Origin of the sequence: Rahnella rivi, from assembly GCF_019049655.1 — a bacterium.
Taxonomy (GTDB): domain Bacteria; phylum Pseudomonadota; class Gammaproteobacteria; order Enterobacterales; family Enterobacteriaceae; genus Rahnella; species Rahnella rivi.
Window position 1 is genome coordinate 230,686 of the sequence record NZ_JAFMOX010000062.1, and the last position, 50,653, is coordinate 281,338.

A 50,653-nucleotide genomic window follows, 5' to 3' on the forward strand; every position below is an offset into this window, starting at 1 on the left:
CGGAATGGATTCTTTATGCAGCGCCGGGCCTTCGGCTTCCATCACTTCAACCAGCGTATCGACCATCAGCGGATCGAAAGTACGCAGCGGCGCGTGTTTACGCACGAACAGGTGAGTTTCAGCACCCAGGCCGTTCATCACACCGGCGATTTCTACCGCAATGTAACCCGCGCCGACGACGGCAACGCGTTTTGGCATTTCAGTCAGATCAAAGAAACCGTCGGAATCGATGCCGTATTCTGCACCCGGAATATTTGGGTGGCTCGGGCGACCGCCGGTGGCGATCAGGATGTGATCCGCGGTGATCTTCTCGCCGTTCACTTCCACGGTATGATCGTCAACGAAACGCGCGAAACCTTTGATCACGTCAACGTTGTTTTTGCCCAGCACGTTATCGTACGAGGTGTGGATACGGTCGATGTAGGCGGTACGGTTGGCGACCAGCGTTTTCCAGTTAAAGCTGTTAACGGTGGTATCGAAGCCATAATCCGGGCCGTAGTTGCGGATCGCTTCAGCGATTTGCGCGGCGTGCCACATGACTTTTTTCGGGACACAACCCACGTTGACACACGTGCCGCCCAGCTCTTTAGCTTCGATCAGCGCACATTTTTTCCCATACATGGCTGCACGGTTGATTGATGCGATACCGCCGCTGCCGCCGCCAATTGCCAGATAGTCATAATGTTTGGTCATCGGATTTTCCATGAGTTGTCAAAAATGAAGAACGCCATACCGGCGTCGCTAATCTTAAAAATTGCTGTGAGTTTAGCGCGTGAATGCGTTTTGTCGCAAAGTTTGGATCGATGGCTGCAATAGGTTTGATAGCCGGGACCTTAGAAAAAGGTCCCGGCGAAGGGCAATTCTTTACTTACTCAGGCACAACCCATTTGACCGTGGTGTGACCGGTACCGGAAGGGACCAGCACTTTCAGCAGCCACGGCAGCACGTTGTTCATCTGCTGCTCGAGCTTCCACGGCGGATTGATGACGATCATGCCGGAAGCCGTCATACCGCGCTGATCGCTGTCCGGGCGCACGCCCAGCTCGATTTGCAGGATGCGGCGGATGCCGGTCGCTTCAAGATCACGCAGCATTTTCTTGATCTGCTGGCGCATGACCACCGGGTACCACAGCGCGTAAGTGCCGGTGGCAAAGCGCTTGTGGCCTTCCTGAATGCCTTTCACCACGTCCTGATAATCTGTTTTCAGTTCGTACGGCGGATCCATCAGGATAAAGCCACGGCGCGACAGCGGAGGCAACTGGGCTTTCAGCTGCTGGTAGCCATCGCTACGCGAAACGCGGGTGCGGTCATCTTTCTGGAATTCACTGCGCAGCAGCGGGAAATCGCTCGGGTGCAGCTCGGTCAGTTGCAGTTTGTCTTCTTCGCGCAGCAGCTGACGGGCAATCAGCGGTGAACCCGGATAATAACGCAGGCTTTCGTTGCGGTTGAAGTGGTTGACGACGGACATATAGGCCGCCAGTTCTTCAGGAATATCATCACGTTGCCAGATGCGCGCGATGCCTTCCAGGTATTCGCCGGTACGTTCGGCGTGTTCGCCGCTCAGCTGATAGCGCCCGGCACCCGCGTGGGTGTCGAGATAAAGGAAGGGTTTTTCTTTTTCTTTCAAAGACTCGATGATCAGGCTCTGAACGGTGTGTTTCAGGACGTCGGCATGGTTGCCAGCGTGAAAACTGTGGCGGTAACTCAGCATAAATATCATGTTCCGGAGTGGCGTATTGGCGACAGTATAAACTGTTTGCCCTCTTCATACTTCACGTTGCAGGCGCGATCTTACTTCCCCACCCAGCTGTTCTTGATTTTGAATTTGTCTGCGCGGTTATAACTGATTGAGTAATTGAAGGTTTTTCCGTCTTCCAGTTTGGTAATGCCCGACACTTTCAGCATCGGCAGGCCGGTTTCACACGCCAGCAGCGCGGAAAGCGCGTCATCAAACAGCGAGGCCTCAATGACGGAGTTATAGAATTTAATTTTTCTGCCGGTTTTATTTTCAATGAATTCATATAACGAGCCATTTTGTAAAACGGACTCAGGAATAATGTCGATGATTGTGCAGGGAATATAGGAATCTTCGATCAGCACCGCAATATTGTCCACCAGCCGGACGCGGCGAATATAATGCACCTCGTCGTCTTCATGAATATCCAGCTGGCTGGCGATATATTCCCCGGCTTTGAGGGTATGCAGGCTGATTAAGCGGCTGGACACTTTCACGTCATCTTTGAATTCACGAGAAAAACCGAGAATAGAATCGCTGGTACCGTTATTGAGCAGATAAACGTTATCTTCAATGACTTTGGTGACGTACATCCCTTTGCCATGAATACGTTCGATAAAGCCCTCCTGCTCCAGCATGTGCATGGCTTTTTGCAGTGTCACGCGCGTCACTTCATAACGCAAAGCCAGCTCGCGCTCGGAAGGAATTTTGTCACCGACCCGATACTCTTTATTGAGGATCGCCTGTTTAAGGCTGTTTTTGATAGCAATGTAGCGGGCGGCCATGGGCGTAACTTCTTCATGTCAGGGTTTATTTTTGAGCAGTATAGACAGATGCCCCGCAGACCGGAAGCGCAGGCTCCCGGTCTGCGCGCGTGTCATCGCAGGCGGATCAGCGCCGGTGCCGGCTGTTCAAACGCGCGATGCAGAATTTCCATCGTGGTCATCACCTCTGCTGCAGGCACATACGGCGGCTGTCCCTGAGATAAGGTGGCATGGACCGCATCGTAAACGCGGCCATAATCGCCGTTGCCCGCATCGACACGTTCGGTAACGGTTTCACCGCGTTCATCCAGATATTTCAGCACGCCATATTCCGTTTCCTGACCAAAATCTGCGGTGCCCGGTAATTTCCCGGCTTTCAGGCAGGTTTCCTGTTGATCGATATTCAGTTTAATAAAGGAGCCTTTTTCTCCGTGAAGAATAAATTTCGGGTAAGGCTGCATCACCAGATGGCTGCATTTAACAATGGCTTTGGTTTTGCCGTAATAAAGCTGCAGTTCAAAGGTGTCGTCAGGGTTATTTTTATTTCGCACCGAACGGATATCGTAATGCACACATTCCGGCCGTCCGAACAGGCTGACCACCTGATCGACAAGATGAACGCCCAGCCCGTAAAAAGCGCCGTGGGTATAATCGGCCGGCGCATCGGGGGCGTCAGGTCGGAAGTAATCAAAATGACTTTCGAACTCGACAATATTACCGAGCACGCCGCTGTTGATGACTTTTTTCACCGCCTGGAAACAACTGTCGAAACGCCGGTTCTGATAGGGCGTCACCGTCAGCCCTTTTTCCGCAGCCAGCGCAAATAAGCTCCGTGCTTCTTCCAGCGTGCGGGTAAACGGCTTTTCGACGATGACGTTCTTTCCGTGCTCAAGGCAGATTTTTGCATAGTCATAATGGGTTTGCGGCGGGGTACACAGGGTCACCAGCGTAATGCTTTCGTCGTGCAGAATATCATTGAGATCAGAGGTGAAGCGGATGCCCTGATAAGCCTCTTCTTGCTCAATGTCCGGGCGACGGGTGATGTCAAAAATGGTGCGAACCTCAAAGGTGTCGCGCCGCTGCAAAACGTAAGGCAGATGGTAGCGCGTTGCGCTTTTTCCGAATCCTATAAACGCACAGTTTATCTTCATGATGATGTATTCCTTGTCGTTAAGATTTATGCATTGACCTGCAAAGCCGGAACAGGCTGTTCGCTGTGTTCCATCGCCAGCTGTTTCTTTTCCAGCACGCGGAAGAAGGGATAATAGATCATTGCTGAAATAATAATCATGACGCCTGACCAAATGGCTGCCGGAATATTCCCGCCGGTGGCAAAATAGGCATTGAAGAAGGGCGGCATGGTCCACGGGATCTGCAAGACCGGGCGGCCAATAATATTAAACGCCATCAGGAACCAGGACAGAGTGCAAAGCAGCATCGGCGTGATAATTAACGGCAGCATCATCAGCGGATTAAACACCATCGGCACGCCGAAAATAACCGGCTCATTAATACAAAACAGCGACGGCGCAAAAGACATCCGGCCCAGCGATTTATAATAACGACTTTTCGACATCATCATCGCCAGCACCAGTCCCATCGTCGCGCCGGACCCGCCGGTGCAAATAAAGAAGTTATAAAAACCTTCCGCAAAGATATGGGGTATTGGCTGGTGGCTGAGATAGGCCTGAGTATTTTCGACAATAAACTTGAGAAATATCGGTGCGGTAATGCCGGAGAGCACGTTGGTGCCGTGAATGCCGCAGCACCAGAGCAGCGAGATAAGAAACACCAGCACCAGCATACCTGGCAACGTGCCCAGGCCGATGACCAGCGGGCTTAAGATCAGCGTGAAAAATGCGTTGATATCAAAATGCAGGATCACCCGCACAAACCACACCAGCGCCAGACAGACGAACGCCGGAATGACGCCGATAAAGGACTGTAATACGGCGGGAGGCACGTTTTCCGGCAGCCGGATATAGATTTTATGTTCGATAAAAAAGCGAATGATATAGACGGTCAGCACCGAAAGAATAATGGCCGAGAACAGACCGGACGCCCCGAGATTTTCGACGTTTAACGTATATTCATCGTTAAGCTGCGCCATCAGAAATACGGCGACGGTGATCCCGCTGCACATCAGTCCGTCAAGCTTGTAATGTTTCGCCAGATTGTAACTGATGCCGATGGCTGACATTAATCCGATCACCCCGAAGGTCACAATGACCGGCACATTCAGCGCGGTGCCGAACTGACCTAAATATTCCGTCCATCCGGGGATCGGCAGATTGGCGATAATTAAGAAGATACTGCCGGAAATAATAAACGGCAGCGTCAGCGTAATGCCGTTTCTGACGGCGACCAGAATAACGTTTTCGCCCACTTTCACCAGAGAGGGGACAACGCGTGATTCCAAAAATTTCATCATGAGGTTTTACCTGTCTTTCAATAATCATATTGAGGTAAATAAGCCCGGTTTACCGCGAGGTATTCGTCGAGAATTTTTTCGGCGATATCCACGGACGGCATCAGCGGATGCACCGAGAGCGCCATTAATGCCGTGGAATAATCGCCGGTGACGGCAGCCTCGATCGTGAGTTCTTCGAACGCTTTAACGCTCTGGATCAGGCCGCGGATTTTCGACGGTAAACGGCCATACGCCAGCGGATGCGCGCCCTGACGGTCAATCACCGCGTTAGTTTCCACCACGCTGTTTTCGTCAAGATCCGGCGTGGCACCGCGATTTCGCGTATTGACGACGTGGATTTCCTGCCGGTTGTTATAAATCGCGCTGATGATCGAACAGGCAGTGTCTGAGTAATACGCGCCGCCGCGGCTTTCCAGTTCTTTGGGTTTACTTTCAAGCTGCGGGTTTTTATAGATTTCAAAAAGCTGGCGCTCAATTTCACGCGTTTGTTCTCCGCGTGTGCCGTGCGTCTGACTGTCTTGTACGCTGTGCGCCACCATTTCACGGCGCAGATAGAAATATTTCAGGTAGGAAAGGGGATACAGCCCGAGTGCGCGGATAAAGGCGGGCGGCAATCCGGTGTCGGGAATGTTTTTCAACTGATGCTGACCGTTGCCCTGCGCCAGCTTTTCGATAAATTCTGCCGTAACGTCGTGGCCGTTGACGGCGATCTGATCGGCAAAAATCAGGTGGTTCAGCCCCATCACGCGGGCATACACGTCTTCGCGGCGCACGTCATACACCTTCGCGATATCCATCATCATGCTGTTCGCGCCGCTGCAAATCCCCAGCGTTTTGATGCACGAATATTTTTCGATGGCTTCGGTGACAATCCCCGCCGGATTGGTGAAATTGATCAGCCACGCCTCCGGGCACAGCCTTTCCATATCACGACACAACGCTAACAGCACGGGAATGGTGCGTTGCGCTTTCATAAACCCGCCCGCGCCGGTGGTTTCCTGGCCGAGAACGCCGTATTTCAACGGGATCGCCTCGTCGTGAATGCGGGCTTCCTGCTGGCCGACGCGCAGCTGGGTAGTGACGAAATCCGCATCACGCAGCGCGGTTTCCCGGTCGGTGGTCAGATGGACCGTCATCGGGATACCGGCTTTTTTCACCATCCGCTGTGCCAGCGCGCCCACAATGTTCAGCTTTTCTTCACCGGCGGCAATATCCACCAGCCAGAATTCCGATACCGGTAATTCGGCGTGGCGGCGGATAAAGCCGTCGATCAGTTCCGGTGTGTAACCTGAGCCGCCGCCCAGCGTGACAATCTTGAGTGTTTTCATTCCCTGCTGACTCCCTGTGTTGTTGAAAAACCGTACTGGCATATGCCAGATGACAGGAAGTTAACACGAATAACCTTGCTGTAAATAAGGGTTAACGGGCAGGCACAGACAAAGATGAAAAATGCGAGGCAGGTCTTGCTGCAAGCTGATAATTCGAGCGGGAGTGATTGATAACATGAATGTCTGTGCCTGCCGGACGATATCGGCGCCACCCTTGATTTCCCCGTCACTTGACCGCATGTTAGAAGTTACGTCATCTTTAAGACGACCCGAATTCACGGCGTGGTGCGCCACAGACGCATCAGCCCCAAACGCTATTACGAAGGACTGGCCCTATGACTGAACAGCAAAACGCGTCGAATCCGCTCTTAAAACCGTTCTCCCTGCCGCCTTTCTCTGCGATCCAACCTGAACATATTGTCCCTGCGATGAAGTCTGCGATTGAAGAAAGCCGCCAGACCATCGAACGCGTGGTCGCACAAGGTGCGCCTTATACGTGGGAAAACCTGTGTCAGCCGCTGGCAGAAAGTGACGATCGTCTGGGGCGTATCTGGTCGCCGGTCGGCCACCTGAATGCGGTGAAAAACAGCCCGGAACTGCGTGAAGCTTACGAGCAGTGCCTGCCGATTTTATCCGAATTCAGTACCTGGGCGGGTCAGCATGCCGGGTTGTATCAGGCTTATTGCGATCTCAAAGCCAGCGAGCATTTCAACACGCTGTCCGTGGCGCAGAAAAAAGCCATTGATAACGCGCTGCGTGATTTCGAGCTGTCCGGCATTGGCTTGCCGATGGAAAAACAGAAACGTTACGGTGAAATTTCCGCGCGTCTGTCCGAGCTTGGCTCGACTTACAGCAACAACGTGCTCGACGCCACCATGGGCTGGAGCAAACTCATCACGGATGAGAACGACCTGAAAGGTCTGCCGGAAAGCGCGCTGGCGGCTGCCAAAGCGCTGGCCGAATCGAAAGAGCAGGAAGGCTGGTTGCTGACGCTGGATATCCCGAGCTATCTGCCGGTGATTACCTACGGTGAAAACCGTGCGCTGCGCGAAGAAATGTACCGCGCATTCGGCACCCGCGCCTCCGATCAGGGCCCTAACGCCGGTAAGTGGGATAACAGTGAAGTGATGGCGGAGATTTTATCGCTGCGTCATGAACTGGCGCAGCTGCTGGGCTTTGACTCTTACGCGGACATGTCCCTCGCCACCAAAATGGCGGAAAGCCCGGCGCAGGTGATCGACTTCCTGAGCGGTCTGGCGACGCGCGCCCGCCCGCAGGGTGAGCAGGAGCTGGCGCAGTTGCGCGCCTTCGCCAAAGAACACTTCGGCGTGGATGAAATGGAAGCCTGGGATTTGCCGTTCTACGGTGAAAAACAGAAACAGCATCTGTTCTCCATCAACGACGAGCAACTCCGCCCTTATTTCCCTGAACAGCGTGCGCTGGAAGGGCTGTTCGAAGTGGTGAAACGTATTTACGGCATCACCGCCAAAGAGCGTAAAGACGTGGAAACCTGGCACAAAGACGTACGTTTCTTCGACCTGTTCGATGAAACCGGCGACCTGCGCGGCAGCTTCTACCTCGACCTGTATGCCCGCGAGCACAAACGCGGCGGTGCCTGGATGAATGACTGCGTCGGCAGCCTGCGTAAAGCTGACGGCGAGCTGCAAAAACCGGTCGCGTACCTGACCTGTAATTTCAACGGCCCGGTCGGCAATAAACCGGCGCTGTTCACGCACAACGAAGTCACCACGCTGTTCCATGAGTTCGGTCACGGCCTGCATCATATGCTGACCCGCATCGACACTCCGGGAGTGGCCGGTATTTCCGGTGTGCCGTGGGATGCCGTCGAGCTGCCAAGCCAGTTTATGGAAAACTGGTGCTGGGAGCCGGACGCGCTGGCGTTCATCTCCGGCCATTTCGAAACCGGCGAACCGTTGCCGAAAGAGATGCTGGATAAAATGCTGGCGGCGAAAAACTATCAGGCGGCGCTGTTTATCCTGCGTCAGCTGGAGTTCGGCCTGTTCGATTTCCGTATGCATGCGGAATATAACCCGGCCAAAGGCGCGCAAATCCTGCAAACGCTGGCAGAAATTAAGAAGCAAGTTGCCGTGGTGCCGTCACCGTCATGGGGACGTTTCCCGCACGCTTTCAGCCACATCTTTGCAGGTGGTTATGCGGCCGGTTACTACAGCTATCTGTGGGCGGAAGTACTGTCTGCCGATGCGTATTCCCGCTTTGAAGAAGACGGGATTTTCAACCGCGAAACAGGTCAGTCGTTCCTCGATAACATTCTGTCGCGCGGCGGTTCCGAAGAGCCGATGGAGCTGTTCAAACGCTTCCGCGGGCGTGAGCCGCAGCTGGATGCTATGCTGCGCCACTACGGAATCAAAGGATAACCTCTGCCTGTGAGTGTGTGTTTACTGTGTGAAGAAGGCGCCGATGAAGGCGCCTTATCTGTTCTGGCGCAGCGCTGGAATCTGACGTCTGATCCGGATGCCGTGATGGCGCTGGTGCTGACGCCTGAACGTCTGGAATTACGCAAACGCGACGAGCCCAAACTCGGCGCGATTTTTGTCGATTTCGTCGGCGGCACCATGGCGCACCGGCGTAAATTCGGCGGCGGACGCGGTGAAGCGGTGGCGAAAGCCGTCGGTGTTAAAGGCCGCTATCTGCCGGATGTCGTCGATGCCACCGCAGGGCTGGGGCGCGATGCGTTTGTGCTCGCTTCCTTGGGCTGCAAGGTGCGGATGCTGGAGCGCAATCCGGTCGTGGCGGCATTGCTCGATGACGGGCTGGCGCGTGGCTATCGCGATGCGGAAATCGGTCCGTGGCTGCGTGAGCGCATGACGCTGCTGCACGCTTCAAGCCTGACGGCGCTCTCTGAACTTTCGCCGAAGCCGGAAGTGGTGTATCTCGATCCGATGTATCCGCACAAACAGAAAAGTGCGCTGGTGAAGAAAGAGATGCGGGTGTTTCAGGGACTTGTCGGCCCGGATGAAGATGCCGATGGCCTGCTGGAACCGGCGCGTCGTTTAGCGACAAAACGCATCGTGGTGAAACGCCCGGATTACGCCCCGCCAATGGCCGATATTCCTGCCCAGGCCGCCGTGGTCACCAAAAGCCACCGGTTTGATATTTATACGCCGCTGTAGAATTCTGTTGTGCTAAAAATTCAAAACCGGAATGTGCATAGACGCATTCCGGTTTTTTTCGTTTTAAGCCTGGTTACGCAAATCTTCAATAAACTCGGTCACCGGCACCGTTTTTTCACGGTCCCGCTGCGCTTCGTCGATCTTGTTTAACTGGTCAATCAGGATTTTCTTCATCTCGGCTTCGGCAAAGCGCGTCAGTAAATCCCTGACCATTGGCTGGTAGCCAATCTGATGATGTGCCGCGATAGTTTTCAGATTACTGAGCAACGATTTTTGCAGCCGGATTGAAATTGCCTGGAGTTCCATCATGTCATCGAACTCAGCGGCAAGAGAGGGAGATATCGCCTCTGCATGTTCTTCGGATGCACCCAGCTCGCGGGTATCCCACATATCTGCATTATCCTGAGCGTCATGGCGGGTTGTCATAATGTCTTCCTCTAAATTTAGGGTGTTACTGCCGATTTTCACAGGGCACCTTTGCTGGCGTAAATTCGCCTTTCAATCTCGTCAGGCTCAAATGCGGACTTAAGTCGTGCGGGGAGCCCATTATGGGGAGGTATAAAGCAGATTTTAAGTGTTCTTCCCCTGTTTGTTTCAGCAATAAACCACAAGGTGGGAGGCGTTGTCTGATGCTGCTCGCATTCCCCGATAAAATCTCATAAAAAAATGCCCGCCGGTTTTCACCTGCGGGCATTTTTATAGCCGTTTCAGCGGGACAGTGTGTCTTACGCTTCTTCTTCCTCATCGCGCAGCGGCACGATCAGCATGTCGATATGTACGGTGTTGATCAGCTGGCGGGCGGAGGACATCAGTTTGCTCCAGAAATCCTGGTGATGGCCGCACAGCACCAAATCCACGCCGTATTTATTAATCGCATCAACCAGAACCTGTGCTAAATCACCGCTGCCACTCAGGGTTTCTGAAATCGGATAACCTGCGTTTTGCGACAATTCATTCAGCGCGTGGTGAGTTTCTTCGGAAATACGTTTCTGCATGTCGCCCAGATTGACGTCGATAAGGCCGGTGTACAGGTCTGAATAGTTCACATCAACGTGGATCAGGGACACTTTAGCGTTGTAAGGGCGCGCCATGGAGACGGCTTTCTCAACTAAAACCTTGCTCTCCGGCGACAGGTCTACAGCAATGAGTATGTGTTTGTAAGCCATAAGAAAACTCCTTCCATAAGTCGGTTAACAGCAATATCTGCATCATGCGAAAGTCATGCTTTTAGTATAGCGCCAAAATGGTTAAACAAATCAAGCATACAGATCCCATTTCCTGTTCCGGCAATCGATAGATATAAATAATATGAGGCGTCTTCCCTATTTCCAGATTCGTTTCCTACACTGAATAATGCAGGCTTCTCCTGTTTTGGCAATTTTCTGTGATGTGAAAGAGGGCGGACATATTCGTGTCCGGGGGTGTGAAATCGCGGAAAGGCAGGGCGAAACGTCGGGTGTGCGGCAGAGTTGATGGCCGCAGTGCGCGGGGTGAGTTCGCCTTGAGGGGGAATCATGATCAGTCCCGTTGCGCTATTTTGGGCTTTATGTTTTGTATGTGTGGTGAATATGCTGCGCTATTATTCTTCTTTGCGCGCATTGCTGGTGGTTCTTCGGGGATGTGATCCCCTGCTGTATCAATATGTTGATGGCGGTGGATTCTTTACGTCTCACGGGCAACCGAGTAAGCAAATCAGGCTGGTGCGTTATATTTATGCTCAGCGCTACGTTGAACATCACGATCCTGAATTTATCCGCCGTTGTGAGCGGGTGCGCGGTCAGTTTGTTCTGACGACAGCGCTGGTTGGGCTTATTCTCATCAGTATGATGGCGATGCTCATCTGGTATTAAATCTGAATAATCGTTGTGAGGATGTGTGAAAAAGGAAATAAAAAAGGCGACCTTGTTCAACACAGGTCGCCTTTTTCTATTCTGAACCGAGATTCAGACGCTTATCAGATGAGCTTTAGCGCAATCCAGTACAACAGGCCGGAAAGGACAATCGAGACTGGCAGGGTTAAGATCCAGGCCATCGCGATGTTTTTCACGGTCTTCGACTGCACACCGCCACCGTCCACAATCATGGTGCCCGCCACCGCAGAGGACAACACGTGTGTCGTGGAAACCGGCATACCCGTGTAGCTGGCAACACCGATAGACACCGCCGCAGTAAGCTGTGCTGACAGGCCCTGTGCGTAGGTCATGCCTTTCTTACCAATCTTCTCGCCAATGGTGGTCGCAACGCGCTTCCAGCCAATCATGGTGCCCAGCGCCAGTGCCAGAGCCACAGCGATGATGATCCAGATCGGAGCATATTCCACGGTTTGAAGAATGTCGGTTTTCAGTTCACCCAGGAAGCGTTTATCCGCAGGTGACGTTTCCGGCAGCTTAGCGACTTTATCTGCCGTATCAGACACGCACATCAGCAGGCGACGCATATGGCTGCGTTCATCCGGTGACAATGCGCTGTAGGACGGAAGATTGGTCAGCAGAGTTTGCGCACGGCCAATAGCATCAAGCGCATGGCTGCTGTCGCAATGGAACACTTTTGCTGCATCGGTCGGGGCGATATTCACGTCTGGCGCAGGCACCAGAGGCGTTTGTGCTACCACGTGGGGTACCGCATCAACGTGCTGCTGATAATACTGCCCGAGGTGCGTCACGGCGTCGCGGGTACGGGTAATGTCGTAACCGGTGGCGCTCATGTTCAGCACAAAACCTGCCGGAGCCACACCAATCAGAACCAGCATGATAAGACCGATACCTTTCTGACCGTCGTTAGCGCCGTGAGAGAAGCTCACGCCGATAGCCGACAGGATCAGGCCAATACGGGTCCAGAACGGCGGCTTTTTCTTGCCGTCTTTCTTTTCACGTTCAGCAGGCGTCAGGTGGATACGGGCATGTTTCTTGTTGCCGCTCCAGTAGCGACGTAACAGGAAAATCATGGTCCCCGCCACAATCATCCCGACCAGAGGCGAGATAATCAGAGAGGCAAAAATACCGATCATTTTTGGGATGTTTAATGCATCGACCACGGACGTGTGAGTCATTAATGCATTGGTCAACCCGACACCAATGATGGCGCCGATCAGCGTATGGGAGCTGGACGCCGGCAGGCCGAAATACCAGGTGCCGAGGTTCCAGATGATCGCTGCCAGTAACATCGAGAACACCATGGCAAGGCCATGAGTGGAACCCACGTTGAGCAGAAGATCGGTTGGAAGCAAATGGACGATGGCATAAGCCACACTCAAACCACCGAGTATGACGCCAAGAAAGTTAAACACACCCGCCATCACGACCGCTAATTGCGAACGCATTGCCCGGGTATAGATGACGGTTGCTACTGCATTGGCCGTATCATGAAAACCGTTAATGGCTTCATAGAACAGGACAAACAGTAACGCGAGAATCAATAACGAACCGGTATGAATATCCAACCCGGCAAATAGATGCAGCATAATTGTTACGCCAGTTAGTGGTCATGAACGCCGCGCATTATCTGCGAGAACAGGGGGCCGATAAAAGGAAAATATGACATTTTTTTGATTAAAAACAGTTCAAAAAATGTTGCAATGTAGATTAACTTTTTATTAATCAGCAGGTTGTTGGGTCTTTGTCGTTTGAAACATTTGCTTACTTTGCCTCATGCAATGCCCCTGTGACTGGTTTATACCCCGTCAGTCCCTTACAATCCGCGACGCGCAGCGGTCAAAATCCTCCTGTGCGCAGGGCGTATCCTATTTAAAACGTAGCTGAATTTTCCGGAAAGAGAGGCCAAAAGTGGAACAGGTTGATGTGGTAGTCATAGGTGCGGGTGCGGCAGGCATGTTCTGTGCAGCGCAGGCCGGACAGGGTGGCTGCCGGGTTCTGCTGCTGGATAATGGTAAGAAAACCGGACGTAAAATTTTGATGTCGGGGGGCGGACGCTGCAATTTTACTAATCTGTATGCCGAACCGGCCGCCTATCTTTCCGAAAACCCGCATTTCTGCAAATCCGCCCTGGCGCGTTACACCCAGTGGGATTTTATCGACATGGTCAACCGCTACAACATCGCCTGGCACGAGAAAACCCTCGGTCAGCTTTTTTGCGATGACTCCGCACAGCAAATCGTGGCGCTGCTGGATAAAGAATGCGAACTGGGCAATGTCGATGTCCGGTTGCGCAGTGAGATTTCCGACGTACAGAAAACGGAAAATGGCTTTGTCATCAAGGTGAACGGCTCAACTGTAAGCACTCACTCACTTGTTGTTGCGAGTGGGGGGCTTTCCATGCCGGGGCTGGGCGCGACGCCGTTCGGTTACCGTCTGGCGGAGCAGTTTGGGCTGAAAGTATTGCCGACCCGCGCCGGTCTGGTGCCCTTTACCCTGCACAAACCGCTGCTGGATCACCTGCAAACCCTCTCGGGCGTGTCAGTGCCTGCGGTGCTGACCGCAGAAGACGGCACGGTTTTCCGTGAAAGCATTCTCTTTACCCATCGCGGCATGTCCGGCCCGGCCGTTTTACAGCTTTCCAGCTACTGGCTGCCTGGTGAGTTTGTGAGCGTTAACTTACTGCCTGATGTCGATCTGGCGGCGTTTCTCAATGACCAGCGGCAGGAACATCCTAATCAAAGCCTGAAAAATACGCTGGCGATGCAACTGCCGAAGCGTCTGGTGGAATGTCTGCAAACGCTCGGCCAGTTGCCGGACGTGACGCTGAAACAGCTCAACGTGCCGCAACAGGCGGAACTGGTTGAACAACTGCAAAACTGGCAGGTGCAGCCGAACGGCACCGAAGGTTACCGCACGGCGGAAGTGACGCTCGGCGGTGTCGATACCAGGGAGTTGTCTTCTAAAACCATGGCCGCTGCGAAAGTGCCGGGTCTGTACTTTATCGGTGAAGTGGTGGACGTGACTGGCTGGCTGGGCGGTTACAATTTTCAGTGGGCGTGGAGTTCCGCGTGGGCGTGTGCGCAGGATCTGGTGGCTGAGTTGGAACAATAAATTTTGTACACTAATTACACTCTATCATGTCAGCATTGGTGGATTTGTAAGTATCCCACCAAAACCGCCCATTCACTTTTAGAGATCTTCCGACATACTGATTATGTCACCTGGGGAGATCGCTATGCGTAAGATCCGATTCACCGGGCACCAGATCATCGCCGTCCTGAAATCAGTCGAGACTGGCAGGACAGTCAAAGATGTCTGTCGCGAGGCCGGTATTTCCGAAGCCAGCTACTACAACTGAAAAGTGAAATATGGCGGGATGGAAGCCGCTGATATCAAAAAAATCAAAGATCTTGAGGACGAGAATCGTCGTCTGAAGCAGATGTTTGCCGATCTGAGTTTGGAATGCCGGGCATTGAAAGATGTCATCGAAAAAAAGCTTTAAAACCAGCGATAAAGCGTGAGCTCGTCAGCTATCTGACAACACAGTTTACGATGAGCATACGCCTGGCATGCAGGATGTTATCGCTGAGCAGGACCGTATTTCGTTATCAACCGGAGATCCAGAGGCTGACTGAGGCAGCTGATCGCTATCCCCGCTACGGATTTAAGAAGCTTTTTCAGGTGCTTCGCAGGCAGGGGGGCGTCTGGAACCAAAAGCGTGTACACCGGATTTACTGTCTGCTAAAACTGAATTTTCGTCGTAAAGGTAAAAACGCCTGCCGATGCGCAATCTGGCTCCGCTGGCAACGCCGGAAGCATTCAACCAAAGCTGGTCGATTGATTTTATGCACGACGCCCTGGCATGTGGCCGACGTTTTCGGACCTTTAACGTCGTGGATGATTTTAACCGCGAGGCTCTGGCCATCGAAATTGACCTGAATATCCCGGCACAGCGTGTCGTCCGGGTGCTGGACAGAATAGCGGCAAACCGTGGATATCCGCTGAAAATGCAGATGGATAAACGGGCCGGAACTGATATCGCTGGCTCTGGCACAATGGGCTGAGGACCATGGCGTAATGCTGGAATTTATCAAGCAAGGCAAACCGACGCAAAATGCATTCATTGAATGTTTTAACTGAACGTATCGGACCGAAATACTGGATTTTTATCTGTTCAGAATACTAAATGAAGCACGGGAAATAACGGAACGCTGGCTGAATGAATACAACCGTGAGCGGCCCCATGAATCCCTTAATAACCTGACTCCGGAAGAATACCGGCTGATGGCTGAGAAGACGAAAAACTCAAAAGTGTGTGGAACTAAAACGGGTGTACTTACAACTTAAGCTACTGATTATAAAGGGAAAAGCGGCGTCACGGGGTGGAAGAGGGTAAAGTTGGGCAGTCTAGGGGTAAACTCCAATTGATAAAAGTGCCGTGGATCAGTAGAGCCTCGCATGCTCGGCAAGGAGTCAAACTGGCCTGACGTAAGGCTAAATAGCATGTGTTCAGTTTCGCTGGGTGGCTGAATTATTAATATGGTAATATCATTGATATGCGGGAAGGTTGTGAGAAAGTGAGATCACCCTAAGGTAGGGTGACTTTTTCAGACGTAATATCGGTCAGGTGAATATTTTATCAGTTCCAAGACGATGCGTTATAAATTTCAGCACATAGTCATATCGGAATAATTATATATAGGCAGGTGATTAAAATGAAAAGTGGCACAGTTACCCACACACCTAACAGCAATATTGCAAAGAGGATGTATATCTTTCTAATCATTACAGCCTCACCCTTGCTGGTATTCCTCGCCATTGATCTGTACAACCCGGAGTCTTCCTTACTTCACAATTTAACCTCCATTTCTAATAGTCTCCCAACGCTACACTCAATGACTAACCTGTCACTGAGCTCAGTAATGAGCGCGTATTGCAAGACAGCTCCGGTTTGGGCATTAATTCTTGTTATATTTTCATATAAAGAATTACGTTTAAAAACAGACCAAACTATATCAACGCTCATCACGACATTAATTTTATTTTCAATTTTATATTTAGGCATGGTGTCTTTATTATTATTTAACAACGTCGAGCTTACAGAGTCTGGAAGGCTGTTGAGAATGATGTCTTCAAATGATTATTTGCTCACCTTACTATTCATAGCTATATTTTCTGTAATATTTATTTTTACTACCTATTATGCATTATTTATATACGCGTTTTACAAAACGAATAATTCAACCAAAACCGCTCACTAACAACTGACTTTACCGAATTTATTGCCAAACCTTGTAAATTGAAGAAGCCCTCCTATCAGAGGGCTTATGAAAACACGTAGCGAAGAGGTGTACTTTAAGAATTAATGCGCCTGTCGGATAACTTCGTTATTTATCTTGTCGACGAGTTTATCATCGATAAGTGATGCAGCCAGAGTTATCCCAATAATTCCTGCGATGGTTACTGCAGTTACCGGAAGGCCGACAGTGGTAGCCACAACCGGTGCTACATAGGCAAGTATCCCTAGCGCTATTCCCGTCGCCATACCGCTTAATACCCAGGACTCCACTTCTAAAATCAGAGGACTCCAGTTGCCCGTCTGATAGCCTTCGATCGACTTCTCACGGACTTTATCAATTTTAATCACCACGTCAGCCGCAGTGAACGTTTTACCAAGAAAACCAAGTTTATAGGCCATATCCGTCGCATTAAGATGGTTCCAGGCGTTAACAATAGCGTCCCTGTCTCCGGCATTAATCCTCATGCCTGGATTTTGTAAAACCCTGTTCAGTGCTGCCATCGCATCGGCATGGGTGCGAATGGTCTTCCCCTGAAAATTCCTAATGTCCGCCGCGATTTCATTGGCGACACTTTTATACTTCTCGCCAAGAGTTTTACTGGCCTCTTGACCCACGGCGATAATAACATCGCTTGTTTGAATCAATAAATCACGCTCTTCCGCCAACTTTGACTGAATGAAGTCTTTAACTGCGGCCGCTGCAAGTTTCGGAAATCCTCCTTCTGGTCCTTTCCAGTTATTAAATTTAGTCGAGATACTATTAGGGTTACCGTTATTTACCGTGACGTCAACATAGCTATCAGGTGCATAATCAAAAACAGCTCTGTAAGTATAAGGCCCGGTAATCGTCAGGCTTTTTACAGTAATGTCAGTGGCAAAATCTTTCGCGGAAGAATATGTACCGGTTTTGGGGTCATAAGACCAGCCAATCAGTCCACTTGAAGTAAATGCTTCGCCTGAGGCTGGAACAGAGTCGCCTAAGATTTTTGCGTTGTCAGAGGCTCTGGTATGACCGGTTGCAAGACTACCAATGGCAAGTTTTGTACCTTGAACATCAATCCCCATAACCAAACCGGCAAGGCCAATTTGGCTAGCCTGAGTGACGTCAAGTTCCGTTACCGAAATACTCAGTACTCCACTTTTAGAAATGCTTTGAATAGTCACTTTTGCATAAGGATTGATTTTACGTGCTGACGCTATTAAAGAAGACAATTTTTTAATAACGGCAGGATCTTTTCTAATTTCAGAAATTTGCTTCTGCTGCGGATTCGCTGTGCCACTGCCACCACTGCTGTTATTGCCACTATTACCGTTTGAGCCACCTCCCGGAGTTGTGCCACCGCCGCTTTCAGAACTCCAGCCAGTACCGTCACCATATCCACCATAGTTAAAACCAGGCATATTTAGGTATCCTTATGTTTTGAAATTAAAAGAGTCAAAGCACCTTTATAAAACCTATGATATTAGGGGTTTTAATGGCCTTTAAACCAGAAGACTATGTATATGTATACACAGTGAGCAGACAATATTCGTTAGATTGAGCAGCATCAAGGCGTACAAAGCGTGCCGTAGATGGCACAACAGAAGGAGGGAAAACGATCGGTAGGGCGGGTGACTTTGTGTGTAAACCCTCATCCTGTTAAAGCAGAATTAGGGAGTCCGCGGAGAAACCCCAATCTCAGAAAAGAGAGAGTGACTGAACGCGGGAAGGGCGAAATACGCTGCCCCCGCCGCGGGGATCGGGTAGAGCAGATAAGAGTGGGGCGGAAGCAAAAACTTTAAAATTGCACGTGTCAAGCCGCTATCCGGGATGAGATAATGATGTTCATGAAGCCAAAGACAATATGAACAGCCAATATTCCGCCAGACTAATCTGTCGCGGAAATATCTACTGTATTTGTTATACCTGAACAAGTATGCGGGGAAGAATTGCCTTGATAAAAGTTTTGTTGAGGTAAGTACTATATTAACGGCACAGTAAGGAGTGTAGTGGTTTACTGAGAGTGGGAATAGCTAATCAGGGTGGAGGAGGAGATTGGTAAAATCTATCAACTCAGGGCGACTACGCCGCGTCATCGGCGCGATAAAACAGCAGCGTCATATTTGACAATTTTGCGCGCTTCTTTTTAAACCCATGATGGCGGGAAATTTCTCAGTGCCTGTCGCTGGTCAATTATTTTTCTGACATGTAGTCCGGCATCGAGTTGAGGGGTAGGCATTTTTTGCTGGTAATTTGTGTTTACCCAAATTAAGCTACCAGGGGTCAGTTTGGATATCGGAAATTATTGTACAGCACACCTTTAATATTTAGAGAAAACTCAATGAAAAGAATAATATTTAGCATCCTGTTATGTGGTCTTTTTTCTGGCTGTTCAATTTCAGTTTTTGGCCCACCAAAAGTTGTAGATTACAAAGGATCTGATTACGCTATTTTAAGTGTAAAAGAAGAGGGCAGTTTAACAATACTCAGAACCTATGAGTTACAGAATGGTTGCTATAAAAAAATAAAATCAGAAACACTTGTAGAAGCTACATTTAATCGACCTGAAGTTATCAGATACACTGAACATAAGATCAAGGGCGGGGGTTATTATGCGCTCGTTTACATTTATACTACTAGTTCCGCTGGACGGCAATTTCAACACGAATTATTGCAAACACTCATACCCGTGGCAGGGCATAACTACAATGAAAGCCGTGTAGACCTAACAACTAAGACACCTATACAGACATGGTCTTTGGATCAACGCTGTCGTGGTCTAATTTAAATTAAGTGACCATTATTCACATATTGGGGTTCTACGCGCTTTGTTGAATAAATCGACCTTTTGGCCTTAGTCAGGATCAGATCACCACACTCCTGATCCTGCAGCGATATCACGTGGCAAAATAAAAGTTCAAAATTACCAACTGGGCTACCTACAACAACGCGCTCATCAATCAGGGCTCACTGACATTCTGGTGACCTGCTCCAGGATTAGATACAAGGCTCAATTAGTAATGTCGGATCCTTCTCTCTCAGAATTACCCTTTCTCCAGCCCGCTGCAAATTCAGACGGCGTCTGATAATTTAGAATCAGGCGGAAAAATGCGGTATTGAACTTAATTTCGACCGTTATTACAGCGTCCGCACTGCGAATATTCGAACAGCTACAGTTAAAGGAGTCTTTAATCCTCTTAGTTTGGTCGAACAAAGTGTCGCCCGTTTGCGGCGTGACGATGACAAGGATGAAGCCTCCTCTTAGGGGTAGGAGAATGCTCCTGACCTTACAGTTATATATGTAGGCAGAGCTTCCAATATTCACACACTACTCTTGCATTTAAGTGTAATATTTTCAGTGAGTTAATCTGAAACCCCAAAAGATAGAGGCCGCATCCTGGAGCGTATTCTTCTTGAGGTAGTTGGAAAGAGGTTAATTAAAAGCTACATGCAGGCGATTAGTGTACAAACTTTATTATTCCAAAATGACCTTGTGTACAAAGTTTATTGTTCCAACATAGTGGCTGGCCGCGTCAGCTAACCCAACTCATCAATTCCACACCGAGACTGGCTGCCAGTTATCACGGCGATGAATACAAAAACACCCTGAAAACACTCGCGAATCTTCAGGGTGACCCTTCACATGCTCCGTGTCAGGTATCTGGCGCTCTTTAACGCGTTCTCAGGACAAGAATCTTTTCAGGTTTTCCAGCATATTGGTCATCATGCCAAAGGCCATATTCACGCTGTGAATGCTGTAATACAGCGTTATATCGTGGCGCATCAGGTAAGTTTCAAAACATTTATCTGCCAGCACTGCCTGAACTTCCAGGCTGCGATCGCGAAAATGGCGGCAGTTATTGATGTACAGCTCCAGCGACCGGTATTCCCCGGTGGCAAGCTGATTCACCAGCGCCGCCATCTGTTCAAAGCTTTCCACCAATGCCTTGTGCTTTTCCAGATGGTCTGCCTGCTCCTCAAGATTATCCATAATGCTGTTCTCCCTGTAATAAGACGACGGTAAAAGCCTGATCAGAAACGTTGCCAGTCGGCCTCATTGTGTGGCGGAGTGCCCGGTTTTTGCGTGCGCGGCAGTGCAGCCAGCGTCTGCGCCGGTTTTACGAAGGACTGACGCTGACCGGTGGCGTCGCTCAGGCGGAATTCACCCACCAGTCGCGCCAGGCCGTCGGCCTGATCCTGCAACGAGCGCGAGGCTGAAGAGGCTTCTTCCACCAGCGCGGCGTTCTGCTGGGTCACATCATCCATCTGATTAACGGCCTGATGCACCTGAGAAATCCCCTGACTCTGCTCGGTAGCCGCAGCGGCAATCTCGTTCACCAGATCTGTAACCTGACGGATGGCGTTGCCCATCGAGTTCATGTTCTCGCCGACATCGCCCGCCTGATGGGCACCGGCTTCGATCAGGCTGTAGGAGAGGTCGATCAGTTCTTTTATTTCACGTGCGGCGGTGGTCGAACGCTGTGACAGATTTCTGACCTCGCCGGCCACCACAGCAAATCCTTTACCGTGCTCACCGGCGCGTGCCGCTTCCACGGCGGCGTTCAACGCCAGAATATTGGTCTGGAAGGCAATGCCCTCGATAAGCGTGATGATCTCGGTGACTTTGCGGGAACTGCTGCGGATATCGCCCATGGTGCTCAGCATGGTTTCCAGCGAGGAGGCACTTTTCTCCGACAGCGCATTCATGTTGCCCGCCAGCTGGCTGGCCTGACGCGTGTTGTCGGCGGTCTGGCGAACCGTCTCGCTGAGCTCGGTCATGCTGGCGGCGGTCTGTTCCAGCGAGGCGGCCTGCTGCTCGGTGCGCGAGGAGAGATCTTCGTTACCGGCCGCGATTTGTGCCGACGCGCTGCTGACCGACTGTGACGCCGCACTCACGGACAACAGTGCACCGGAGACGCGTTGCATCAGGCTGTTGAAGGCGCGGGCCATGTTGCCCACTTCGTCATGACGGCTGGCATCGGCGCTCACCGTCAAATCCAGCCGTTCGCTGGCGATGGTCATGATATCCCCGATGGCCAGCAGGCTTTTCCGTACGCGGCGGATGGTGACCAGCGCAAAGAAACCCAGCAGCAGGATGGTGAGCGTCACGCCGCTGCCCATTCCCCAGAGTGTGGCGTTGAAAATGCTGCGGTTAGTGGCGCGCAGCCCCTCACCGATGTCGATGTTAACGGTAAGCTGTTTCTGGTAATCGGAGATGAGCTGACGGATAGCCATGCCGATGCCGCCATCGCCCTCAATCAGCGCCAGACTGACGTCATCCTGATGCGCCCGTGATGAGGCCAGAAACGCCGGGAGTTTTTCCTCAACTTTACGAATATTGTCGAAAGCGACATGGGTCAGCCTTTCATCTTCAGCGCTGGAGATATCGTGTTGCAGATAATATTCCGTCAGCGTTTTCAGCCCGGCAATCCGCTGCTGAATGAGGGTTTCTACCTCAGGCATTTTGCTGTTATCGGTCTGGCTCTGGTGTTTATAGAGCGTGAGGGAAAGCCTGTTGCTCTGATCGATGAGTTTATTGAGATCTTTGATGGATGGGATCGCATTGACCTGGACATATTCAAACCGGTCCTGGAAACCCGAAATCAACATAATGGCGGCGACCCCCAGTGCGATGAGGGCAGCAGATAGCAGTGTGAACGTCAGTAAAAGACGCTGTGTGATGTTCATATTTTCCCCTGATTTTAAAAGTCCGGCCTTCTTGAAAGTGGCATGACGTGAATCAGGGTTATCGGCAAAGGTTGCGCTAACGTTAATTAAACCGATCTAATTCAATTATTTACGTTAAGTCAATGTTTCGCGTTGGTGTTTAAAATGATTTTTTATGCACGTAAAAAGATTTTTCATGCTCTCTCAGACGATGTTGAATGATTCCCCCGACGCCCGGCGGGTTTGTGCAAAAGAACATCAGGATCGCGTCAATTTCTCATTGAAAAGCGCGGGGAAATGACACAGTCTGCGGCCTGCAGCGCGCCATCCGGCGAGCCTCTTTTTCTGTCACAAGGTCATCTGATGTGTATTCACTGTCGTCACCGTACAACTTCCCTCTATAAATCAATGCAATGAAAAGAATAACGGGACGATTTTCTGGCCTTAGCATCATGCTTCCTTTGCTTCTGACCGCGTGCGGAACCTTATCCGAGATGCAGGTGAAAGAAAGCCCGCAGGCGGTGAAGCAACTTGCCTGCACGAAAAATCTCGACGGGCTGGTTGACGGTATTGTTCAGCAGTATATGAAGAAGGAAAAAGCCAGCGGCCTGGCGATAGGGATTATCCGCAACAACGGCGAAGCCCGGACCTGGGGCTATGGGTATACCAACGCGGTAAATGGCTACAAAATTGACGGGGAAACGCTGTTTGCGCTCGGTTCCGTGAGTAAGGGCGTGACCGGTGAAGTGGTGGCCGGGCTGGTCGATAAAGGGCAACTGAACTGGGACGATAAACTCTCGGACTTGTTGCCGAAAAATATTCTGCTCAGCCCGGATGCCCGGAACATCACCTTGTTGCAGCTGGCCACACATACTTCCGGTTTACCGCGACAAAACATGAACAAAGACATGTTGCAGAGCTTCCTGAAATATCTGTATACCGGCGACAATTTCTATAACGAACTGGACAGCGATGCGGTAGTGAACGATCTCTCTTCGTTCAAAAAGCCGCAAAAGCGGGAGCCTCAGTATTCCAATCTGGGTTACGCGCTTCTTGGCTACATTCTCAAAGTAAAAACCGGCGAAGACATTCAGCAACTGGCGTATGACTTTATCTTTAACTCGCTGAAAATGAGCAATACCAGCTTCCACGGCCCGACGCTGAAAGATTACCCTTATCGCGCGATCGGTCATGCGGGCGATCAGCCGAAGTTTATTCGCCGCGGCAAAGTGGTGCCTGACTGGTACTTCACCAACAACATGGTGGCGGCGGCCAATCTGTACAGTAACGCCGATGACCTGCTGAAATATCTTCGTGCGCATATCGAGAATTCCCGCACCGGCGATCTCAACGCGGCTATTCAGGTCACAGAAAAAGTCTATTTCGAAAGAGAAATTGAGGCCGCCAATATTGCCTGGGTCACTGATTATAAAGATAACCAGATAATTACGTATCAGGTCGGATATATCGGCGGATACTCGAGTTATATCGGTTTTGATAAAAAACATCAGAATGCTGTTGTCGTGTTACAGAATTCCTTTAACTGGAGTAACTATATTGGTCATGATTTGTTATTAAAAATGGCAATGGCGGATGACTACCGGGAAACCTGTCAGTAAACATCCTCATTAAGTGCGAAAAATCCTAATATATTCATGATCATGTAACGTAAATAATGTGAAAAAAATTCGCATTATTTACTCGTGTATGAAATCATTGCGCCATCATGTTTTGAATCTTTTGTCACCATTGCAAAGTGGGCTTCACTTTATCCGGAGGAAAACTCGCTGCATTTTCTATTTTAATGTGCACCGGTTTTATCGCGATGAACGCTATTTCCCTGATTTATAAGATTCAACAAAGTAATTTTATTGCAAAGGTAATTCCATGTCTTTTATTCCTGCGAAGAAGAGCGCTTATCTCCTAAGCCTCATGATGATGTTTTGTTATACCTTTAAGGTTTATGCCAATGAACCGGCCGCTGCTCAGGTTACCGGTTCGGAAAATAACGCCGCCACGATTGCGCCAGCCGCACCCGCTGTCCCTCTGACGACGCCTCAAACCCCGGAGGCACCTGCACCGGCCTTACCGGACGTCACTCCGCCCGCTACGCCAGACGCACAACCTGCTGCCCCGGCCGATGCCGTGACCACGCTGCCCCTCACTCACGCGACGGCGAAACCCGAGCCTGAGCCTGAGCCGGTAAAAGAACCGGCCGCTGAAGTTGCGCCGGAGCCTGAGAAAGTCGCTTTCAGCCTGAACAGCGAAGAGCAAAAGCGTGCCTATGCCAGCGGCGTTGCCATGGCTAAATACATTGAAGCGCAGATTGTCGAGCAAAAGGCGCTGCACATTACGCTGGACAAAGACATTCTTCTGGCCGGGATCACCGATACCTTTAACCAGCGCGAAAAGATGAGTCCGCAGGATGTGCAGGCCACGCTGACGGCGTTTGATGAGCAGGTGAAGATCCTGACGCAGGCGGCGACAGCGAAAGAGCAGGGCGCAGAGAAAGCCTTTATTGAAGAGTTTGCCAAACGTCCGGGTGTGAAAAAGACCGCAAAAGGTCTTTACTATCTGGTTGAAAATAAAGGTGAAGGTGCGGTCATCAAAGACACCAATCAGGTGGAGGTGACCTACAAAGGGGAATTACTCGATGGCACTATGGTGGATGGCCCGCAAATCGACAATGCGAACCAGATTTTCCGCGTGGCCGACATGCCGCCTGTACTGCGTGATGCCGTGAAACTTGTCCGTAAAGGCGGAAAAGTGACGATTGTTATCCCGCCTGCCCCTGTCGGGAAAAACAGTGAGGACGGCAAGCCAAAATCAGTGGTGATTTACACGGTGTCTGTGGTGAACGTAAACAACCCGCACTGACCGCCGGTCAGCACTCCCCTTCGCCGGGGAGGCCGCTTTCCTGCCACAACCTCTCTGGCACATTATGCCAGGGAGGCACTTTCCTGATGCACCGCAATATAGCGCTCAAATTTGGCCGGTTTCAGCTGGCTGAGATCCACCAGCACCAATCCGTCGATGCAGTTGTTGAATTCCGGGTCGCTGCCGAAATCGATAAACTGCACGCCGCCGCTTTCGCAAAGTTCGGAATACTGTTTATACAGCGCCGGAATGCTGCATCCGAGATTGGCCAGCAGACGTTTGAGGCGCTGCAAATCTTCCTGATAATCATCTCCGCAAAACTGCGCTAACACGTCAGGCAACGACGCCGGATAAGGGCGCAGTGATGTCGCCAGTGGCAGCGTCGGGGCGAAATACAGTCGATAAAATGCCACCAGCAAATCGCGGGCGGGCAGCGGCATGCCGCCGGAAATCGACACCGGACCAAACAGATAACGCGTTTGCGGATATTTCGCCAGATATGCGCCGATGCCCAGCCACAGATAGTCCAGCCCGCGCTTTCCCCAGTACGCAGGCTGAATAAAGCTGCGTCCGAGTTCGATACCCTGCGCCAGAATCGGATCCATCTGGTGGCCGTACTGAAACAAACTCTGGCTGTAAATGCCGTTCAATCCTTTGCTGGCGACCTGATCGGCGGTCGGGATAAACCGGTACGCGCCGACAATTTCCAGCGCCTGCGGATCCCACAGCACCAGGTGATAATAGTCGTCATCGTAACCGTCGAGATCCCGACGGCGGCCGCTGCCTTCACCGACGGCGCGGAAAGCAATTTCGCGCAACCGGCCCAGTTCGCGCAAAATCGGCACCGTATCTTCCCCGTGACGGCGATAGAGATAAATCATCTTGCCGTCCGGCGTTTTGCCCAGCACTTCGCTGGCTTCCAGCGCGTGTTTCAGCACCGCCCGATCTTCGGCGCGGGCAATCGACGTTTCAGTGTGGAACAACCCCGGTTTGCCTGCACCAAGGCGGTAAAGATGTTTACGAAAACGCGCCGCCAGATCCCCCGCCTGCATCTGCCCGTCGTGCCAGCTGGCATACGGAATGCGCGCGCCGATTTTAAGCGTCAGACTGTTGCCGCGCTGGCCAAACATTTCATGCACCAGCAGCAGGGTACTCAGCGGGCGGTAAATCATCGACGTGAGATAAAACAGCGCACTGTTGCTGCCGCTGATATGCACCGGCACCACCGGCGCACGGGCTTTGGCCGCGAGGCGGATAAATCCGGTGTGCCATTTGCCGTCGCGCACGCCTTTCGAGCTCATCCGCGACACTTCACCCGCCGGGAAGACAATCAGCACGCCCTGATTTTGCAGATGCTCCTGCATTTGTGTGACCTGATTGCGGCGGGTACGGTTGCCCATATTGTCCACCGGGATCATCAGGCTGCCGAGCGAAGACACCAGCGATAACAGCTGATTTGCAACCACTTTGACATCCGGGCGCACCGACGCCACTGCGTGCAACAGCGCGAGGCCGTCGAGCGTGCCAATCGGATGGTTCGCCACCACCACCACCGGCCCGTAACTCGGGATCTGCTCCCGGTCACGCTCTGTCAGTTCACAGCGAATATTGAAATGCTCGAGCACCTGCTCGGCCATATCAATCCCTTTCAGGTGCTGATACTTGTCGGCAAAACGGTGGAATTCTTTTTCGCGGAAAAGGGTTTTTAACAGACGGCGTTGCCAGGAAGGGGTTTTGTGCTGCGGGTCGAGATCCTGAAACAGGGTATCCATGCTGAACATAGGATGTCCTCCGGTTGAAGTCTCCCGACCATAATCAGTGCACATGACAGCGATGTGACGTTTTGATGGCAGTAAGAGGAAGGCTGAATAAAACACCGGTTCAATTTGTTGCGAAAACAGCCAAATACCCATAGAGTCAACACTCCTGCATGGCGACTAAAATGCCCAACCCATCTTTCGTGAGACGCTGATTTCCATGCCCGCTCCCGCTTCGCCCGATCTATCTCCGGCTGCTGCTTCAAAGACCACGCTGCGCATTCTTTCGATTCTGGTGTTCAACTTCGCTAATTATCTGACCATCGGTCTGCCGCTGGCGATCCTGCCAGGGTATGTACATGAGCATCTCGGTTACAGCGCGTTTTGGGCGGGCCTGGTGATCAGCCTGCAATATTTTGCGACGTTGCTCAGCCGCCCGCATGCCGGGCGTTATGCCGATAAAGTCGGACCCAAAAAAGTGGTGATGATCGGCCTGACCGGCTGCCTGCTGAGCGGGGTGTTTTACCTGCTGGCGCTGTGGCTGGATGCCTCACCGGCGGCCAGTCTGGCGCTGCTGTGCATCGGACGCTTGCTGCTTGGCGCGGGGCAAAGTTTCGCAGGCACCGGTTCAACGCTGTGGGGCATCGGCGTGGTGGGTTCGCTGCATATCGGCAAAGTCATTTCGTGGAGCGGGGTGGTGACGTATGGCGCGATGGCGATTGGCGCGCCGCTCGGCGTGTGGATTTTCAGCCTTGGCGGCCTGACCCTGCTTTCCGGCTGCATAATTCTGGTGGCGCTGACGGCGTTGCTGGCGGCGTGGCGTAAAGCGCCGGTGGCGGGGAAAGCCGCGACACAACTTCCGTTCCGGCAGGTGCTGGGCAAAGTGTTGCCGTACGGGCTGGCGCTCGGGCTGGCGTCCACCGGCTTTGGCGTGATCGCGACGTTTATCACGCTGTTTTACGATGCCAAAGGCTGGTCGGGCGCGGCATTCTCTTTGACGTTTTTCAGCGCGGCGTTCGTGGGAATGCGGCTGCTTTTCCCCAACTGCATCAACCGTTTTGGCGGCCTGCGCGTTTCTCTGGTGTGTTTCGCCGTGGAAATCATCGGGCTGATTTTGGTATTTTTCGCCCCAACGGCTGGGGTGGCGATGGGCGGCGCGTTTCTTACCGGCGCGGGCTTCTCGCTGGTCTTTCCGGCGCTGGGTGTGGTGGCGGTTAAAAAATTGCCGCAGGAAAATCAGGGCAGCGCGCTGGCAACCTATTCGGCATTTCTGGATTTATCACTGGGTGTCACCGGCCCCCTGGCGGGAATACTGATGGCGCAGGCGGGGATCGGGGCGATTTATCCTGGCTCGGCGCTGCTGGTTCTGGTGGCGATGGCGCTGGTGCTGCGGCTGTTGTTACGTCCTTCACCGCAGAAAACCCGCGCCGACCTCTGATTCTTTTTCAACACATTACACGCCGTGCAGGCGGCCCATGTGCAGCGTATCCACCAGCTCACCGTCACGCATCGCATAGCAAGGGCTGCGGCCTTCGAGCATGAAACCAAACTTTTTGTACAAGGCGATGGCGGCGTCATTGTCAGCATAGACCGTCAGTTCCACGCGTTTCACCTGCAGCCACTTGTCACACAGCTCAAGAGCGGCCGCGAGCAATTTGCTGCCCACTCCTCTTCCCTGAAAACTGACATCCACGCCAATGCCGAACGTGGCGACGTGGCGGCGTCGCCAGGGCTCTTCCACGATCAGCGTCAGATTCCCGACCAGTTTGCCGTCAATGCAGGCCACCAGCGCGAAACGGTGAGGAGAAGAATTCGCCAGGCGGCCTTCCCAGAGCGCGGCGGGTGGATAAGGAAGTTGCAGAGTGTCGCTGTACACCGGCACCTGCGCGTAAAGTTGCCCAAGCGCTTGCGCGTCCGTTGATTCAGCATGGCGTATAACGATTTCGCTCATAGCGACACTCCTTTTAGTGTGGTTACTGTTTGAATATCCTCTAGATTTATCAGGAATAATAAAAGTGTCAATGTGTCATGTGGTGAAAAAAAATGCTTTACAAGTGCGAATGATAATGATTATTATTGCCATGCGTTCCGGGGATGGCCTCACACCAAGGTCAAACGGGTCCCCATGAATGCACGACATTGCTCACATTGCTTCCAGTATTATTTAGCCAGCCGGGTGCTGGCTTTTTTTTTGCCTTATTTTGAGCGGCAGAGGTGATGGCTCCGTTCACTCGCCCGGATCACTGACTCATGTACTGTCTCAGGTAAACCCGCCGGGATTCGCTTGCCTGCCACTCACACTCTTTAGATAAAATCTTTTTCACTCTCTGCCCAAACCCGCATTTATCTCCTGCAATTCCTTTGAATTTAGTCATCTGCGTTTGTTCATATTTTTTGAACAGAGGGGTGAAGTTTTTACGCTTTCTTATTCTCAGCCGTTGACTAGACTAGAGAAAACATTGAGGAGAGTTGAACATGATCTACTTACGCAAAGCACAAGAACGCGGTCACGCAAGTCACGGCTGGCTGGAAAGCTGGCACACTTTCTCTTTCGCCGATTATTACGATGCAAACTTCATGGGATTCTCCGCACTGCGGGTCATCAATGAAGACTTTATCGACGAAGGGCAAGGGTTTGGCAAACATCCGCATAAAGACATGGAAATCCTGACCTACGTGCTCGAAGGCACCGTGGAACATCAGGACAGCATGGGCAACAAAGAGCAGATTCAGGCGGGTGAATTCCAGATCATGAGTGCCGGTACCGGCGTGACGCACTCTGAGTACAACGGCAACAAAGACCGCAAATTGCATCTGTATCAGATCTGGATCATTCCGGATAAAAAAGGTCTGGAACCGCGTTATGAACAACGTATGTTCGACGCGCCACAAGGCCGCCAGCTGGTGCTTTCTCCGGATGCACGTGATGGTTCACTGAAAGTCTTCCAGGACATGGAATTGTCCCGCTGGGCGCTGAAAAAAGACGAACAGTCTGTCTATCAGATTCAGGCAGAACGTCGTGTGTGGATCCAGGTGGTGAAAGGCACCGTCTCCATCAACGGTCAGAAAGCCGGGCCAAGCGATGCGCTGGCGATCTGGGATGAAACGGCGCTGTCCGTTCATGCCGATGAAGACAGTGAAATCCTGCTGTTTGATCTGCCACCAGTCTGAACAGGCAGGTAACACCCCTGAAGGCGACTCCGGTCGCCTTTTTTACGTCTGTTATCTGAAGCTGACGTTAATGCCCAGCTGCCCCTGATATCCCATCCCCGGCAGGCTTAAATTTCGGTAATGCGTGATGTCACTGAAAAATGCCACGCGTTTTGACAGCGTCGCGGTCAGGCCTACGCCGTCCTGAACCCAGCGTTCCGTCGTCGGTGGCTCGATTTCAACCGTATTGATGGTCACTGCCGATTTATCTCCAACGTTGCCTACCAGATCAATGTGAAAATAGGGCGTCAGGGAAGAAGTGTTGCGTTCTGTCTGACGGAAAATCCGCAAGCCGCCGCGCACCTGGCCGCTGCTCTGATCGATGGGCTGAATGCGTTGGCTGAGCGTGTTGAACGAATCCAGATGCAGATGCTGAGCGACAAACTGCGCCTGCGGCTCAAGCCTCCAGTTGTCTGCCACACGGTAAGGCTTGCCGATCTCGACGGAGAGCGTCGAGCCATAACCTTTCTGCGCGGCGTTGCGTTTTTCCGATAAGTCCTCGCGATAAAAGGTGTTCTGGTTAACGACATTCAGATAGCCGCCTTCTGATGTCACCGCGCTGTAATACCCGCCAATACCCGCCGATGCCGTCGAAATATTGCCGGTGCTGAGCGCCTGCCCGATAAGCCGCAGCGCGCTGTCTTTGGTATCGGTGGTCTGATTCCCCAGTGTGACGATCACCCCGGCGCGGCGGTGCTCCCCGTCCGGTTTTTCTTCCTGAAACAGATCTCTGCCGATTTGCGCAAACCAGATATTCGACGCGCGATAGCGGGTATCCGTCACATCCGCGTTATGGCTGCCGCCGAGTAAACCCCAGGTGCCGTTTTCGCGGTTTTTCGACGCATTACTCTGCCGTTCAAGGTAGGTTCCCACCGTTTTAAAGCCATATTCCCGGTTGAGGTAAGGTGCTGTGACGTAGGCATTTTGCGCCGGTTGCGGGTCAGCGGCCTGTACACAGCTTTCATGCAGCGCAAAACTGACCGTTCTGCCCAGAATAAACAGCAGCGTAAAGGCGGTAAAAGTGAGGGTTTTGCCTGAAGTCGTCATGAGTTCGCCTGCCTGTCTGCCCTGATTTCATCGGATAAGGCGGCTCAATATAGGCTGTTTTTTGCGCAAGGCTAATCACACTGCATCAGAGATAAAAATGTCAGGCACCACGGGCATCACAGCCCGGCGTGAGGAATTTTAGCCGGGCAAAAAAGCAATGATTACCGGTGATTTTCTTAACTAAACGCGTTTTGCGCAACGCGGCGGCATAGTCCTTTCTCTAAAAAGATGCTGAGAATTTATTCAACTTCGTGACGCTTTTCACAGCCTGATACGACGCTGTCCCGATTTTATGAGCATGCTCTCATTCCACCCTTTCAGTCATGGAAACCGGTTTCCAAAGAGACTCAAATACCTTCGGCAAGAGAAAACGGGCAGAACATTAATTATCTGGGAGTGAAGCAAAATGAAAAGAATCATGCTTTGTTGTTCGGCGGGGATGTCGACCAGTTTGTTAGTTCGCAAAATGAAAGAGGCCGCTGCCGCGCGGGGCGAAGAGGTGCAGATCGAGGCGTTTGGTGCCAGCGAGTTTGACGAAAAGTTCCGTGACTATCAGGTGGTGCTGCTCGGGCCGCAGGTGCGCTACATGCAGGCCGATTTATCGGCAAAGGCAGCAGAATTTAATATTCCGGTCGAAACCATCAATATGATGGATTACGGCATGCAGCGCGGCGACAACGTGCTGGACTTCGCTTACGGCCTGATCGCCCAGGAAGGAAGCCGCGTATGAGTGGCCTTTATCAGGCGATGGTGAACGTGATCGAAAAGCACATCACGCCACTGGCCGGCAGCGTCGGCCAGCAGCGGCATGTGATTGCGATCCGCGACGGCTTTATCGCCGCGCTGCCGTTTATGATCATCGGCTCATTTATGCTGGTGTTTATCTTCCCGCCTTTTTCCCCCGACACCACCAACGGTTTTGCCCGCGGCTGGCTGGATCTGTCGCTGAAATACCGCGAACAGCTGATGCTGCCGTGGTATCTGAGCATGGGCGTGATGACCTTTTTCATCTCAGTCGGTATCGGTGCCAGCCTTGGCAAACACTATAAACTTGACCCGATCATGACCGGTTTGCTGGCGTTTATGGCCTTTCTGCTGGTCGCCGCGCCCTATCATGACAAACAAATCTCCACCCAATATTTCTCCGGCGAAGGCATATTCACTGCGATCCTGACGGCTATTTATGCCGCTGAAGTGTATGCGCTGCTCAAACGCCGCAACATCACCATCCGCCTGCCGAAAGAAGTGCCCACCGGCGTGGCGCGTTCTTTTGAAATTCTGATCCCGGTGATTGTGATTGTCGCCACGCTGCATCCGCTGAACCTGTTTATTCAGTCCACCACCGGGATGATTATTCCCGAAGCGATCATGCACCTGCTGGCGCCGCTGGTTTCTGCCTCCGATTCTCTGCCGGCGATTTTGATTTCGGTGTTTATCTGCCAGGTGCTGTGGTTTGCGGGTATTCATGGTGCGCTGATTGTTACCGGCATCATGAATCCGTTCTGGATGACCAATCTGGCGCTGAACCAGACGGCATTACAGGCCGGTGCGCCGCTGCCGCATATCTATCTGCAAGGATTCTGGGATCACTATTTGCTGATTGGCGGCGTCGGTTCGACCCTGCCGCTGGCGATCCTGCTGCTGTGCAGCAAGGCGGTGCACCTGCGTACCATCGGCAAAATGGGGGTGGTACCGAGCTTCTTTAACATCAACGAACCGATTCTTTTCGGTACGCCGATTATCATGAATCCGGTGTTTTTCCTGCCGTTCACACTGGTCCCGATGCTCAATGCCATCTTCGCCTATACCGCCACGAAACTCGGCTGGGTAGCGCAAGTGGTGTCGCTCACACCCTGGACGACACCGGCGCCAATTGGTGCGTCATGGGCCGCAAATTGGGCGTTCAGCCCGGTAATTATGTGTCTTTTCTGTATGGTGTTATCGGCAGTAATGTATTACCCGTTCCTGAAAGCTTACGAACGTACGCTGCTGAAACAGGAAGCGGAAAAGGCTACGACACAAACGGCGGGTAACGCCGTGCCAGCAAACAGCTAAAAGCTAACGGACAGCGAGGATGACGATGAAATATCAATTTCCAAAAGAATTCTGGTGGGGCAGTGCCAGCTCAGCGCCGCAAACGGAGGGGGAAACCCTCAGTCACGGTAAAAGCGCCACGGTCTGGGATCACTGGTATTCGCAGCAACCGACACGTTTTCACGGCGACGTCGGCCCGCAGGACACATCGACGTTTTATAAAAACTGGCGCGAGGATATCGCGCTGCTGAAACAGCTGAACCACAATACTTTCCGAACCTCTATTTCCTGGGCGCGCCTGATCCCCAACGGGCGTGGCGCTGTCAATCCGGAAGCGGTGGCGTTCTACAATCAGGTGATTGACGAAATGCTGGCGCAGGGCGTGCAGCCGTTCATCAACCTTTTCCACTTCGACATGCCCATGGCGATGCAGGAAATCGGCGGCTGGGAAAACCGCGACGTGGTGCAGGCCTATGAAACTTATGCCGATACCTGTTTTGAGTTATTCGGCGATCGCGTGAAACACTGGTTTACCTTCAATGAGCCGGTGGTGCCAGTCGAAGGCGGCTACCTGTATGATTTCCACTATCCGAACGTGGTGGATTTCAAACGTGCGGCCACCGTTGCCTATCACACCATGCTGGCGCATTCGCGGGCGGTGAAAGCTTACCGCGCCCGCAACCTTGGCGGTGAAATCGGCATCATTCTCAACCTGACGCCGTCTTATCCGCGCTCGCAAAACCCGGCTGACCTGAAAGCCGCGAACATTGCGGATCTGATGTTTAACCGCAGCTTCCTCGACCCGGCACTGCGCGGCGAATATCCGCAGGAACTGGTGGATCTGCTGAAAAAACACGATCAGCTCCCCGCCTGTCAGCAGGGAGACAAAGAGCTGTTGCAGCAGGGCGTGGTGGATTTACTCGGCATCAACTATTACCAGCCGCGCCGCATTCAGTGCCGCGACAGTATGGTGAATCCGGAAAGTCCGTTTATGCCGGAATGGTTCTTTGACAACTACGTCATGCCGGGGCGTAAGATGAACCCGCACCGTGGCTGGGAAATTTACGAGCAGGGCATTTACGATATTCTGACCAATCTGCGCGAAAACTACGGCAACCCGCGCTGTTTCATTTCCGAAAACGGCATGGGCGTGGAGCACGAACTGCGCTTCGAAAAAGAGGGCCGGATTGACGACGATTACCGCATCGAGTTTGTCAGCGGGCACCTGAAATGGCTGCACCGGGCGTTGCAGGAAGGCAGCGGCTGTCTCGGCTACCATATGTGGACGTTTATTGATTGCTGGTCGTGGATGAATGCGTACAAAAACCGTTATGGCTTTGTGCAACTGGATCTCGACACGCAAAAACGGACAGTCAAAAAGAGTGGCGAATGGTTCGCGCAGGTCGCTAAACAGCACGGTTTCGACTAACCCTTAACGCGGTGACGCAAGGAAAGACATGGCAAACATTAACGACGTTTCGCGGCTGGCAAACGTCTCGAAAGCGACGGTTTCCCGTGTCCTGAGTGGCAGCCGCGGTGTAAAAGAAGAAAGCCGCCTGGCCGTGATGCAGGCGGTGGAAACACTGCAATACAAACCCAGCATGATTGCGCAGTCGCTCTCCACGCAGTCTACCGGCTGCATCGGCGTGATTTGCGCGGCAGAAAATATCAATCAGAGCACCGGCTATCTGCACGCGCTGGAAAAAGAGCTGAGGCTCAATCAAAAGTATTTACTGTTGAGATTCGCCACCGATGCCGCCAGCCTTGCCCATTCCGTGGATGAAATCGGTCGCGGGCTTTGCGATGCGATGATTGTGATTGGCGCGCGCTTCGCCCTGCCTGCGCTGCCCGACAACGTCATTACCATTGATTGCCTGGACGCGGATTCCGGGCGCAGCATTCATTTTGACCGCAGCTTTGCTACCGAAACCGCCTGCCAGTATGTGTTGCAGCAGGGGCGCCGACAGATTGCACTGATTAACTTTGAAAACAGCGAGGCCGCGGGGCAGGTGCTTCAGGGCTACCATCTGGCGCTGGAAAAATTCTTACTGCCTTATGACCGGCGGCTGGTCCACAGCGGAGAACACGCGCTCACGCAGTTGCTGGCGCAGAATGTCCCGTTCAATGCGCTGCTGGTGCCAGACGATGCCACCGCGCAGGACGCGTTACGTCAGCTTACCCAGCTGGGGCGCGCGGTGCCGCAGGCCGTGATGGTGTTCAGCCTCGACAGCACGCTGCCGCCGGGCGCGTCGGCGGTGCCGGCTATCGCTTATCCGCTGGAAACGCTGGCGCAAAGAGCGATGGCGTTGCTTACCGGACAGTTTTCAGCGAACACCGGCGAGCCGGTTCGCGGGCAGCTTTGTCTGCCTGCCTGACCCGCCTCGCATGTCGCGCAGCAACGGATATCCGCCTGCGCGAATGTTTGCTACCATAACTCCCTGATCCCTTAACCCCTTTCAGCGGCACATCCCTTTGACGACTATGAAGAAAAAAAGACCCGTACTCCAGGATGTGGCCGATAAAGTGGGCGTGACCAAAATGACGGTCAGCCGTTACTTACGCAACCCCGAACAGGTTTCCGGCGCGTTGCAGGAAAAGATTTCGGCCGCTCTCGATGAACTGGGTTACATCCCCAACCGCGCTCCGGACATTCTGTCGAATGCCAAAAGCCGCGCCATCGGCGTGCTGCTGCCGTCACTGACCAATCAGGTGTTCGCCGAAGTGCTGCGCGGCATCGAAAGCGTCACGGATATTCACGGTTATCAGACCATGCTGGCGCACTACGGCTACAGTCAGGAGCGCGAAGAACAGCGTCTGACCTCGCTGCTTTCTTACAATATCGACGGGCTGATTTTATCGGAGCGTCATCACACTGCACGTACGCTGAAAATGATTGAAGTCGCCGGTATTCCGGTGGTGGAAATGATGGATTGCGTATCACCGTGTGTCGATCTGGCGGTTGGATTCAACAACTTTGAAGCGGCGCGGCAAATGACCCAGCAAATCATCGCGCGCGGCCACCGCCATGTGGTGTATTTCGGCGCACGTCAGGACGAACGCACCCTTATCAAGCAGCAGGGTTACGAGCAGGCGATGCGTGAATCCGGGCTGGAGCCTTACAGCGTGATGACCAGCCGGTCATCGAGTTACAGCGCGGGGGCGGAATTATTGCGTCAGGCGCAAAAAGACTGGCCGCAAATCGACAGTATTTTCTGCACCAACGATGACCTTGCGGCAGGCGCATTCTTCGAATGCCAGCGTCAGGGGCTGAAAATCCCGTCCCAAATGGCGATCGCCGGTTTCCATGGTCACAACATGGGACAGGCGATGGAACCGCCGCTGGCAAGTGTCCTGACACCGCGTGAGAGAATGGGGCAGATCTCCGCCGAACGTTTGCTGGCGAGATTACGCGGTGAGAACGTGGTCCCGCGCATGGTGGATGTCGGCTTTACAATTTCAGCGGGCGGCAGTATCTGAGCCCTGCGCGCAGATAAAAAAATCCCCGGCGAAGTGGCCGGGGATTGAGCAGTGTTCATCTACAGGCGCATTTATGACGCCAGTGACAAATGTCTTTTCTGCTGTTTGTAGGTTTGCAGCCACTCGGCGACGCGCTGTTGCTGGGATTTATCCAGCCACATGCCGAGTTTGGTACGACGCCAGATCGCATCATCCAGTTCGCTCACCCACTCTTTTTCCACCAGATAGCGCAACTCTGCTTCATAGAACCCGTGACCAAAATCTTCACCCAGCGATTCAATGCTGGTGGCATCAGACAGGAACAACTCCGTCTGGCTGCCGTAAGTGCGGGCATAACGGCGAGCCAGGGTTTCCGGCAACCATTTGAAGCGGCTGCGCAGATTGGCGCTGTAAGTATCACGATCGCCGTTCAACTTCCCGCCGGGCAGTACCGCCGTTTTGGTCCATGCCGGGCCTGCTTTCGGGTAGTATTTGCCGAGTTTTTCCAGCGCATGTTCTGCCAGTTTACGGTAGGTGGTCAGCTTGCCGCCGAACACGGAAAGCAGCGGCGCTTTGCCGTCCTGATCGTGAACGTCGAGGGTGTAATCACGGGTCACTGCCTGCGGTGAATCCGATTCGTCATCACACAGCGGACGCACGCCGGAATAAGTCCAGACGATGTCTTCGGTGGTCAGCTGTTTCTTAAAGTGGTCGTTGTACACTTTCAGCAGATAACCGACTTCTTTATCATCGATTTTCACGTCTTTCGGGTCGCCGTGGTATTCCACGTCGGTGGTGCCGATGATCGAGAACTCATCCAGCCACGGGATCACAAACACAATGCGGTGATCTTCGTTTTGCAGAATGTAGGCCTGCGGCTGATTGTGCGCACGCGGCACCACAATGTGGCTGCCTTTGATCAGACGAATGCCGTACGGCGATTTCAGTTTCAGACCGTCGTCGAAGAAATGTTTGACCCACGGGCCGGTGGCGTTCACCAGGCCTTTGGCGCGCCAGGTGAAGGTTTTGCCGGTGTCGATATCTTCGGCTTCGACCATCCACAAACCGTCTTCACGCCATGCACGGGTCACGCGGGTGCGGGTACGGACTTCGCCGCCGCGTTCTTCCACTTCCTGAGCGTTGACGACCACTAAACGCGCGTCATCGACCCAGCAGTCTGAGTATTCAAAACCTTTGGTCAGTTCGGGTTTCAGCACCGATTCGCTGCCAAACTTCAGGCCTTTGCTGGCCGGCAGGCTGGTGCGCTTGCCCAGATGGTCGTACAGGAACAGACCGGCGCGGATCATCCAGGCCGGGCGCAAATGCGGCTGATGCGGTAAACGGAAACGCATCGGGAAGGCAATATGCGGTGCCATTTTCAACAGCACTTCACGTTCAGCCAGCGCTTCGCTGACCAGACGGAATTCGTAATGTTCCAGATAGCGCAGGCCACCGTGGATCAGTTTAGAACTGGCCGAAGAGGTCGCGCAGGCCAAGTCTTGCGCTTCAAGCAGCAGAACAGACAGCCCGCGGCCAGCTGCATCTACTGCGATGCCGGTACCATTTATACCGCCACCAATTACGATCAAGTCTTTGGTTTCCACGTCATCTTCCTCCAGATGTTCGCAATAGCTCTTTTATGTTCGTTTTCGCTCACGATTGTAATCGAGAATCGTCAAACAAGCCAAGCGTTAACCAAATAAAAACAATTATGCGTGATGAAGGTAACATTTTTGTGTCGGTTTCGAGCAAAACGGCAAGAAGAGAACGAAACCGAACGCAGCAAAGCGTGGAATGTTTCGCAATTGTTCGTTTTAAAAGGGCAGGGAGGAGAAGGGAAAAGCGGGAGCGCCCGCGCGGCGCTCCAGAAAAAGCAGGGAAATCAGCAGAGTTCGAGCTGAACGTCGTACTTGTCGATGATCTGTTTCACGCTGTCCGGCGGCAGTTTATCGGTAAACAGATAGTGGATTAAATCCATTTTTCCGAGGTTTACCATGGCGTTACGACCAAATTTGGAATGGTCGGTCACCAGCATCACGCAGCGTGAGTTTTCGATAATCGCGCGTTTGGTTCGCGCTTCGTGATAATCGAATTCAAGCAGCGAGCCGTCCATATCGATGCCGCTGATGCCGAGAATGCCGTAATCGAGGCGGAACTGGGAGATGAAATCGAGCGTGGCTTCACCCATGATGCCGCCGTCGCGGGCGCGAACTTCACCCCCGGCGAGGAACAGGCGGAAATCGTCTTTGGCGCTCAGCAGCGTTGCCACGTTCAGGTTGTTGGTGACGATGCGCAGATCTTTATGGTTGAGCAACGCGTGCGCCACGGCTTCCGGCGTGGTACCGATATCGATAAACAGCGTTGAACCGTCGGGGATCTGGCTGGCAACGCGTTCGGCGATGCGCGCTTTCGCTTCCGACCACATCACTTTACGGTCGTTATAGGCCGCATTCACCGAACTCGACGGCAATGCTGCGCCGCCGTGATGGCGATGAATTTTGTTCTGTTCGGCCAAATCGTTCAGATCACGACGAATAGTTTGCGGGCTGACGGCGAAGTGCTCCACCAGCTCTTCCGTGCTGACGTAACCCTGCTGACGGACGAGATCGATAATCGCATCATGGCGTTGTGTTTGTTTCACCCGAATCCCCTACTTGCTTTTTTTGCGCGGTGTGCGCGTATCAACAAATGCCATCACCAGGCCAAGACCCAGACCAAATGCGTGTGCGGCATTCGCCACAGCAGCACCGCCGGTTGCGTAACCAATGAACATGAAAATCAGCGAAATGACCAGCAATCCGCCGGGAACGTACAAACGACTTTCCGGTTTTAACTGGCCGGTCAGCCACGCATAGCCCATCAGCGCATAAACCACGCCGGACAGACCACCAAACCAGATACCGCTCACCATCGACTGGCCCCAGCCGCTGATCAGTGCGGAAATCAGCGTCACGGTAAACAGCTTGCCGCTGCCCAGATGCATTTCAATCTGGCTGGCAAGATACCACCACCAGGCCAAATTAATCAGTAAGGCGATAAACGAGAAATTCATCAGCGCGGGCGTGAACCAGCGCCACACCTGGAACATGCGGGAACTGTCAGGCCAGGCCAGCCAGCTCATCACCAGTTGATCGCCCACCATTTGTTGCAGGATAAACACCGCAAGACTCAGGACGATCATGCCGATGGTCAGCGGCCCGGCGCGGCTGCGCAGGCTTTTCAGAAAAGGCGCGTGCGACATTTTTAAATGTGGCTGCGTTTTGCCGGTTTTCCAGCTGGCCTCCTGATAACGCGGATGCAGCGGATCGCGCACAAACAGCGCGACCTGTTTTTCTGCTTCTTCCAGACGGGATTCATCTTCCAGCCAGATCTGCACTTCCTGACTTTCGTGTTTCGTCGTCAGCGTAAAACCCTGCGTTGCCATGTAATCGACAAACGCCTGAGCGAGGCGGGGGTTGTTCAGGTTAAGAATGCGCACCATAGCGTTAAGCGGTTTCCCTAATTGTTTGACTGCGGTAATTCATTGTTATGCCAGCATGCGATAACGGTATCGCCCGATTATCTGTCAGCGGGCTTTCCGATAACAGGGTCATGCTAACCTAAATGCCGATGACATCGCATTTTGCTCGCGTGCCGGAATGCCAATTTTGCTGGCAATGGTTGGCCACTGCCTGACGACGTGCTGGCAGCGACGGAGGATATCCAGCGCATCGTTGTCTGAAATCCGAAATACCGGCGCGACCGAAAGCGCTAAATCGAGATCCATCGCATTATCGGATTCGCTGATATTCAGTTTTAATCCTGTGCTTTGTGCCACAGGATTGATGTCATAGGCGGGTGAAAGACGCCATCCTTTTCCCGGCTCCAGCAGAAAACCATGGTTACGCAGATGATCGTCCGTATTAGAAACCAGCAGGTTGAAGACGATACGTGACCAAAGCTCGCGTAAATCCTGATTCGGCTGCGCACCCTGGTTGATCAGTACTGATGCCAGATCAAGATAGCTGACGCCGGAAGAGGCATCATCGCCATCCTGATGGCCTGTCAGCGTCATCGCCGAGGCAAAGTGTTTACGCAGGCCTTCTGCCGTTCGGTCAAAACGCTTCACTAAAAAACAATGATGGGGATTGGCATAGCGGCGGGCAAGGCTTTCAGGCACATTCAGACCACAGGCTTTTGCCAGCGTATTCACGACCAGCTCCCAGGCGCCGATATCGTATTCATCATTGATACTGGGGAATTTTGCTATCCAAAGATGGCCATCCGGGGCACTGACGCTGGCTTTAGGGCGTGCGCCGCCGAGTGAGCCGCCCGGTGCAATCAGCAACCGTAACCATTCGTCGCCTGCGGCATCCTGATTTTCGCTGTCCTTTTCCAGCGCCCGGCTGGCAGCTTCAAGCTCGCGAATTTGTATGAAAGGAGGGGCTGCGACATCATGACGATCATCCAGAAAATGACCTTCATCATTGAGCCGAAATCGCAGTGCGCCGATACGAAAACTGTCATGCACGCCCAGCAGATAATCTGATTCATAAAGACGCTGACTGGCCGGGGCCATACCTGCCCGTTTTTCGCGTTCCAGCCGTCTTTTCATCAATAATCGCCCCCAGCGATCCGGGCAGGTATCCGCGAAGGCACCAAAAATATCCTGCCCTTGCGCCGGATATTGTGGCCCGGTGAATAAACCTATTCGTGGATCAAGCTGGAGATTGGCGAAATCAGGATGCTCAAGCGCAGCCTGATCATATTCAAAGGCAAAAATTTCCCGCCCTCCGGCTTTATGCACATTGAGAAAACCGATGCGCAGCGGCGATGAGAGTGGTGTCCAGTCAGCATACACGGCGATCCTTACCGTCATTTCTTCGTCCTTTTAGGGTTCTTTTTATCAACGTTCTCATCACCGTGAAGCAGTGATGCTAATGAACCTGCACTCAAAAAATCATCTTTCGCCCAGTCGCTTTCCGTATTCGGTTCGACATGTGTTAAATCAGGATTGTCTGAAGGTGCAGTTCGTTTTGATCGGGATTGACGTGCGGCGGGTTTACGGGGGGATAATTTAGCATCCTGCAACTGATGGCCGAACGGATCATCTCTGAGCAGAAAATTCAGGTCTTCCTCTACTCCCAGCACCTGCATAACAGCGAGATACGCCCCGATTGTCACGCCCACGCCGCCCCGTTCAATATTGCGTAATGTCATGGGCACCATGCCTGCGCGTTCTGCGACCTGCGCTGCCGTCAGTTTACGGCGTAGCCTTGCCAGGCGAAGGCGATCACCAAACTCAGTCAATAATGATTCAGTTTTCGGAAGCAGCGGTGACGTTTTTCTGGGCATGGGAAGAGCCAATGAGAAGTGTAAACTGATACTATTATGGCGATATTGTCTGAATATCGCCATAATAATTACACTTTTGAGTGCGCGGGTGTGACGCGCAGCGGGATTTCAGGCAGATTTACAACCCTTCCAGCGCCTGCGCCAGATCGGCGATCAGGTCTTCGGTGTCTTCGATACCGATGCTGATACGCACCAGCCCGTCGGTGATCCCGCTCTGACGGCGGATCTCCGGCGCGACGGCGCTGTGGGTGGTAGATGCCGGATGGCAGGCCAGCGAGTCAGTATCGCCGAGTGACACCGCCTGCGTGATGATGCTCAGCTTATCGAGGAAAGTGCGTGCGGCGTTCAGCCCGCCTTTCAGCTCAATCGCCATGATCCCGCCAAACAGTTTCATTTGTTTCGATGCCGTGGCGTGCCCCGGATGCTGTTTCAGCCCCGGATAGAACACCGTGTCGATCGCGCTGTGGCCGTCGAGGAACTCCGCCACCGCCTGCGCGCTGAGGGAACTGGCTTCCACGCGCAGCGGCAGCGTTTTCAAACCCCGGATCAGCAAACTGGCTTCGAACGGGCTGAGGCAACCGCCGAACTGTTTCAGGCTCAGGGTGCGGATTGGGGTGATTAACGCCGCAGAACCGGCCACCACGCCGCCGGTCGCATCGCCGTGACCGCTGATGTATTTGGTGGCGGAGTGCAGAACGATATCAATGCCCAATTCCAGCGGACGCGTCAGGTACGGCGTGGCAAAGGTGTTATCCGCCACACTCACCGCACCTGCGGCTTTGGACAGACGGGCGATCTCGGCCAGATCGGCGATATCCAGCCCCGGATTGGCAGGGGTTTCCACCAGCACCACTTTGGTGTTTGTCGTGAATGCCGCTTCCAACCCGCTCACATCGGTGACGTGAACCGGTTTGATGCCATAGCGCGGCAGCAGGTTACGCACCACGCCTTCGGTGCCGCCATACAGCGTGCCGATATGAATGATTTCATCGCCGGGAACCAGCAGGGCAAACAGCGTGGCGCTGATGGCCGCCATGCCACTTGCGCAGGCCACAGCGGTTTCCGCGCCTTCCAGCGCCGCCAGTTTTTGTTCGAAAACGCTGACCGTCGGATTGGCGAAACGGCTGTACATATAGCCCGGCTCTTCACCGCTGAAACGGCGAGCACCGCTGTCGAAATCAGGATACGAAAATGCAGAAGAGGCCGTGATAGGCGTCGCGACGGCGCCGGTCTGGGCATCAGGCTGCTGGCCGCCATGAACGGCGAGGGTGCGCATCCCTAAAGAACGTGAAGTGTTCAGATTTTTCATCTTGAAATCCTGTCGATAGTAGGCGGAAATTATATCAAGACTGAGGAAAGGTAGCTTTTTCAACTTAAGAACATTTTCGGCGCAAACTGATCAAGCTGGTTATAAACAGCATAGTCTGCGCCGGAAAAGAACAAGGGGGTAACGGGGAGAAAATCAGGCTTCGATATCGTGCGGAAAGGTTTTCGACCAGGCTTCAAAGCCGCCGTCCACGCTGTAGACCGATTCGAAACCCTGACCAATCAGGAACTGTGCTGCTCCGCGACTGCTGATGCCGTGATAGCACATCACCAGCACCGGTTTTTTGGCATCGGCCTGTTCCATGAATGCACGCATACTGTCGTTGCTCAGATGGAACGCGCCGGGGGCGTGACCCGCGCCGAACGTCTGAGGGTCACGGATATCGACCATCACGGCTTCGCCGGAGGTCAGGCGGGAATGCGCAAGTTCTACGCTGATTGCTTCAAATTGTTCCATTCTGGTCGTGCCTCATAAAAGGTGATGTTGTCATTCTACCCAATAATTGCACGACGAAGACCAGACAAAGAGAAGGGGTAAGCGTTAAACCAGGATCACTTTCACGCCTTTCTGGCGTAACTGCCCGATGATGTCGCCGTTCGCTTCTTTGCCGGTAATGAGCACATCGATTTGCTCGGTGCGGCTGAACAGCATACCCGCGCGCTGGCCGATTTTGCTGCTGTCGACCAGCACCGCTAAATTCCCGACGTAATTCAGCATCTTCTGCTCGGCCATTGCGGTCAGCATATCGGTTTTGTACAGGCCGTCAGTGGTCAGCCCCGCGCCGCTGGTGAACATCCAGTGCCCGGCATACAGGCTGGCATCGCCGTCTTGTGGGGCCAGCGTAATCGACTGACTTTTATTGTACTGCCCGCCCATGATCACCACGCTCTCGTGCTCCTGCTCAATCAGATAATTGGCCAGCGGCAGATAGTTGGTGATGACCTGAATGTCTTTTCCGCACATTTCACGGCCCAGCAGAAACGCCGTCGAGCCACAGTTAATCACCACGCTTTCACCCGGCTGGCACAGTTCGGCTGCCGCTTTGGCGATGCGCATTTTTTCGTTGAGGTTGTGGGTTTGATGGATGTTCAGCGGTGTCCAGTTCTGGCGTGGCTGATTAACGGCTTCCGCGCCGTTGCGCACTTTACGCAATTTCCCCAGTTCGTTGAGCTTGGTGATGTCACGACGCGCTGTCGCCGGTGAAATATCAAATTGATCAATCACATCTGCGACGGAAATCTGCCCCTGACGTTGCAGGAGATCGAGAATAGCGTTGTGTCGTTGTGGCTCAGTCATGGTGGCTCCGCAGGTAAATAGGTGATTACCGCGTGATTATAAACGAGCATTTAATGCATTCAATCATCATTTGCTGATAAAACCAGCGGGGAATACTTTCCCCGCTGTGAATGCATGACTCTTTTAAGTAAATAATTTTAAAGGAAAGATTTAAAGGGCAAATCGGTTTCTGTGGTGAAACAGTCGTCGAATCCACGCGGGTAGTGATATTCGAAATTGTCTTTGTCATTCGGGTAAGTAAATTTGCCGCCCACCTGCCAGATAAACGGCTTAAAGCCGTATTTCAGGCGATCTTTTTTCATCTCCCACAGCACACGGATTTCCTGCGGATTGGCCTGGAAATTCGACCAGATATCGTGATGGAACGGAATGACCACTTTGGTGTTCAGGGATTCCGCCATGCGCAGCATATCCACGCTGGTCATTTTGTCGGTCACGCCACGCGGGTTTTCGCCGTAAGAGCCGAGCGCCACGTCAATCTGATACTCGTTGCCGTGTTTGGCGTAGTAGTTGGAATAGTGTGAATCGCCGCTGTGATACAGGTTTCCGCCCGGCGTTTTGAACAGATAATTCACCGCACGCTGATCCATCATGTCCGGCAGCACGCCTGCGGCTTTCTGATCGGCGGGCAGGGTGATCAGCACCGTGCGGTCGAAGGAATCCAGCGCGTGGATTTCCACATCTTTGATCCTGACCACTTTGCCCGGCGTCATCACGATGCAGCGTTCAGCCGGTACGCCCCAGCTCATCCACAAATCCACGCAGGTTTGCGGGCCGATAAAGGGGACGTCGGCAGCGCAGTTTTGCATCACGGCGGCGGCGACGTTCACATCGATATGATCGTTATGATCGTGGGTGGAGAGCACGGCGTCGATCTCGCGGATCGCAAAGGGATCGAGCACAAACGGCGTGGTGCGCAGATTCGGCTGGAGCTTCTTCACACCGGCCATGCGTTGCATCTGGTGGCCGGTTTTCATCAGCGGGCTGCTGTGATTTTGCTTGCCGACGCCGCACCATAAATCGACACAGATATTCGCGCCGCCCTCAGATTTCAGCCAGATCCCCGTACAGCCCAGCCACCACATGGCAAAGGTGCCCGGCGCGACCTTTTCCTGCTCAATTTCTTCGTTTAACCAGGTGCCCCATTCCGGGAACGTACTGAGGATCCAGGACTCGCGGCTGATCGTTTCTACTTTGCTCATGGTATTCCCTCATCTGAGTTGGGTTTGAAATAAGATGTCATAATAAATCATTTAATGATTAATCATGATTTGTTGATGAGGAAGTTATCACCGAAAAAGTGCCATGACAATGATTTTAAGGCGGGTTTTTTGAGCATGAATAAAAGCGTATAAGATGGGGTATTCAGCCTGATTCGCATTATTGAATAAGATAATACGCCATTATGGTATTGAAATTATTCATGAATATGAGGTTTTTTAGCCAGGTGGCTATTTACCCTGATGACGATATCTTGCGAGACTGCTCACAAATAATCATTATGAATCTTTATCTGATTTGATGTGAGCATTAGAGTGCGTCTGTCCCTCACTTCGCCGCGCGTAGTGCAGCGCTGGGAAGATCAAACAAGGTCAGACGGAGAGTCTTATGGAATTCCTCTACACCATCTTCACCGTATTTTTTAATCAGGTAATGACCAACGCGCCGTTGCTGCTGGGTATTGTGACCATGCTGGGTTACATCCTGCTCAGGAAGAGCGCGACAGTGATCATCAAAGGCACCATTAAAACCATTATCGGCTTTATGTTGTTGCAGGCGGGGTCCGGTATTCTGACGGGCACCTTTAAACCGGTGGTGGCAAAACTTTCAGAGGTTTACCACATTAACGGTGCGATCTCTGACACCTACGCCTCGATGATGGCGACGGTCGAGCGCATGGGCGAGGCTTACAGCTGGGTCGGTTATGCGGTGCTGATCGCCCTCGGGCTGAATATCCTGATGGTGGTTTTCCGCCGTATTACCGGCATTCGCACCATCATGCTCACCGGCCACATCATGTTCCAGCAGGCGGGGCTGATCGCGGTGTTCTTCTTCATCATGGGCTATCCGATGTGGACCACCATCTGGTCGACGGCAATTCTGGTGTCGCTGTACTGGGGCATTACGTCGAACATGATGTACAAACCGACGCAGTCCGTGACGGAAAACAGCGGTTTCTCCATCGGGCATCAGCAGCAGTTCGCCTCGTGGATCGCCTTTAAAATCGCGCCCTATCTCGGCAAGAAAGAAGACAGTGTGGAAGACCTGAAACTGCCGGGCTGGCTGAATATCTTCCACGACAATATCGTCTCAACCGCCATCGTGATGACCGTGTTCTTCGGCATTATTCTGTGCTCCTTCGGCCTCGACACCGTGCAGCAAATGGCCGGTAAAACCCACTGGACGATTTACATCCTGCAAACCGGTCTGATGTTTGCGGTGGCGATCTTCATCATTATTCAGGGCGTGCGCATGTTCGTCGCTGAACTGACCGAAGCCTTTAACGGCATCTCCCAACGCTTAATTCCCGGTGCCGTGCTGGCGATCGACTGCGCGGCAATCTACAGCTTTGCGCCGAACGCCGTGGTCTGGGGCTTTATGTGGGGCACCATCGGCCAACTGATTGCCGTCGCCATTCTGTTTGGCCTCGGCTCATCCATCATGATCATCCCCGGTTTCATCCCGATGTTCTTCTCCAACGCCACCATCGGCGTGTTTGCCAACCACTTCGGCGGCTGGCGCGCAGCGCTGAAAATCTGTCTGGTGATGGGGATGATCGAAATCTTCGGCTGCGTCTGGGCCATCAAACTCACCGGCCTGAGTGCCTGGATGGGCATGGCTGACTGGTCGATTCTGGCACCGCCAATGATGCAGGGCTTCTTCAGCATCGGCATGGCCTTTATGGGCATCATCGCGGTGATCGCACTGCTGTACATGTTCTTCGCCGGTCGCACATTGCGCGCAGAAGAAGATGCGGAAAAACAAACGCTTAATCAATCCACTTCACATTAATCAACGAGGTTCCCATGACAGTACGAATTCTGGCGGTATGCGGTTGCGGGCAAGGCAGTTCGATGATCATGAAGATGAAAATCGGCCAGTTCCTGACACAGGAAGGCGTGGATCACACCATGAACAGTTGCGCGGTGGGGGAATACAAATCAGAGCTGGGCGGCGCCGACATTATTGTCGCGTCCACGCACGTGGCGGATGAAATCACCGTCAGCGGCAACAAATACGTGGTCGGCGTGCGCAACATGCTGTCGGCGGCAGATTTCGGCCCGAAAGTGATGGAAGTGATCAACGCGCACTTTCCGTCGTCGCTGAAAAAGTAAGGAGCGCTGTATGAAACTGCGAGATTCGCTGGCTGAAAACAACTCGATTCGCCTCAACGCAGAGGCCGAAACCTGGCAGGAAGCGGTGAAAATCGGCGTCGATATGCTGGTGGACGCCGGTGTGGTCGAGCCACGTTATTACCAGGCAATTTTGGATGGCGTGAAACAGTTCGGGCCGTATTTCGTGATAGCGCCGGGGCTGGCGATGCCGCATGGCCGCCCGGAAGAAGGCGTCCTGAAAACCGGTTTTGCGCTGGTGACCCTGAAAACGCCGCGGGTGTTCAACCACGAGGATAACGATCCGGTGGATATCCTCATCACGCTGGCGGCGGTGGATGCCAACGCCCATCAGGAAATCGGCATCATGCAGGTGGTGAACCTGTTTGATGACGAAGCCAATTTTGACCGCCTGCGCGCCTGTACCACCGCGCAGCAGGTGCTGGATTTGATCGACCAGACTTCCGCCGCGGCGGTTCACTAATTCGTTAGCAGAGAAGGAATTCAATATGTCTCATTCATTACCGATGTTGCAGGTGGCGCTGGATAACCAGTCGATGGACGACGCCTACAAAACCACGCGCCTGATCGCCAGCGAAGTCGACATCATCGAAGTCGGCACCATTTTATGCGTCGCCGAAGGCGTGCGGGCGGTGCGTGATTTGAAAGCGCTGTATCCGGAAAAAATCGTGCTGGCCGATGCCAAAATCGCCGATGCCGGAAAAATCCTCTCGCGCATGTGCTTTGAAGCCAACGCCGACTGGGTGACGGTGATTTGCTGCGCCGACATCAACACCACCAAAGGCGCGCTGGAAGTGGCGAAGGAATTTAACGGCGACGTGCAGATTGAACTGACCGGTTACTGGACGTGGGAACAGGCGCAGGAATGGCATGACGCCGGTATCGAGCAGGTGGTTTATCACCGCAGCCGCGATGCCCAGGCCGCCGGTGTGGCGTGGAGTGATGCCGATATCACCGCCATCAAACGCCTGTCGGATATGGGCTTTAAAGTGACCATTACCGGCGGGCTGGCGCTGGAAGATTTGCCGCTGTTTAAAGACATTCCGGTCCACGTTTTCATCGCCGGTCGCAGTATCCGCGATGCCAAAGATCCGGTTGACGCGGCGCGTCAGTTCAAAAAATCCATCAGCCAGCTCTGGGGCTAAGGAATCTCGCATGATGCATAAAGCCGTTCCACTCGGTATCTATGAAAAAGCCCTGCCTGCGGGCGAAGACTGGCTGATGCGCCTGACGCTGGCGAAAGAGCTGGGCTTCGATTTCGTTGAAATGTCGGTAGATGAAACCGATCACCGGCTGGCGCGGCTTGACTGGTCACGCGAGCAACGCCTGCTGGTGGTCGATGCGATTTCGCGCACCGGCATCCGCATTCCGTCGATGTGCCTGAGCGCGCACCGGCGGTTTCCGCTCGGCGCAGAAGATGATGAAACCCGCAATCAGGGGCTGGAGATCATGCGCAAAGCCATCGTGCTGGCGCAGGATCTCGGCATCCGCGTGATCCAGCTCGCCGGTTATGACGTTTATTACCAGCAGGCCAACGACCACACCCGCGAACGTTTTCGCGACGGCTTGCAGGAGTCGGTCGAAATGGCCAGCCGCGCGCAGGTGACGCTTGCGATGGAAATCATGGACTACCCGCTGATGAATTCCATCAGCAAAGCATTGGGTTACACGCATTACCTGAATAACCCGTGGTTCCAGCTTTACCCGGATATCGGCAATTTGTCGGCGTGGGATAACGACGTGCAGATGGAACTGGCGAGCGGCGCGGGGCACATCGTCGCCGTGCATATTAAAGACACGCAGCCCGGCGTATTCAAAAACGTGCCCTTCGGCAGCGGGGTGGTGGAGTTCGAGCGCTGCTTTGCCACGCTGCAAAAAAGCGGTTATCGCGGGCCGTACCTGATCGAAATGTGGAGCGAAACGGCCGCCGATCCGATGCAGGAAGTGCGCAACGCCCGCGCCTGGGTGGTGGATAAAATGCAGAAAGCCGGGCTGAACATGGAGGAAACCGTATGACGGATGCTCTGAAACAACGCGTATTTGAAGCCAACATGGCGCTGCCCGCTTACGGTCTGGTGACCTTTACGTGGGGAAACGTCAGCGGGATTGACCGCGAGCGCGGGCTGGTGGTCATCAAGCCGAGCGGTGTGGAATACGAAAGCATGCAGGCCAGCGATATGGTGGTGCTGAACCTGCAAGGCGACGTCGTGGAAGGGCATTACACCCCTTCCTCTGACACCGCCACGCATCTCGAACTCTACGCCCGTTTTCCGCAGCTTGGCGGCATCGTGCATACCCATTCCACCTACGCGACCTCATGGGCGCAGGCCGGTGTGGCCATCCCGCCGCTGGGCACCACGCACGCGGATTATTTCGCCGGTGCGGTGCCGTGCACCCGGCCTTTATCGCGTCAGGAAGTGGGCGGCGAATATGAACTGGAAACCGGCAAAGTGATCGCCGCAGCGCTGAGCGGCATCGACCCGCTGCACATGCCGGGCATTCTGGTCGCCCAGCACGGCCCGTTCTGCTGGGGCACCACGCCGGAACAGGCGGTACACAACGCCGTGGTGCTGGAAGAAGTCGCGAAAATGGCGTGGATCACCGGTTCAATACGGCGTAACCAAACCCCGATGGACGACTATTTGCTGCAAAAACACTTCAGCCGCAAACACGGGCCGGATGCCTATTACGGACAGAAATAATGGCACGGAGATGCCCTTAAAATGCCCTCC

Annotated in this window: 46 protein-coding genes and 1 pseudogene (1 of these 47 cut by a window edge); 22 read left to right on the forward strand and 25 right to left on the reverse strand. The window is 53.0% G+C overall.

The annotated features are described in order from the left end of the window. The 6 genes from gorA to J1779_RS16375 form a co-directional block, all read right to left on the reverse strand. Positions 1-693, reverse strand: partial view of a glutathione-disulfide reductase gene (gene gorA / locus J1779_RS16350; protein ID WP_056775578.1) — the 5' portion only. Its footprint begins 660 nt before the window's first position; only the first 693 of its 1,353 coding nucleotides appear in the window; it begins with the start codon at positions 691-693; its stop codon lies off the left edge, out of view. Between the two features lie 175 nt (positions 694-868). Beyond that, entirely contained in the window at positions 869-1,711 is an 843-nt protein-coding gene (locus J1779_RS16355; protein WP_056775575.1) for a 23S rRNA (adenine(2030)-N(6))-methyltransferase RlmJ, read from the reverse strand. A gap of 80 nt (positions 1,712-1,791) precedes the next feature. Next, positions 1,792-2,520 carry a GntR family transcriptional regulator gene (locus J1779_RS16360; protein WP_056775572.1) on the reverse strand — a complete coding sequence of 243 codons (729 nt, stop codon included), beginning with the start codon at positions 2,518-2,520 and terminating at the stop codon, positions 1,792-1,794. Positions 2,521-2,612: 92 nt separating this feature from the next. After that, complete coding sequence (locus J1779_RS16365) at positions 2,613-3,650, reverse strand: oxidoreductase (protein ID WP_217204260.1); 1,038 nt, start codon at positions 3,648-3,650, stop codon at positions 2,613-2,615. A 26-nt stretch (positions 3,651-3,676) separates the two neighbouring features. Further along, on the reverse strand, positions 3,677-4,930 hold the full coding sequence (locus J1779_RS16370; protein WP_217204261.1) for a PTS sugar transporter subunit IIC: 1,254 nt from the start codon (positions 4,928-4,930) through the stop codon (positions 3,677-3,679). Positions 4,931-4,947: 17 nt separating this feature from the next. Next, complete coding sequence (locus J1779_RS16375) at positions 4,948-6,258, reverse strand: 6-phospho-beta-glucosidase (protein WP_217204262.1); 1,311 nt, start codon at positions 6,256-6,258, stop codon at positions 4,948-4,950. 335 nt (positions 6,259-6,593) lie between these two features. On the opposite strand from J1779_RS16375, the gene prlC reads away from it, so the two are divergent. Beyond that, on the forward strand, positions 6,594-8,654 hold the full coding sequence (gene prlC, locus J1779_RS16380; RefSeq protein ID WP_217204263.1) for an oligopeptidase A: 2,061 nt from the start codon (positions 6,594-6,596) through the stop codon (positions 8,652-8,654). Between the two features lie 9 nt (positions 8,655-8,663). Further along, positions 8,664-9,410 (forward strand): 16S rRNA (guanine(1516)-N(2))-methyltransferase RsmJ, encoded by a 747-nt coding sequence (gene rsmJ / locus J1779_RS16385; RefSeq protein ID WP_056775557.1) that lies wholly within the window; start codon positions 8,664-8,666, stop codon positions 9,408-9,410. Positions 9,411-9,473: 63 nt separating this feature from the next. On the opposite strand, the gene J1779_RS16390 is transcribed toward rsmJ, so the two are convergent. From J1779_RS16390 to J1779_RS16400, 3 genes are all read right to left on the reverse strand, one after another. Continuing rightward, positions 9,474-9,836 carry a hypothetical protein gene (locus J1779_RS16390; RefSeq protein WP_217204264.1) on the reverse strand — a complete coding sequence of 121 codons (363 nt, stop codon included), beginning with the start codon at positions 9,834-9,836 and terminating at the stop codon, positions 9,474-9,476. A 299-nt stretch (positions 9,837-10,135) separates the two neighbouring features. Beyond that, complete coding sequence (uspA, locus tag J1779_RS16395; protein WP_014333460.1) at positions 10,136-10,576, reverse strand: universal stress protein UspA; 441 nt, start codon at positions 10,574-10,576, stop codon at positions 10,136-10,138. 53 nt (positions 10,577-10,629) lie between these two features. After that, positions 10,630-10,926 (reverse strand): hypothetical protein, encoded by a 297-nt coding sequence (locus tag J1779_RS16400; RefSeq protein ID WP_136376333.1) that lies wholly within the window; start codon positions 10,924-10,926, stop codon positions 10,630-10,632. Here J1779_RS16400 and uspB point away from each other — a divergent pair. After that, on the forward strand, positions 10,925-11,260 hold the full coding sequence (uspB, locus tag J1779_RS16405; RefSeq protein ID WP_056775554.1) for a universal stress protein UspB: 336 nt from the start codon (positions 10,925-10,927) through the stop codon (positions 11,258-11,260). The genes J1779_RS16400 and uspB overlap by 2 nt on opposite strands. Before the next feature lie 104 nt (positions 11,261-11,364). On the opposite strand, the gene pitA is transcribed toward uspB, so the two are convergent. Then, entirely contained in the window at positions 11,365-12,870 is a 1,506-nt protein-coding gene (gene pitA, locus J1779_RS16410; protein ID WP_056775551.1) for an inorganic phosphate transporter PitA, read from the reverse strand. Between the two features lie 322 nt (positions 12,871-13,192). Here pitA and J1779_RS16415 point away from each other — a divergent pair, with 322 nt between their 5' ends. The 3 genes and pseudogenes from J1779_RS16415 to cui all read left to right on the forward strand — a co-directional run bounded on the left by J1779_RS16415 (position 13,193) and on the right by cui (position 16,545). After that, positions 13,193-14,395 (forward strand): BaiN/RdsA family NAD(P)/FAD-dependent oxidoreductase, encoded by a 1,203-nt coding sequence (locus J1779_RS16415; protein ID WP_217204265.1) that lies wholly within the window; start codon positions 13,193-13,195, stop codon positions 14,393-14,395. A 124-nt stretch (positions 14,396-14,519) separates the two neighbouring features. Next, positions 14,520-15,609 (forward strand): annotated as a pseudogene (locus J1779_RS16420) (IS3 family transposase). Positions 15,610-16,050: 441 nt separating this feature from the next. Beyond that, positions 16,051-16,545, forward strand: a complete 495-nt coding sequence (gene cui, locus J1779_RS16425; protein ID WP_274388816.1) for a colicin immunity protein Cui — start codon at positions 16,051-16,053, stop codon at positions 16,543-16,545. A 101-nt stretch (positions 16,546-16,646) separates the two neighbouring features. Here cui and J1779_RS16430 read toward each other — a convergent pair whose 3' ends face one another. Continuing rightward, entirely contained in the window at positions 16,647-17,984 is a 1,338-nt protein-coding gene (locus tag J1779_RS16430; protein ID WP_217204267.1) for a colicin-like pore-forming protein, read from the reverse strand. Between the two features lie 920 nt (positions 17,985-18,904). On the opposite strand from J1779_RS16430, the gene J1779_RS16435 reads away from it, so the two are divergent. Next, positions 18,905-19,351, forward strand: coding sequence for a hypothetical protein (locus tag J1779_RS16435; protein WP_217204268.1), 447 nt, complete (start codon positions 18,905-18,907; stop codon positions 19,349-19,351). A gap of 894 nt (positions 19,352-20,245) precedes the next feature. Here the strand turns inward: J1779_RS16435 and J1779_RS16440 are convergent. Both J1779_RS16440 and J1779_RS16445 read right to left on the reverse strand, forming a co-directional pair. Then, on the reverse strand, positions 20,246-20,554 hold the full coding sequence (locus tag J1779_RS16440; RefSeq protein ID WP_217204269.1) for a hypothetical protein: 309 nt from the start codon (positions 20,552-20,554) through the stop codon (positions 20,246-20,248). A 41-nt stretch (positions 20,555-20,595) separates the two neighbouring features. Continuing rightward, the gene (locus J1779_RS16445) at positions 20,596-22,251 is read right to left on the reverse strand and encodes a methyl-accepting chemotaxis protein (protein ID WP_217204270.1); all 1,656 of its coding nucleotides are present in this window, start codon (positions 22,249-22,251) and stop codon (positions 20,596-20,598) included. 431 nt (positions 22,252-22,682) lie between these two features. Here J1779_RS16445 and J1779_RS16450 point away from each other — a divergent pair, with 431 nt between their 5' ends. Continuing rightward, entirely contained in the window at positions 22,683-23,849 is a 1,167-nt protein-coding gene (locus J1779_RS16450) for a serine hydrolase domain-containing protein (RefSeq protein WP_238485183.1), read from the forward strand. A 268-nt stretch (positions 23,850-24,117) separates the two neighbouring features. Next, complete coding sequence (locus tag J1779_RS16455; protein WP_217204272.1) at positions 24,118-25,107, forward strand: FKBP-type peptidyl-prolyl cis-trans isomerase N-terminal domain-containing protein; 990 nt, start codon at positions 24,118-24,120, stop codon at positions 25,105-25,107. A 62-nt stretch (positions 25,108-25,169) separates the two neighbouring features. Here J1779_RS16455 and olsF read toward each other — a convergent pair whose 3' ends face one another. Next, positions 25,170-26,888 carry a bifunctional ornithine lipid synthase OlsF gene (gene olsF, locus J1779_RS16460; RefSeq protein WP_217204273.1) on the reverse strand — a complete coding sequence of 573 codons (1,719 nt, stop codon included), beginning with the start codon at positions 26,886-26,888 and terminating at the stop codon, positions 25,170-25,172. Positions 26,889-27,084: 196 nt separating this feature from the next. Here olsF and J1779_RS16465 point away from each other — a divergent pair, with 196 nt between their 5' ends. Next, positions 27,085-28,302: an MFS transporter gene (locus J1779_RS16465; RefSeq protein WP_056775529.1), complete on the forward strand. Its 1,218-nt coding sequence runs from the start codon at positions 27,085-27,087 to the stop codon at positions 28,300-28,302. A gap of 15 nt (positions 28,303-28,317) precedes the next feature. Here the strand turns inward: J1779_RS16465 and J1779_RS16470 are convergent, their stop codons facing one another. Continuing rightward, positions 28,318-28,815, reverse strand: coding sequence for a GNAT family N-acetyltransferase (locus J1779_RS16470; protein WP_122097264.1), 498 nt, complete (start codon positions 28,813-28,815; stop codon positions 28,318-28,320). A 524-nt stretch (positions 28,816-29,339) separates the two neighbouring features. Between J1779_RS16470 and J1779_RS16475 the strand changes: the two genes are divergently transcribed. Further along, positions 29,340-30,035, forward strand: coding sequence for a pirin family protein (locus J1779_RS16475; protein ID WP_056775524.1), 696 nt, complete (start codon positions 29,340-29,342; stop codon positions 30,033-30,035). A gap of 51 nt (positions 30,036-30,086) precedes the next feature. Here the strand turns inward: J1779_RS16475 and J1779_RS16480 are convergent, their stop codons facing one another. Next, positions 30,087-31,121 (reverse strand): autotransporter outer membrane beta-barrel domain-containing protein, encoded by a 1,035-nt coding sequence (locus J1779_RS16480; protein ID WP_217204274.1) that lies wholly within the window; start codon positions 31,119-31,121, stop codon positions 30,087-30,089. 406 nt (positions 31,122-31,527) lie between these two features. On the opposite strand from J1779_RS16480, the gene J1779_RS16485 reads away from it, so the two are divergent. The 5 genes from J1779_RS16485 (at position 31,528) to gntR (ending at position 36,632) form a co-directional block, all read left to right on the forward strand. Continuing rightward, a complete protein-coding gene (locus J1779_RS16485) occupies positions 31,528-31,851 on the forward strand; it encodes a PTS sugar transporter subunit IIB (RefSeq protein ID WP_056775519.1) in 324 nt (107 codons plus the stop codon). Continuing rightward, the gene (locus J1779_RS16490; protein ID WP_122097266.1) at positions 31,848-33,176 is read left to right on the forward strand and encodes a PTS sugar transporter subunit IIC; all 1,329 of its coding nucleotides are present in this window, start codon (positions 31,848-31,850) and stop codon (positions 33,174-33,176) included. Before J1779_RS16485 ends, J1779_RS16490 begins: the two co-directional genes overlap by 4 nt. A gap of 25 nt (positions 33,177-33,201) precedes the next feature. Next, positions 33,202-34,584, forward strand: a complete 1,383-nt coding sequence (locus tag J1779_RS16495) for a glycoside hydrolase family 1 protein (protein WP_056777138.1) — start codon at positions 33,202-33,204, stop codon at positions 34,582-34,584. A 28-nt stretch (positions 34,585-34,612) separates the two neighbouring features. After that, positions 34,613-35,530: a LacI family DNA-binding transcriptional regulator gene (locus J1779_RS16500; RefSeq protein ID WP_056775512.1), complete on the forward strand. Its 918-nt coding sequence runs from the start codon at positions 34,613-34,615 to the stop codon at positions 35,528-35,530. Between the two features lie 106 nt (positions 35,531-35,636). Then, on the forward strand, positions 35,637-36,632 hold the full coding sequence (gntR, locus tag J1779_RS16505; RefSeq protein ID WP_056775509.1) for a gluconate operon transcriptional repressor GntR: 996 nt from the start codon (positions 35,637-35,639) through the stop codon (positions 36,630-36,632). 71 nt (positions 36,633-36,703) lie between these two features. Here the strand turns inward: gntR and glpD are convergent, their stop codons facing one another. From glpD to ulaG, 9 genes are all read right to left on the reverse strand, one after another. After that, on the reverse strand, positions 36,704-38,215 hold the full coding sequence (gene glpD / locus J1779_RS16510) for a glycerol-3-phosphate dehydrogenase (RefSeq protein ID WP_122097268.1): 1,512 nt from the start codon (positions 38,213-38,215) through the stop codon (positions 36,704-36,706). A 278-nt stretch (positions 38,216-38,493) separates the two neighbouring features. Further along, positions 38,494-39,252 carry a DeoR/GlpR family transcriptional regulator gene (locus tag J1779_RS16515; RefSeq protein ID WP_056775505.1) on the reverse strand — a complete coding sequence of 253 codons (759 nt, stop codon included), beginning with the start codon at positions 39,250-39,252 and terminating at the stop codon, positions 38,494-38,496. A gap of 9 nt (positions 39,253-39,261) precedes the next feature. After that, positions 39,262-40,092, reverse strand: coding sequence for a rhomboid family intramembrane serine protease GlpG (glpG, locus tag J1779_RS16520; RefSeq protein WP_056775501.1), 831 nt, complete (start codon positions 40,090-40,092; stop codon positions 39,262-39,264). Between the two features lie 108 nt (positions 40,093-40,200). Next, positions 40,201-41,469 (reverse strand): type II toxin-antitoxin system HipA family toxin, encoded by a 1,269-nt coding sequence (locus J1779_RS16525; RefSeq protein WP_217204275.1) that lies wholly within the window; start codon positions 41,467-41,469, stop codon positions 40,201-40,203. Then, the gene (locus tag J1779_RS16530; RefSeq protein ID WP_217204286.1) at positions 41,466-41,945 is read right to left on the reverse strand and encodes a helix-turn-helix domain-containing protein; all 480 of its coding nucleotides are present in this window, start codon (positions 41,943-41,945) and stop codon (positions 41,466-41,468) included. Before J1779_RS16530 ends, J1779_RS16525 begins: the two co-directional genes overlap by 4 nt. 118 nt (positions 41,946-42,063) lie before the next feature. Next, positions 42,064-43,254, reverse strand: coding sequence for a trans-sulfuration enzyme family protein (locus J1779_RS16535; RefSeq protein WP_217204276.1), 1,191 nt, complete (start codon positions 43,252-43,254; stop codon positions 42,064-42,066). A gap of 153 nt (positions 43,255-43,407) precedes the next feature. Continuing rightward, the gene (gene glpE / locus J1779_RS16540; RefSeq protein ID WP_122097270.1) at positions 43,408-43,728 is read right to left on the reverse strand and encodes a thiosulfate sulfurtransferase GlpE; all 321 of its coding nucleotides are present in this window, start codon (positions 43,726-43,728) and stop codon (positions 43,408-43,410) included. Between the two features lie 84 nt (positions 43,729-43,812). Continuing rightward, entirely contained in the window at positions 43,813-44,568 is a 756-nt protein-coding gene (gene ulaR, locus J1779_RS16545; protein ID WP_056775492.1) for an HTH-type transcriptional regulator UlaR, read from the reverse strand. A 137-nt stretch (positions 44,569-44,705) separates the two neighbouring features. After that, a complete protein-coding gene (gene ulaG, locus J1779_RS16550; RefSeq protein ID WP_217204277.1) occupies positions 44,706-45,770 on the reverse strand; it encodes an L-ascorbate 6-phosphate lactonase in 1,065 nt (354 codons plus the stop codon). Positions 45,771-46,176: 406 nt separating this feature from the next. On the opposite strand from ulaG, the gene ulaA reads away from it, so the two are divergent. Genes ulaA through J1779_RS16580 form a run of 6 tightly spaced genes read left to right on the forward strand, consistent with a single transcriptional unit; the run spans position 46,177 to position 50,623 of the window. After that, the gene (gene ulaA / locus J1779_RS16555) at positions 46,177-47,580 is read left to right on the forward strand and encodes a PTS ascorbate transporter subunit IIC (protein ID WP_217204278.1); all 1,404 of its coding nucleotides are present in this window, start codon (positions 46,177-46,179) and stop codon (positions 47,578-47,580) included. Between the two features lie 14 nt (positions 47,581-47,594). Then, the gene (gene ulaB / locus J1779_RS16560; protein ID WP_122097273.1) at positions 47,595-47,903 is read left to right on the forward strand and encodes a PTS ascorbate transporter subunit IIB; all 309 of its coding nucleotides are present in this window, start codon (positions 47,595-47,597) and stop codon (positions 47,901-47,903) included. Positions 47,904-47,913: 10 nt separating this feature from the next. Continuing rightward, positions 47,914-48,384 (forward strand): PTS ascorbate transporter subunit IIA, encoded by a 471-nt coding sequence (gene ulaC, locus J1779_RS16565; protein WP_136375387.1) that lies wholly within the window; start codon positions 47,914-47,916, stop codon positions 48,382-48,384. A 25-nt stretch (positions 48,385-48,409) separates the two neighbouring features. Then, positions 48,410-49,066 (forward strand): 3-keto-L-gulonate-6-phosphate decarboxylase UlaD, encoded by a 657-nt coding sequence (locus tag J1779_RS16570; RefSeq protein ID WP_217204279.1) that lies wholly within the window; start codon positions 48,410-48,412, stop codon positions 49,064-49,066. A gap of 10 nt (positions 49,067-49,076) precedes the next feature. Next, complete coding sequence (locus J1779_RS16575) at positions 49,077-49,937, forward strand: L-ribulose-5-phosphate 3-epimerase (RefSeq protein WP_217204280.1); 861 nt, start codon at positions 49,077-49,079, stop codon at positions 49,935-49,937. Beyond that, positions 49,934-50,623: an L-ribulose-5-phosphate 4-epimerase gene (locus tag J1779_RS16580; protein ID WP_122097275.1), complete on the forward strand. Its 690-nt coding sequence runs from the start codon at positions 49,934-49,936 to the stop codon at positions 50,621-50,623. The genes J1779_RS16575 and J1779_RS16580 overlap by 4 nt, the downstream gene beginning before the upstream one ends. The last annotated feature ends 30 nt before the right edge of the window (positions 50,624-50,653 follow it).

Bases quoted from the DNA above. Each gene is read 5' to 3' on its own strand.
- J1779_RS16355 (WP_056775575.1), bottom strand. From the start codon at position 1,711: ATGCTGAGTTACCGCCACAGTTTTCACGCTGGCAACCATGCCGACGTC.
- J1779_RS16360 (WP_056775572.1), bottom strand. From the start codon at position 2,520: ATGGCCGCCCGCTACATTGCTATCAAAAACAGCCTTAAACAGGCGATC.
- J1779_RS16365 (WP_217204260.1), bottom strand. From the start codon at position 3,650: ATGAAGATAAACTGTGCGTTTATAGGATTCGGAAAAAGCGCAACGCGC.
- J1779_RS16370 (WP_217204261.1), bottom strand. From the start codon at position 4,930: ATGATGAAATTTTTGGAATCACGCGTTGTCCCCTCTCTGGTGAAAGTG.
- J1779_RS16375 (WP_217204262.1), bottom strand. From the start codon at position 6,258: ATGAAAACACTCAAGATTGTCACGCTGGGCGGCGGCTCAGGTTACACA.
- prlC (WP_217204263.1), top strand. From the start codon at position 6,594: ATGACTGAACAGCAAAACGCGTCGAATCCGCTCTTAAAACCGTTCTCC.
- J1779_RS16390 (WP_217204264.1), bottom strand. From the start codon at position 9,836: ATGACAACCCGCCATGACGCTCAGGATAATGCAGATATGTGGGATACC.
- uspA (WP_014333460.1), bottom strand. From the start codon at position 10,576: ATGGCTTACAAACACATACTCATTGCTGTAGACCTGTCGCCGGAGAGC.
- uspB (WP_056775554.1), top strand. From the start codon at position 10,925: ATGATCAGTCCCGTTGCGCTATTTTGGGCTTTATGTTTTGTATGTGTG.
- J1779_RS16400 (WP_136376333.1), bottom strand. From the start codon at position 10,926: ATGATTCCCCCTCAAGGCGAACTCACCCCGCGCACTGCGGCCATCAAC.
- pitA (WP_056775551.1), bottom strand. From the start codon at position 12,870: ATGCTGCATCTATTTGCCGGGTTGGATATTCATACCGGTTCGTTATTG.
- cui (WP_274388816.1), top strand. From the start codon at position 16,051: ATGTATATCTTTCTAATCATTACAGCCTCACCCTTGCTGGTATTCCTC.
- J1779_RS16430 (WP_217204267.1), bottom strand. From the start codon at position 17,984: ATGCCTGGTTTTAACTATGGTGGATATGGTGACGGTACTGGCTGGAGT.
- J1779_RS16435 (WP_217204268.1), top strand. From the start codon at position 18,905: ATGAAAAGAATAATATTTAGCATCCTGTTATGTGGTCTTTTTTCTGGC.
- J1779_RS16440 (WP_217204269.1), bottom strand. From the start codon at position 20,554: ATGGATAATCTTGAGGAGCAGGCAGACCATCTGGAAAAGCACAAGGCA.
- J1779_RS16445 (WP_217204270.1), bottom strand. From the start codon at position 22,251: ATGAACATCACACAGCGTCTTTTACTGACGTTCACACTGCTATCTGCT.
- J1779_RS16450 (WP_238485183.1), top strand. From the start codon at position 22,683: ATGCTTCCTTTGCTTCTGACCGCGTGCGGAACCTTATCCGAGATGCAG.
- J1779_RS16455 (WP_217204272.1), top strand. From the start codon at position 24,118: ATGTCTTTTATTCCTGCGAAGAAGAGCGCTTATCTCCTAAGCCTCATG.
- olsF (WP_217204273.1), bottom strand. From the start codon at position 26,888: ATGTTCAGCATGGATACCCTGTTTCAGGATCTCGACCCGCAGCACAAA.
- J1779_RS16465 (WP_056775529.1), top strand. From the start codon at position 27,085: ATGCCCGCTCCCGCTTCGCCCGATCTATCTCCGGCTGCTGCTTCAAAG.
- J1779_RS16470 (WP_122097264.1), bottom strand. From the start codon at position 28,815: ATGAGCGAAATCGTTATACGCCATGCTGAATCAACGGACGCGCAAGCG.
- J1779_RS16475 (WP_056775524.1), top strand. From the start codon at position 29,340: ATGATCTACTTACGCAAAGCACAAGAACGCGGTCACGCAAGTCACGGC.
- J1779_RS16480 (WP_217204274.1), bottom strand. From the start codon at position 31,121: ATGACGACTTCAGGCAAAACCCTCACTTTTACCGCCTTTACGCTGCTG.
- J1779_RS16485 (WP_056775519.1), top strand. From the start codon at position 31,528: ATGAAAAGAATCATGCTTTGTTGTTCGGCGGGGATGTCGACCAGTTTG.
- J1779_RS16490 (WP_122097266.1), top strand. From the start codon at position 31,848: ATGAGTGGCCTTTATCAGGCGATGGTGAACGTGATCGAAAAGCACATC.
- J1779_RS16495 (WP_056777138.1), top strand. From the start codon at position 33,202: ATGAAATATCAATTTCCAAAAGAATTCTGGTGGGGCAGTGCCAGCTCA.
- J1779_RS16500 (WP_056775512.1), top strand. From the start codon at position 34,613: ATGGCAAACATTAACGACGTTTCGCGGCTGGCAAACGTCTCGAAAGCG.
- gntR (WP_056775509.1), top strand. From the start codon at position 35,637: ATGAAGAAAAAAAGACCCGTACTCCAGGATGTGGCCGATAAAGTGGGC.
- glpG (WP_056775501.1), bottom strand. From the start codon at position 40,092: ATGGTGCGCATTCTTAACCTGAACAACCCCCGCCTCGCTCAGGCGTTT.
- J1779_RS16525 (WP_217204275.1), bottom strand. From the start codon at position 41,469: ATGACGGTAAGGATCGCCGTGTATGCTGACTGGACACCACTCTCATCG.
- J1779_RS16530 (WP_217204286.1), bottom strand. From the start codon at position 41,945: ATGCCCAGAAAAACGTCACCGCTGCTTCCGAAAACTGAATCATTATTG.
- J1779_RS16535 (WP_217204276.1), bottom strand. From the start codon at position 43,254: ATGAAAAATCTGAACACTTCACGTTCTTTAGGGATGCGCACCCTCGCC.
- glpE (WP_122097270.1), bottom strand. From the start codon at position 43,728: ATGGAACAATTTGAAGCAATCAGCGTAGAACTTGCGCATTCCCGCCTG.
- ulaR (WP_056775492.1), bottom strand. From the start codon at position 44,568: ATGACTGAGCCACAACGACACAACGCTATTCTCGATCTCCTGCAACGT.
- ulaG (WP_217204277.1), bottom strand. From the start codon at position 45,770: ATGAGCAAAGTAGAAACGATCAGCCGCGAGTCCTGGATCCTCAGTACG.
- ulaA (WP_217204278.1), top strand. From the start codon at position 46,177: ATGGAATTCCTCTACACCATCTTCACCGTATTTTTTAATCAGGTAATG.
- ulaB (WP_122097273.1), top strand. From the start codon at position 47,595: ATGACAGTACGAATTCTGGCGGTATGCGGTTGCGGGCAAGGCAGTTCG.
- ulaC (WP_136375387.1), top strand. From the start codon at position 47,914: ATGAAACTGCGAGATTCGCTGGCTGAAAACAACTCGATTCGCCTCAAC.
- J1779_RS16570 (WP_217204279.1), top strand. From the start codon at position 48,410: ATGTCTCATTCATTACCGATGTTGCAGGTGGCGCTGGATAACCAGTCG.
- J1779_RS16575 (WP_217204280.1), top strand. From the start codon at position 49,077: ATGATGCATAAAGCCGTTCCACTCGGTATCTATGAAAAAGCCCTGCCT.
- J1779_RS16580 (WP_122097275.1), top strand. From the start codon at position 49,934: ATGACGGATGCTCTGAAACAACGCGTATTTGAAGCCAACATGGCGCTG.